Origin of the sequence: Streptomyces barkulensis, from assembly GCF_002843305.1 — a bacterium.
GTDB classification, from domain to species: domain Bacteria; phylum Actinomycetota; class Actinomycetes; order Streptomycetales; family Streptomycetaceae; genus Streptomyces; species Streptomyces barkulensis.
The window spans coordinates 57,672-112,399 of the sequence record NZ_PGSG01000054.1 but is presented as its reverse complement, the minus strand read 5'-3'; the positions used below and the strand labels follow the sequence as shown (position 1 = coordinate 112,399).

Below are 54,728 nucleotides of genomic sequence, written 5' to 3'. Positions count from 1 at the left end.
GGCGCGGTCGCTGACGGCGGTGGCCGCGTGCTCCTGCGCGACGGTGAGCCGGTTCTCCGCCCAGCGCACGCCGACCCGCCGCTGTGCGGGCGCGATGATCTCCAGCAGGACATCCTCGGGCGCGAAGCCCCGGTCCAGCGCCTCGGTGACCTGGTCGACGGCCCGGCGCTCGTCCGCGTTCTCCAGCGCCGCCCAGAAGTCCTCCATCCGGCCCCCGAGGGACTCCGGCCCCGGGCTCACCGGGCGTCTCCGGCACGGACGGTCCCGCCCACCGCGCTCAGCGGGGTGCGGTGGGCCGCGGTGACGGCCACCAGCGCGATGTCGTCGTGCTCCCGGCCCGCCAGCCACTCGGAGGTGAGCATCCCGACGCGCTCGACGACGGCCTGGGCGTGCAGGCCCGCGCAGGAGCCCAGCGCGTCGGCCAGGCGTTCCTCCCCGAACATCTCGCCGTAGGGCCCGCCCCTGGCCTCGGTGACGCCGTCGGAGTACAGCAGGCAGGTGTCCCCGGGCAGCAGGGTGGTGGAGCAGGTGGTCGCGGTCGCCTCCGGCAGCACGCCGATCAGGGTGCCCGAGGTGCGGGCGGCCTCCACACTCCCGTCGCGCCGCAGGAGCAGCGGCGGCGGATGCCCGGCCGAGGTCAGCCGCAGGCCGACCCGGCCGGTGCCGGGGTCCGGGGCGCCGAACGAGGCGAGCACCAGGGTGACGAACCGGTTCTGGGGGCCGCTCAGCAGCGCGCGGTTGAGCAGGTCCAGCAGCCGTACGTGGTCGGTCTCGACCAGCCGCAGCGCCGCGAGCGTGTTGCGGATCTTCCCCGTCAGAACGGCCGCCTCCGGGCCCTTGCCGGCCACGTCGCCGAGCACGACGTCGGTCTCCCGGCCGGGCCCGTCGGCCGGATGCACGTCGTAGAAGTCGCCGCCGACGCTCTGGGCGCTCTGGGCGGGGCGGTAGGCACCGGCCAGTTCCACGCCCTCCGGATGCGGCAGCGCGGGCGGCAGCAGCTCACGCTGGAGCACGGCGACGGTGGCGACCTGCTCCGCGTAGAGCGCGGCGGCCGAGATCGCCGCACCGGCGCGGGCGGCGAAGATCCGGGTCACCGTGTCGTCCTCCGGTCCGGCGTCCTCGCTCCCGGCACGGCGCAGCAGCACCATCGCCCCGGCGATCTCGCCGCTGCCCGGCAGCGGGACGACCACCGGCGAGGCCGGGCGGCCGAACCCCTCGGGCAGCAGCCACGCGGGGATCAGGCCGGGATCGACCGACCGGAAGGACACCGGCGGGAAGCCCTCCAGCGCCTCGGCCAGCCCGGGCATCTCCTCCGGGGAGGCGGACAGGGTCTCCTCCTCCAGCCGCCCGTCGAAGACCGCCCGGGTCACCTCCGGGCGGCGGTCCCGCGACAGGCGGACCACGACGGCGGCGTCGGCGAGGTGGCCGGCAGCCAGCCGGGCGGTCGTCACCACGCACCTGCGCGGGTTGAGCGAGGACTGGAGCCGGGCGGAGGCCCGGGCCAGGAAGGCGGTGCTCTCCCGTTCCGACCGCAGCGACCGCTCGGCGTCCTCCCGGCCGGTGATGTCCGACAGCCACCAGGCGGTGTGCCCGTCCGGCAGGGGGGCGGCGTACGCGGTGAAGGCGCGCCCCTGGAGGGACCCGTGCGCCGTCGCTCCCGCCGCCTTGGCCGTCTCTTCCGTCTCATCCGCCTCGGCCGACCCGGCCGACCCGGTGTCCGGTCCGCCGTGTCCGCCGTGTACGGCGGCGACCAGCCAGCCGGGCGCCACGCCGGTGTCCAGCGGGATCCCGGGGGCGAGGCCGGGCAGCAGAGCACGAGCGGCGGCGTTCACCAGCGACACCCGCCCCCGCCGGTCCACCGCGACGACCGGCTCCGGCGCCGTCTCGACCGCGGGCCCGGCCAGGACGCTGTGGTGCGGGGCGGCGGGCCCGTCACCGCCACCGGTGCGGGCGTGCGCGTCCCCGAAGACGCCTGGAGAACGAGGAGGGTTTCTCACGGAAGAACAGGGGCACAGCACCCGGGGTGCTCCGCCCGATCCCCCCTTCGACGGTCGGCACGGATGGACGGTTGCTCTCTGCCAAGATTCTCGCGGAGAGGGTGAGGGGCGCAAACCAGTCCCTTCGCGCTCCCGCGTGCCGGCCCGCGCGGGCCCCGACCGCCTCCACCCTCCTCCCGTACCCCCGGGCCGGAGCCTCACCCCGGCTCCCGGGCGCGTGGGTCGCGGTCCGAGGCGGGCCACACGTACGGCAGGTCGTCCGGCACGCCGGGGAACAGGGGCGCGTAGTGGTCGGGGTCCTTGCGTACCAGGGAGGAGCGGTGGCTGCGGTGGAAGGAGGGCTCGCCCAGCCAGGGCGGCAGCTCGCCGGCCGCCTCCAGCTCCTCCTGGGAGCGGGGGACGGCGATGCCGGTCGCATGCCGCAGATCGGTCAGCATCGTGGCCTCACAGGTGTCGGCACGCCCCGCCAGCCGCCAGTGGCGGCAGATCTCCATGCCGTAGCGGACCAGCGCCTCCTCGTACCCCGTCCACATGCGCACGGCCGGGTGCCGGGCCCAGCCGTAACCGGGGACGGTCAGGGCGCGCAGCACCTGCAGGGCCTCCACCCGCTGCTTCCCCAGCCGCCGTGCGTCGAGCACACGGGCGGTACCGGCGAAGTCGGCGAGCGGCAGGAACGTCTGCACGGTGTCCCGTCCATCCCCTTCCTCCCCCCTCGGTGCGGACTGCGATCATCGCAGTGCGCACCGCGCGCCGCAGTCCGGAGGCGGCCGTCCGGGTGCCCGGTCGGCCGCCTCCCCGAGTAGGGCCCGGGGCACGCCCGGGGCGCCGCCGGGTCACCCCTCGCGGGCGTCGACGACGCGGCGGATCTTGCCCACCGAGCGCTCCAGGGTCTCCGGATCGACCACGTCGACGTCGACGGTGATGCCGACACCGTCCTTGACGCCCTGGGCGACGGCCGCCGCCGCGGCCGCGCGCCGCTCGGGCCCGGCGCCCGGGCGGGCCTCGACGCGCACGGTCATGTGGTCCATCCGGCCCCGGCGGGTGAGCCGTATCTGGAAGTGCGGCGCGACGCCGGGGACCCGCAGCAGGATTTCCTCGATCTGGGTGGGGAAGACATTGACACCGCGCAGGATGATCATGTCGTCGCAGCGGCCGGTGACCTTCTCCATGCGGCGGAAGGCCGGGCGCGCGGTGCCCGGCAGCAGCCGGGTCAGATCGCGGGTGCGGTAGCGGACGACCGGCAGGGCCTGTTTGGTCAGCGAGGTGAACACCAGCTCCCCCTCCTCGCCGTCGGGCAGCACCTCACCGGTGATCGGGTCCACGACCTCCGGGTAGAAGTGGTCCTCCCAGATGTGCAGCCCGTCCTTGGTCTCCACGCACTCCTGCGCGACGCCGGGTCCCATCACCTCCGACAGCCCGTAGATGTCCACCGCGTGCAGCCCGGCACGCTCCTCGATCTCGCGGCGCATTCCCTCCGTCCACGGCTCGGCGCCGAAGATCCCGACCTCCAGGGAGGAGTCGCGCGGATCGACGCCCTGCCGCTCGAACTCGTCGAGGAGGGCGAGCATGTAGGAGGGCGTCACCATGATGATCTCGGGCCGGAGGTCCAGGATCAGCCGCACCTGCCGGGCCGTCATCCCGCCGGAGGCCGGGATGACGGTGCAGCCCGCCCGCTCGGCCCCGTAGTGCGCGCCGAGCCCGCCGGTGAACAGTCCGTAGCCGTAGGCGATGTGCACCCTGTGCCCGGGACGGCCGCCGGCGGCCCGGATGGAGCGGGCGACGACGTCCGCCCACACCTCCAGGTCGTCCTCGGTGTAACCGACCACGGTGGGGCGCCCGGTGGTGCCGCTGGAGGCGTGCAGCCTGCGCACCCGCGACATCGGGACGGCGAACATGCCGTAGGGGTAGGTGTCGCGCAGATCGGCCTTGGTGGTGAACGGGAAGCGCGCGAGGTCCGCCGGGGAACGGCAGTCCTCCGGTGTGACGCCCGCCGACTCGAAGGCGCGCCGGTAGTGCTCCACGTTGTCGTACGCGTGCCGCAGGGTGGAGCGGAGCCGGTCGAGCTGGAGGGCGCGCAGCTCCTCGCGGTCCATCCGCTCGGCCGCGTCCAGCGAGGCGAGGGCGGGCGCCTGCCCCGGCCTCGGGGCCGGGGCGAGGGCCGGGCGCGGGGGATGGGCCGGGCCGCCGCTCATGAGGCATCCCTCCCCGCCGGGGCGCCGCGTCCGTCCGCGCCGCGTTCGCCGACGGTGCGGCTGCGGCCGCGGAACTCGGCGATCACCAGGCCGTCCGCCTCCCGCCGGACGGTGACGTCGTAGACGCCGCTGCGGCCGAAGCGGGCGCGCTCCTCGGCGACGGCCAGCAGCACGTCGCCCTCGTGGGCGGGAGCGGTGAAGACGACGTCCGCCCCGGCCGCCACGGTCACCGGGCCGCGGCTGTTGCAGGCGCAGGCGAACGCGGTGTCGGCGAGTGTGAACAGAAAGCCGCCGTGGGCGACGCCGTGGCCGTTCACCATGCGCGCGGTCACCGGCATCCGCACCGCCGCCGAGCCGTCCCCGGCCCGGAGCAGCTCCATGCCCAGGCCCCGGGAGGCCCGGTCGGCGGCGAACATCCGCTGGGCGGGGCCCTGTCCGGCCTCCGTGAGCTGTGTCATGCGCCTCCACCACTCCAGTCGTGGACCGTCATGGGCCTTCCGGGGCCGCCGTGCGGCACCGCGGGTCCGGGTCCGCGCCCCTTGAGCCCGACCGACCATTCGGTTAGCTTTGCGGCGACGTCAGGTAAACCGACACCCGGACCGCCTGTCAAGGGACGGGACGTCCACCGGTACGGTCGCCCTGCCCCCGGCGGACACGGCGGACACGACGGACACGGCGGACACGGCGGACACGGCGGGCACGGCAGCGGACGCGACAGACAAGGGGAGAGCTCATGGCAGCGGCACCGGGAACCGTCGGCGTGGTGGGCGGCGGGCGGATGGGCGCGGGCATCGCGCAGTCCTTCGCGACGGCCGGCTCGGCCGTGGTCGTCGTCGAGAGCGGCGAGGAGGCCGCCGCGGCGGCCCTGGAGCGCGTCGCCACCGGACTGAGCCGGGCCGCCGGGCGCGGCAGGCTGGAGGAGCCCGCCGAGCGGGTCCTGGCCCGTGTCACCACCGTCACCGCAGTGGAAGAACTGCCCGCCGGCGCCGACCTGGTCGTCGAGGCCGTCCCCGAGGACCCCGCCCTCAAGGCCCGGCTGCTCGCCGCCGCGGAGAAGGCCGTGGGCGAGTCGACGGTGCTGGCCACCAACACCAGCTCCCTGTCCGTCACCGAACTGGGCACCGCGCTGGCCCGCCCCGAGCGGTTCCTGGGCATGCACTTCTTCAACCCCGTGCCCGCCTCCGCCCTGGTGGAGCTGGTCGTGGCCGGGCGGACCGCGGACGACACCGTGCGGACGGCCCTGGAATGGGTCCGCGCCCTGGGCAAGCAGGACGTCGTCGTCAGGGACTCGCCCGGCTTCGCCAGCAGCCGGCTGGGCGTGGCCCTCGGCCTGGAGGCGATCCGGATGGTCGAGGAGGGCGTCGCCGAGCCCGAGGCCATCGACGCCGCCATGAGCCTGGGCTACAAGCACCCGATGGGGCCGCTGCGGCTGACCGACCTCGTCGGCCTCGACGTGCGCCTGGCCATCGCCGAGTACCTCCACGGCACCCTGGGTGAGCGCTTCGCGCCGCCGAAGCTGCTGCGGGAGAAGGTCGCCCGCGGTGAGCTGGGCCGCAAGACCGGCCGCGGTTTCTACACCTGGGAGGACTGACACCCTCCGGGGGGGCGCCGGCCCGCCCGGTGCCCCCCGGCGCCCGCCTCGGAAGGCGGCGGGCGCCGCACCTCCCGCACTTTCCGTACTTCCCGCGGCGGATGGCCGCTTCTCGCTGTCGCCCGTGCACCGAAGGTGGCATCCTCCTGTGTGCCGGCGGTTGGTTGTCACGGGGGAGGGCCGGTCGGATGGAGGATTCCCGCACGGGAACGGGCATGCGGGGGCGCAACGGCATCCTGGCCCTCGTCGCCGAGTGCCTGGACCAGCCGCCCGGTACGGAGCGGCCGGTGACGATGCTGGTCGGCCCGCGGGGGAGCGGGGCCAGCGAGGCGCACGGCGCCGTCATGGGCCGCTTCGGGCCGGAACACCCCTTCGCCTACCTCAACTTCGCCGCGGACCAGGCACTGCTGCCCCGCTACGCCCTCGCCCTGATCGCCCGGCAGTTGGAGCGCAGGCTGCCGCAGTACCGCGTCTCGCGCTTCCCCCGGCTCACCCTCGGCCTGCTCGCCTCGGACCGCGAGTTACGGATGCCCGACCGCTCGCAGGGCCGGCGCGCCGTCCAGCGGCAGCTCGAGGATTTCCGGCGGCAGGCCGAGGACCGGCACGGGGACTACCTCTCCGCCTTCCTGGAGGTTGCCGGCAGCGCGCTGGGCGCGCCCAACGGCGCCCCCGCGGTGGTCGCGGCCCTCCTGCGGGACGCCGCCGCGCGCGGTGGTCGCAGACTGCCGGGGAGAGTCTTCGCCGGCGCCCCGCAGTGGTTCGGCGACCACCCGCTGGTGCCCTCCCGGGACGCCTGGGACGCCCTGCTGGAACTCAACATGTGGCGGCACAGCGGCAGCGAGCAGGAGAAGCGGATCCTCGACCGCGTCCTGTTCGCCGCGTTCCTCGACGACCTCCGCCACGACACCGCCCGCTGGTTCGCCCCCGGCTCCTATCTGCTGCTGCTGGACAACTGCCACACCGACCAGGGGCGGCTGTTCCTGGAGCTGCTCACCGGCGCCCGCCGCGACGCCGCCCTGACCGGGGCCGTCTGCGACCCCCTGACGGTGGTGGGCAGCTCCAACCGCTGGCTGGAGAACTGGGGTTCGTCCGCCGGGGACCAGTGGCCCTGGCGGCTGCGCGGCCCGGACCGGGCCGGTCTCGCCGACTGGCGCGAGCGCCGCCCGGCCCACGACAGCGACGACTCCTGGTGGTACCCGCTGCGGCTGCGCGATCTGACGCTCGACGAGGTGCGCACCGGCATCGAGCTGGCCTCGCCCCGCCACTCCGGCCTCGCCCCCTTCGTGTACCGGCTGACGCGCGGCCTGCCGGTGGCGGTACGGCAGGTGATGGACGTCCTGGACCTGGCCAACACGCCCCGTCGGGGCAGCGGCGAGTTCGACCTGTGGCTGCGCTCCCTGCCCGGCCGAAGGATGCGCCGGACGCCGCACGACACCCTGGCCGACGCGGCGCTGGACCACCTTCTGGAGGACTTCCCGCAGACTCAGCGCGAAGCGCTGGTGCGGTGCGCGGCGGCCCGCGACCTGTCCATGGGCAGCAGGGTCCTCGGTGCGGTGAGCCCGGGCGGCGCCGGCGAGTCGCTGTTCAACGAGGTGCGCTCGCGCTGGCTGCTGGAACCCGGGCACGCGCAGCCGCGCCTGCACCCGTGGCTGCGCAGGCTGCTGCTGTGGCGGCTGGCCGCCGACCCCGGCGAGTGGGACGCCGTCCACGAGCTGATGGCGGACCACTTCGAGGCGGAGGGCCGGTTTGAGGAGACGATGTACCACCGGCTGGCGGCGCACCGCGTCGAGGACGTGGTGGAACAGATGGCGGTCCGCTTCCGCGAGCTGAGCGCCGCACGCTGGATCCGGCTGTTCAACGCGGTCACCTCCGCGCCCAACCGGCTGCCCGCCGACCGCTCACCGCTGGAACTGCTGGGAGAGCTCGCCCCCGAGGCGCCCACCCACTCGATCACCGACGTCTCGGTGATCCGGGGGCTGGTCTGCGCGCGCTGGCTGTGGAGCGACCCGCTCGGCGACCCCGGGCTGCGGCTGAACAGCGTGATAGCGGCCAAGTACGACCGGCTGTCCGAACTGAGGGGGAGTGAGATCGTGGCCCTGTACGACGAGGCCGAGCGCTACCGGCACTGGCGCCATCCGCTGACGCTCGCGGACGAGGGGTGATGGGTGTGGCCGGACACCGGATCTCCCTGCTGACCGTCAAGCGCTCCGTCACCGCCGCCGTGGTGCTGGCGGTCCTGGCCGGGGTGTCGCTGTTCGTCCACGACTGGTACGTCCACCGCGACGACCTGTGCGCGCAGGGCGTGACGAGGATGGAGGAGCCGGGAGCGGAGTGCGTCGGGACCACCGACGGCTCGTACGTCTTCGCCGAGCACCTGGCCGCGGTGAGCGGGAGGATCGAGCGGGCGAACCGGGAGGTCACCGCGGGGGACGGGAAGTACGTCACCGTGGCGTACATGACCTCCGTCACGGTCGGTGAGAACGACAGCAACCCCGAGGAGTCGGTGCGGCACGAGCTCCAGGGCGCCCATCTGGCGCAGCAGCGGCACAACGAGCGCTTCACCCCGAAGATCAGGCTGCTGATCGCCAACACCGGCAGCGGCTCCGCGCACTGGCGGCACACCGTCGACGGGCTGATCGGGCTCAGGGACGGCGGCGAGCCGCTGGTGGCGGTCACCGGCCTGGGGCCGAGCACGGACCGCAACCTGGCCGCCCTCAGGAGGCTGTCCGACGCGGGCCTGGCGACGGTGGCCAGCACGATGACCGCCACCGGCATCGGCGGCATGGAGGGCTTCGTCCGCGTCGCCCCCACCAACGTCGACGAGGCCAGGGTGGCGGCCCGGTACCTCAGACAGAAGAAGATCCGCACGGCCATGGTGGTCCAGGACGTGGCGGAGGGAAACCTGTACGCCGACACCCTGGGCGACGCCTTCACCGAGGAGTTCCCCCGGGGAGGGAAGGAGTACGAACTGGTCGCCGAACGCAAGCAGTTCGACTCCTCCCTGGAGGACAGCTGGAGGAACGAGCTGCAGATCCTGTCGAACCAGCTGTGCTTCCACCGGCCCGATGCCGTCTACTTCGCCGGGAGGGGACGGCATCTCACCCACTTCCTCGACGCGCTGGCCGAGCGGTTCTGCACCGAGTGGGACTTCACCGTGATGACCGGCGACGACACCACCAACCTCACCGACGACCAGGTCAGAAAGGCCGCCGACAGCGGGGTGCAGGTCTTCTACACCGGACTGGCCCACCCGGAGATGTGGAAGGACGAACCGGACGGCGCGCCCGGGGCGGTGCGGGCGGCCTTCCGCAGGGGCGGCGTGCTGGAGCAGTGGTTCGGCAGGGAGCGGCACATCGACGGCCAGGCGATGATGGCGCACGACGCGGTGCTGACCGCGGCCCGTGGCGCGCAGATGGCGAGCAGGGGGACGCGCGTCACCGGCCGGGCGGTCGGCAGGATGTTCCAGCTCATGGAGGACAGCGCCCAGATCAGGGGGGCGAGCGGCACGCTGACGTTCGAGGAGAACGGCGACGCGCACGACAAGGCGGTGCCGATCCTGAAGCTCGCCTCCAACGGCGACCCGGTCTTCGTCACGGTCCTCTCGCCCCGCGGCTGAGGCGAGGGGCGGCGCGGGGTGGGGTGGGGTGGGAGACGCTCCGGGGAGGTGACGCGGGGAAGTGACGAGGGAGAAGCGGTCCGGGGCCCGGTCCGTCAGGCCGGAGGGGGATCGAGCTGGTCGCCGATCGGGCAGATGCGCAGGGCCTGCTCGATGACACGGCTGCGCCGGTCCCCCTCGGCGGAGGGCAGCGAGACGTCGGCGGTGGCGTCGAAGCGGTAGTGCTGGGCGCCGCCGTTGCTGAGCCGCACGTGCGCGGTCACCTCGCTGCCGGAGGGGTCCACACCGGTCTCGGTGGCCGCGATGACCAGCGCCTGGTGTAGACAGGTGGCCAGCGCGGCCGCGTACAGCTGCTCGGGGTCGTACCCGTGCCCGCTGCCGCCCAGCTCGCTGGGGGCGCCGACCGGGAGGCCGGCCCTCCCGGAGACGTCCACCCGGCCGGTGCCGTGCAGGGAGCGGGCCTGGGCGGTGTACAGATCCTGTTGGGTTGGGGCCATGGGGAAGGTCTACCCGTGCGCTGTGGCGGGAGGCGCCCCCGAACGTGTGACGCCCCCCGGGCGCCGGCCGGCTTCGCGCCGGGCCTTCGCGCCGGGTCCTCGTGTCAGCCCGCGTCCTCGGTGCGCATCCGCACCTCCTCGGCCAGCCTCTCCAGGCTCCGGTCGAGGGAGGTGTCGATCTCCTCCCGGGAGGGCGCGTGGCTCTCGTCGAAGAAGGACAGGTGCACGGTCACCTCGCTGGCTCCGCTGCCGATGCCCGCCACCTGCAGCCAGCCCGCGTACGCGCCCTCGTCACGGGTGCCCCACTCCGCCCGCAGCTGCTCGGGCCGGGCGCGGAACAGGGCCCGGACGTCGTGCCCGGTGCGGTCCTCGTGCACGGTCACGGCCGGGGGGTCCTCCACATGGGCGTGGAGGTCCGACGGAAGCCAGCGGTCCAGCCGCTCCGGATCGCTGATCTGGTCGAAGACCAGCTCGGGCAGGGCGGGCATGGTGCGGGAACGCTCGTACTCGCTCACCGGATCTCCCCTTCGGGGTCGTACGGCATCGGATCCGGCGACGGGTACCCCCGTCCGCGCCGGCCATCCCCGCCTCCTGCACACGGCCCGCTTCAGGCGGGTCGGCCGGGCCCGCCCGCCGCGTCCAGGATCCGCCCGGCGACCCCCACCGAGTCCACCAGCGGGTGCAGCGCCAGCGCCCGCAGCGCCGCCCCGCGCGAACCGGTGCGCGCCGCCTCGATCGCGGCCCGCTCCACGGCCTTGAGCGTGAGCATCAGCCCGAGCTGGTCGGCCGCCACGGCGCCGGCCGCCAGCGGGTGCGCGCCGGAGGCGTCGACCAGGCACGGCACCTCGACCACCGCGTCGCCGTCCAGTCCGGGGACGGCGCCGCGGCCGGGGACGTTCAGGATCAAGGTGGTGCGCTCGTCCCGGGCGATCGCCCGCATCAGGGCCAGCGCCACCCGGTCGTAGCCCCCGCCTTCCAGGTCGCAGCTGTCGCGCTCCCAGCCGCCGGAGGCCTCGCGGCTCTCGGCCAGATAGGTCTCCTCGCGTTCACGGCGGGTGCGCTCCCACTCGCCGTACGCCTGCGCGGGGTCGTCCGGCCGCGCCAGCTCGTAGAAGCGGGACTGCTGGCCGCGCAGGAACTCGCCGCGCGTCTCCCGGGCCCCGCGGACGGCGGCCACCGCCTCGCGGTTGAAGTAGTAGTAGTGCAGGTACTCGTTGGGCAGCGCGCCCAGCGTCCGCAGCCAGTCGGCGCCGAACAGCCTGCCCTCCTCGAAGGAGGCGAGCGCGGCGGGGTCGGCCAGCAGTTCGGGCAGCCGGTCGCGGCCGTCCACCGTGAGGCGGCGCAGCCAGCCCAGGTGGTTCAGGCCCACGTAGTCGTAGCCGGCGCGGTCCGGGTCGGCGCCCAGGGCGCGCGCGGCGCGGCGGCACAGCCCGACGGGCGAGTCGCAGATGCCGATGACACGCTCGCCCAGACCGCGCTCGCGCAGGACGGCGGCCATCGCCTCGGTCACCATTCCCGCGGGGTTGGTGAAGTTGATGGTCCAGGCGCCGGGGGCGAGTTCGGCGATCCGTTCGGCGACGCGCACGGCCACCGGCAGGGTGCGCAGGCCGTACAGCACGCCGCCCGCGCCCACCGTCTCCTGGCCCAGCACTCCCTCGGCCAGCGGGAGCCGCTCGTCGCGCACCCGGCCGGCCAGGCCTCCGACCCGGATGGCGGAGAAGACGAAGTCGGCGCCGCGCAGCGCGTCGTCGAGGTCGGTGGTGGCGCGCAGCGCGGGGGCCGGGCCGGTGTGCCGTGCGCGCTGGTGGGCGAGGACCGCGCCGATCGCGTCCAGCCGGGCGCGGTCGGTGTCGTACAGGACGAGTTCGGTGACGCGGCCGGCCCGGTCCCCGGAGTCCTCCAGCAGCGCCCGGTGTACCAGCGGCACCCGGAACCCGCCGCCGCCCAGCACGGTGAGCCTCATGCCCGGCCACCTCCGCAAGCCGCTCCCGGCACGGTCCGCGGCACGGTCGTCACGACGTCATGTCTCACGCCGCCACGGTCTCACACCGGACCCGCGCCGGGGTACGGGCCGACCGCCGGGCCGTGCCGGCCGCTCAGCCGTGGTCGACCAGCTCCACGTGCCCCTGCGTCCGCGCGCAGTGGGCGGAGCAGAAGAACCGTCCGTCCGCCGACTGCGAGCCGTGGCCCAGGATGCGGCACTGGCAGTTCTCGCAGATGGGCGCCATCCGGTGCGCCGCGCACTCCAGGCTGTCGAAGACGTGGACGGCGCCCGCCGCGCGCACCTCGAACGCCATCTCGTAGTCGTTGCCGCACACCTCGCACACGCTCATGACATGTGCTCCTTCCGCCGGTCGTCCGCTGAGTGGGTCAGCGGCAAGGATGGCGTCGGGTGACAGCCGGCCCCCTTCGCGACGCGGCGGCCGGGCTCCGACCGGCGCACCGCCACCACCCGCCCGGCCGACGCGCCGGGGCGTCGTGGCGCGCTCGATGTGACGTGCTCTCGACAATTCGGTCCGGGTTCCGGACATCTCTTCTCCGCCGGCGGGGCATGACTGGCCGTGACACCCACGGCGGGGCCCGGCAGGGCGCGCACCGACGGACCGGAAGGACGGGACGATGACGGCGACCGCGGAGGCCGGGGACGGAGAGTCCGGGGACGGCGAGGCCGGAAACGGGAAAGGCGCGCCGCCCGCGTCACGGCGCGCGCTGGTGGCGGGATCGGTCGGCAACTTCATCGAGTGGTACGAGTTCGGGGTCTACGGGTACTTCGCGACGATCATCGCCGCGCGGTTCTTCACCCCCGAGGGCGCGAGCGACGTCGAGGCCCTGGTGAAGACCTACGCCTCCTTCGCGCTGGCCTTCTTCTTCCGCCCGGTGGGCGCGGCCCTGTTCGGCCGGATCGGCGACCGGATCGGCCGCCGCCCCACCCTGATCCTGGTGGTCTCGCTGATGACCGCCGCCACGGCGGCCATCGGCCTGCTGCCGACGTACGCCACCGTGGGCGCGGCCGCGCCGTGGCTGCTCACCCTCGCCCGCGTCCTCCAGGGGCTGTCGGCGGGCGGGGAGTTCGGCGGTGCGGTGTCGGTGATGACGGAGTTCGCGCCGCCCGGCCGGCGCGGGCTGTACGGGGCCTGGCAGTCGTTCACGGTGGCGCTCGGCCTGCTCGCCGGCGCCGGCCTGGCCGCCCTGCTGGCCACGGTGCTGGACGAGGCGGCCCTCCACGAGTGGGGCTGGCGGCTGCCGTTCCTGCTGGCCGTGCCGATGGGGCTGGCCGCGCTGTGGCTGCGGCTGCGGCTGGAGGAGACGCCCTCCTTCCGCCGGGCGTCCGGCGCGAAGTCCGCCCCCGCCGTGGCCTCCCCGCCGTCCGCCACCGAGACCTGGCGGGCCATCGGGCTGGGAGTCGGCCGCCTGATGGGCTGGTCCGCGGCCGGATACACCTTCCTCGTCGTGATGCCCTCCTACCTCCAGAGCACCCTGGGGGCCTCCTTCCAGCAGGCGCTGCTGGCCACGGTCGTGGCCAACGCGGGCTTCGCGCTGGCCATCCTCCCAGCCGGGGCGCTCAGTGACCGGATCGGACGGCGGGCCGTGATGGCCGCGGGCACGGTCGCGCTGATCGCCCTCGCCTTCCCCCTGCTCGACCTCCTCCAGGACCCGGACGCCTCCCGGGCGGCCAGGGCGGCGGCGGTGTTCGCGGCCGGCGCGGCGGTGGGGCTGCTGGCCGGGCCCGGCCCGGCCATGCTCGCCGAGATGTTCCCCACCACCGTCCGCTACACCGGGCTGGGGCTGGCGTACTCGCTGTCCAACGCGGTCTTCTCCGGCTCGGCCGGGCTCATCATCACCGAGCTGATCAAGCGCACCGGCGACGCCGACATCCCCGCGGTGTACGTGGTGGCCGTCTGCGCGGTGGGCCTGCCCGCGCTGCTCACGCTGCGCGGCGACGACCACCGGCGCGCGCTGCGGGACTGACCGGGCGCGGACGGCGCGTACCGGCGAGGACGGCACGGAGAAGACGGAGGGCACGGGCATGAGGGTGATCGGACTGATGTCGGGGACGTCCTGCGACGCGATCGACGCGGCGGCCGCCGACCTGGAGATCGAGGGCGACACCGTCGTCCTGACCCCGCTGGGCGACCTCGAGTGCGCCTTCCCCGGCGGGCTGCGCCGCGAACTGCTCGCGGCGCTCCCGCCGTCGTCCACCACCATGGCCGCGGTCTGCCGGCTCGACACCCTCCTGGGGCAGGCCCTCGCGGCGGCAGCCGACCGTGCCGATCGCGAACTGTGCTCAGGGGCAGCGGAGTTGGTCGTCTCCCACGGGCAGACCGTCTACCACTGGACGGAGGACGGCCGGGTGCGCGGCACCCTCCAGCTCGGCCGGTCCGCCTGGATCGCCGAGCGCACCGGCCGCACGGTCGTCTCCGACCTGCGCCCGCGCGACGTGGCCGCCGGCGGGCAGGGCGCGCCGCTGGTGAGCGCCCTGGACGTGATGTGGCTGCGCGACCGGCCGGGGACGCCCGTCGCCCTCAACCTGGGCGGCATCGCCAACATCACGGTGGCGCACGGGGCGGGCGGCCCGCTGGCGTACGACACCGGGCCCGCCAACGTGCTGCTCGACACGGCCGTGCGGGAGCTGACCGGGGGACGCGCCGACCACGACGCGGACGGCGCGCTGGCCGCCGCGGGCGCCGTCCGCCGGCCGCTGCTGGACAGACTGCTGGCCGAGCCGTACTACGCCCGGCCCGCGCCGAAGACCACCGGCCGGGAGCTGTTCGACGCCGCCTACCTGCGCACCGCCCTGGCCGGCTTCGGGCATCTTCCGGCCGAGGACGTGCTGGCCACCCTCACCGAGCTGACGGCCCGCACCGTCGCCGACGCCGTACGGGCGGCCGGCGGCACCGAGGTGATCGCCTCGGGCGGCGGCACCCGCAACCCCGTGCTGCTGGCCCGGCTCGCCCGCGCCCTGGACGGGATCCCGGTTCGCGTGTCCGACGGGCTCGGTCTGCCCTCCGGCGCCAAGGAGGCGTACGCCTTCGCGCTGCTGGGCTTCCTCACGGTCCTCGGCCTGCCCGGCACGGTCCCGGCCTGCACCGGCGCGCGCCACGCCCGGGTGCTGGGGTCGATCACACCGGGCCTGGGAGGACATCTGCCGCGGCCCTGGGGCGGCCCGGCGCCCGTACGGCTCCACGTGGCCCGAACCGTACCTTCACACGACCCCCAAATTCGCATCCGAGATGCGCATTGATACCGTCATGGCATGCGGCTGACGAAGTTCACCGATCTGGCGCTGCGCGTGGTGATGCGCCTGGCGGTGATGGACGAGGGCGAGATCCCCACCTCCCGGGAGGTCGCCGAATCGGTGGCCGCTCCTTACACGCACGTGTCCAAGGTGGTGAGCCGCCTCCAGCACATGGGAGTGCTGGAGGCCAGGCGGGGCAGGGGCGGCGGGCTGGAGCTGACATCCCGCGGCCGGGAGGCCTCCGTCGGCCGGCTCGTCCGCCAACTGGAGGGCGCCGGTGACGTGGTGGGCTGCGAGGACCCGTCCGCGCCGTGCCCGCTGCGCGGCGCGTGCCGCCTGCGGTCCGCGCTGCACGAGGCCCAGGAGGCGTTCTACGCGACGCTCGACCCGCTGACGGTGCGGGATCTGGTGGGCGGATCGGCGGGGCCGGTGATGCTCCGCCTGCTCACCGGCCCGCCGTCCCCCACGTAGCCGCCCGGCCCGACCCGTATTCGATCCGGCCGCGAACCGACCGAGGTGCCGTGGAGTGGTTCCGCGCGCCCTGAAACTCGCATATTAGATGCGAATTGAGGAGACAGTGATGCTGTCCGAGAAGTCCACCGCCGTCGTACGCGCCACCCTGCCGGCCATCGGAGCCGCCATCGGCGACATCACCCCGGTCTTCTACCGCAGGATGTTCGCCGCCCACCCCGAGCTGCTGCGCGACCTGTTCAACCGGGGCAACCAGGCCAACGGCACCCAGAGCCGCGCACTGGCCGGCTCCATCGCCGTCTTCGCCACCATGCTGCTGGAGAACCCCGACCGGCGCCCCGACGCGATGCTGGCCCGTATCGCCCACAAGCACGCGGCCCTGGGCATCACCGCCGACCAGTACACGATCGTCCACCGCCATCTGTTCGACGCCATCGCCGAGGTCCTGGGCGAGGCGGTCACCCCCGAGGTGGCCGAGGCGTGGGACGAGGTGTACTGGCTGATGGCCGGCGCCCTGATCGCCATGGAGGCGCGGCTGTACGCCGCGGGCGGCCTCGGCGACGGGGAGGTGTGGCGGCCCTGGAAGGTGGTCGGCCGCATGGAGGAGACCGCCGAGGTGGCGACCTTCATGCTCCGCCCGGCCGACGACGGCCCCGTGCCGCCCTTCCGGCCGGGGCAGTACGTCTCCGTCCAGGTCGCCCTGCCCGACGGGGCGCGGCAGATCCGCCAGTACAGCCTCTCCTGCGCACCCGACGGCGACGACCGCTGGATATCGGTCAAGCGCGTCGGCGGCGACCCGGCCGGCGAGGTCTCCAACTGGCTGCACGAGAACGTCCGCGAGGGCGATGTGCTCACCGTCGGCGCCCCCTTCGGCGACGTGGCGCTGGACGACGGCGACGGCCCGGTCCTGCTCGCCTCGGCGGGTATCGGCTGCACCCCGATGGTCAGCATGCTGGCCCATCTGGCCGCCACCGGCTCCCCGCGCCGCACCACCGTGGTGCACGGCGACCGCACCGAGGCCTCCCACGCCTTCCGCGAGCAGACGCGGCTGCTGACCGCCAAGCTGCCCGACGCCGCCCTCCACGTCTGGTACGAGCACCCCGAGGGCCGGTGGCCGGCCGAGCGCACCGGACTGGTCGACCTGTCGGGCGTCGAGATCCCCGAGGACGTCCGCGCCTACCTGTGCGGGCCGGTGCCGTTCATGCGCTCGGTGCGCACCCAGCTGCTGGAGCGCGGCGTCCCCGCCTCCCGTATCCACTACGAGTCCTTCGGACCCGACCTCGGCCTCGACGCCGACTGAGCCCCGCCGCCCGGCTCGCCCGGCCCGGGGGACGGCCCGCTCCGCGGGAGTCGTCCCCCGGCGGGGACGACTCCCGCGGAGACAGGGAGCCGTCTCCCGTCCTCACCCCTGTACGACAGGCCCGGACTACCGTGCGGTGGCCGAGGACCTCAGGGCGGCGATCACCTCCTCGTCGCCCACCTGGTGGAAGTCCTCGTACCACTGCCCGACCCCCTGGAAGGACGGCGGCGTCTCCAGGCACACCAGGCGGTCGGCCACCTGTTCCATCGCCGCGGCCGCCTGCACGGAGGAGACCGGGACGGCCAGGACCAGCACATCCGGCTCCAGGACGCGGGCGGCGTGCAGCGCGGCGCGCGCGGTGACGCCGGTGGCCAGCCCGTCGTCGACGACGATCACCGTGCGGCCCCGCAGCTCCGGGGCGGGACGGCCGCCGCGGTACAGGTGCTCGCGGCGGCGCAGCTCCGCCCGCTCCCGCTCGACCTGCCCGGCCAGATCCCCGGCCGTCAGACCGAGCATCCGCAGGGACTGCTCGTCGAACAGCGGCGGTCCCTCGCCCGCCACGGCCCCGATGCCGAACTCCGGGTTGAACGGCGCGCCGATCTTGCGGGCGACCAGTACGTCCAGCGGCGCGTGCAGCGCGCGGGCGACCTCCTCGCCCACGGGGACGCCGCCCCGGGGGAGAGCCAGGACCAGCGGGTCGCCGATCTCCCCGGCGCGCTGGAGGTCCCGCAGCGGCTCGGCGAGCATCCGGCCCGCCTGCGTGCGGTCGTGGAAGCGCATGATCTGTCTCCCTTCGCTTCCGGTGGTCCCGCCGCGCGGAGACCGGGGCCGGGCGGCAGGGACCGGACGCCGGTGCGGCAGCGGCGGGGCGGCGGGGCGGTTCACCGGGGCACCGTCTGCCCGGCCATCCGGACGAACCATTCGCGGGCCGCGGCGGCGGCCTGGTCGAGGGTGCCGGGCTCCTCGAACAGATGGGTGGCGCCGGGCACCACGTGCACCGTGCACGGGGCCGACAGCCGTGAGGCCGCCTGCTCGTTCAGCCGCAGCACCTCGTGGTCCTCGCCGCCGACGATCAGCAGGACGGGCGCGGAGACCCGGTCCAGGGCGCCGCCCGCGAGGTCGGGCCTGCCGCCCCGGGAGACCACGGCCCGCACCCGGCCGGGCTGCTCGGCCGCGGCCACCAGGGCCGCGGCGGCGCCGGTGCTGGCCCCGAACAGACCGATCGGCAGCCGGGCGGTGTCCGGGCGGCCGCCGAGCCAGTCGACCGCCGCCACCAGGCGCCGCGCGAGGAGGGGGATGTCGAAGCGGTACTCGGCGGTGACCATGTCCGTCCGCTCCTCGTCCTCGGTGAGCAGATCGAACAACAGCGTGCCCAGCCCGGCGTCCTGCAGGACCCCGGCCACCGCCCGGTTGCGCGGACTGTGCCGGGAGCTGCCGCTGCCGTGGGCGAAGGCCACGGTGCCGCGGGCCCCTTCGGGCATGGTGAGGTCCCCGGTCAGGGCGGCTCCTCCGTCGGTCGGGATCCTCAGGGTCTGGGGGAGCATCGGCCGCCTCCCGTGCTGTGGGGATCGGTGCGCCGCCGGGGTACCCGCCGGTCGCGGCGGTATGCGTCCGGGGGCGGGGCGGCGCGCTCCCGCCGGGTCCCCGCGCCCTACCGGCCCTACCGGCCCGACCTGCCCGCCGGCGCCGGCTTTTCCCGCGGCTGCCCGGTCTCCCCGGCCTCCTCGGGGCCGAACAGCGAGATCGAGCCGTACCGGCCGTCGTAGCCGGACTCGCGCCGCACTCGGTGGGCGCGCAGCCGCTCGATCGCCTCGGCCGTCTCCGGCTCGCCCGCCCCGCGCACCCGGCCCACCGGCACCTGGAGCAGCAACGGCAGTTCGGGTCCCAGCGCGGCGGTCAGACCCTCCAGAGCGCGTTCGACGGTCTTGGTCTTCGGCCCGACCCCGAGGATCTCGCCCGCGATCTCCGGCAGGGGGACGATCTTCAGGGCCTCACCGCCGGTCGACGGCCTCCGCCCGGGGGCGCGGTCGGCCAGCTCCTCGACCCGGTGCAGGACACCGACGGTCGGTTTCCTGCCGCACACCGGGCACCTGCCGCCGCGCGCCCTGGTCTCGGCCGGTTCCAGCCGCACCCCGCAGGCGCGGTGCCCGTCCAGGTGGTACTTGCCCGCCTCCGGGTACAGGTCCACGGTGCCGGCGTACCCCTGGCCGGTCTCCAGGGCGCGGCGGATCGCGAAGTAGTCCACCTCGGTGTCGAACACGGTGGCGTTGCGGCCCAGGACGGGCGGGGAGTGCGCGTCCGAGTGGCTGACCAGCCGCAGGCGGTCCAGCGAGGAGACCCGCCAGTTCATCTCCGGATCCGAGGACAGACCCGTCTCCAGGGCGAAGACGTGGCCGGCCAGGTCGCCGTAGCACTCGTCCACGCCGTCGAAGCCGGACTTCGAGCCGAGGACGCCGAACCAGGGCGTCCAGGCGTGCGCGGGGACCAGGTAGGCGCCCTCGCCGCAGGACAGGACGGCCTCCAGCAGATCGCGGGAGTCCACCGCCAGGGCGGGCCGCCCGTCCGAGGCGAGGTCGCCGTACGGGGACAGGGCGCGGGCCAGGCGCCCGGCCGCGTCGAAGTCCGGCGCGTAGCAAAGGTGGTGGATCCTGCGGCCCCGGCCGTCGCGCCGGTAGTTGGTGGCGACCTCCACCTGGAGCAGGAAGCGCAGCGGGCCGCGGCAGGCCGGGGGCAGGTCCTCCAGCACCTCGCGGTCGAGGTCGTCGCGCAGCCGGAACAGTCCCGGCTCCGCGGGCACCAGCGACTCGCGCAGCGCCTCGGCCCACCCGGGGTGGAGGAAGTCACCGGTGCCCAGCACGGTGATCCCCTTGCGCCGCGCCCACCAGGCCAGGTGCGGCAGATCGCTGTTGCGGCTGCACGCCCTGCTGTACCGGGAGTGCACGTGCAGGTCGGCGTAGTAGCGCATGTACCACGCGTGCCCGGGAAGCGCGGCGGCATGACGAGGGGCGCGCAGGGGCGCGCAGGGGCGCGCAGGGGCGCTCAGAGGGCGCGGGTCGGGCGCGCGATCCGGTGCTAGGTTGGCCGTGGCGCCCCCGCGCCCCGGACGAGCGCGTCGTACCCGGCAGGACAAGACGGCGCAGGTCATACGCAGCAAGGCACATCACCTGCGGAGGTCACGTCGTGGCGTGGGTCGTACTGGTCGTATCGGGGCTCCTGGAGGCGGTGTGGGCCGCGGCGCTCTCGGCGTCGCAGGGCCTGACCCGGCTCAGGCCCAGTGTGCTGTTCGTCGTCGCCCTCGCCCTCAGCATGGGCGGTCTGGCCTACGCGATGCGCGGCATCCCCATCGGCACCGGGTACGCGGTGTGGGTCGGGATCGGGGCCGTGTGCACGGCGCTGTACGGGATGGTCGCGCTGGGCGATCCCGTCTCCGCCGGGCGTGTGCTCTGCCTGGTGCTGATCGTCGCCGGTGTCGTGGGCCTGAAGATCCTGGAGTGAGTGCGGTGGGCCCCGGCCGGGCGGGCCGGGACCCACGCGGGCCGGGACCCACCGCAACGGTCCGGAGCGGTCCTCAGCGGGACGTGTCGTCCTTGCCGGTGGAGCCCTTCTTCCGCCAGGTGCGCCCGGCGCGCCCGGTCGTGGCCGGGTCGACCCGCCCCTTGGCGGTCTCGCCGGACAGGTGGCGGACGTGCTCCCTGGCGACCTGCCTGAGTCGCCTGTCCTTCTCGTGCTGCTCTTCCTTGTGGCGGCGTTTGAACATGGTGCCTCGCTCCCTGCCTCGTACGGGCTGCCCGTGCGGGCCGTACGGGCAGCCCGTTGTGGGCGTTCCGCGCTACGCGGTTCCCCGCTCCCGGGTGTCCATGCCCGCCGGGTGGGGAGCAGCGGGAGAGAGGGCCGGAATAGGGAGGGGAGTCCGGCTGTTCGATAAAGTGATTGAACAATCAACCATTGGGATGTGAGCGCAGTGCAGTTCGGAATCTTCACCGTGGGCGACGTCACCCCGGACCCGACCACGGGCCGGACGCCCACCGAGCACGAACGCATCAAGGCCATGGTCGCCATCGCGCTCAAGGCCGAGGAGGTGGGCCTGGACGTCTTCGCCACCGGCGAGCACCACAACCCGCCCTTCGTGCCCTCCTCTCCGACGACCATGCTCGGCTGGATCGCCGCCCGCACCGAGCGCCTGGTCCTGTCCACCTCCACCACCCTGATCACCACCAACGACCCGGTCAAGATCGCTGAGGACTTCGCGATGCTCCAGCACCTGGCCGACGGGCGCGTGGACGTGATGCTGGGACGGGGCAACACCGGACCGGTCTATCCCTGGTTCGGACAGGACATCCGCCAGGGCATCCCGCTGGCGATCGAGAACTACGCGCTGCTGCACAAGCTGTGGCGCGAGGAGGTGGTGGACTGGCAGGGCCGCTTCCGCACCCCCCTGCAGGGCTTCACCTCCACCCCGCGCCCGCTCGACGGCGTCCCGCCGTTCGTCTGGCACGGCTCCATCCGCTCCCCGGAGATCGCCGAGCAGGCCGCCTACTACGGCGACGGCTTCTTCCACAACAACATCTTCTGGAACAAGGAGCACACCCAGCGCATGGTCTCCCTGTACCGGGAGCGCTACGCCCACTACGGCCACGGCACCGCCGAGCAGGCGATCGTCGGCCTCGGCGGCCAGGTGTTCATGCGGCGGAACTCCCAGGACGCCGTCCGTGAGTTCCGCCCCTACTTCGACAACGCGCCCGTCTACGGACACGGGCCGTCGCTGGAGGACTTCACCGAGCAGACCCCGCTGACGGTGGGCAGCCCGCAGCAGGTCGTCGAGAAGACCCTCGCCTTCCGCGACTACGCCGGCGACTACCAGCGCCAGCTCTTCCTGATGGACCACGCCGGGCTGCCGCTGAAGACGGTGCTGGAGCAGATCGACATGCTCGGCGAGGAGGTCGTGCCCGTGCTGCGCGAGGAGTTCGCCGCCAGGCGCCCCGCGCAGGTGCCGGACGCCCCCACGCACGCCTCCCTCCTCGCCCGCCGCGAGACGGGGGCCGAGGCCGGAGCGGAAGCCGCGGCCCCCGGCGCCACGGCCTGACACCGCCCGGCACGGCCTGACAGGCCTGGCGCAGCCACCGCATCCCGCCCGGGCACCACCGGACACACCGAGCACACCGGACGCCCCCGTACAGGACTCGTAGGAGCACAACCATGGAACCCATCCGGATCACGGCCGTCTCGGCCGGCCTCGGCCGCCCCTCCTCCACCCGCCTGCTCGCCGACCGGCTGGCGCAGGCGACCCGGCGGCACCTGGAGGGCGGGGAGCGCCCGGTGGAGGTACGGGTGGTGGAACTGCGCGACCTGGCCACCGACATCGCCCACAACCTGGTCACCGGCTTCCCCGGCCCCGCCCTGGCCGAGGCGGTCGATGCGGTGACGGGGGCGGACGGCCTGATAGCGGTCACCCCCGTCTTCACCGCCTCCTACAGCGGCCTGTTCAAGTCCTTCTTCGACGTCATCGACAACACCGCGCTGCACGGCAAGCCGGTCCTGATGGCCGCGACCGGCGGCACGCCGCGCCACTCCCTGGTCATCGAGCACGCCATGCGCCCTATGTTCGCCTACCTGCGGGCGGTCACCGTCCCCACCGCCGTCTACGCCGCCTCCGAGGACTGGGGCGGTGTGGACGAGAGGGTGGGCGAGCTGTCGGCCCGCATCGAGCGGGCGGGGCAGGAACTGGCGGAACTGGCCGGGGCCCGGTCGCGGCCCGCCGAGAGGTCCGCCGCGGCGGGTACGGACGGCGTCAACGACGCGACCGACGCGACCGACGCGACCGACGCGACCGGCGCGGCCGGCGGGAGCGGGCAGACGGAGACCGTCGTCCCCTTCGCCCGGCACCTGGCCGCCCTCGGCCTGGACTGATCCGCCCGCGCCCCGCCGGCCCCGGGGCGCCCGGCGGGGCCGCCGGGCGTACGGGTGCCGGGGCACGGAAGCGGGTAGGCGTCCGGTTCCCGTGCCCCGTCGCCCGAGAGCCGGCGAACCGAGAGCCGAGAGCCGAGAGTCGGCGAGTCGGCGAGTCGGCGAACCGGACGGCCGGGGTGCCCGAGCCCCAGGTGCCAGAGAGGAAGACAGCCCCCATGACGACCAGTGTCGGCAACCCCGGCAGCACGACAGCCGAGTACAAAAGGTCCCCGAGTCACTTCACCGACCGCATCACGGCCGACGGCGCCGACGGCTGGCCGGTCGAGGCCGGACGGTACCGGCTGGTGGTCAGCCGGGCCTGTCCCTGGGCGAGCCGGGCCCTGGTGGTGCGGCGGCTGCTCGGCCTGGAGGACGCGATCTCCCTGGCGGTCACCGACCCCCTGCAGGACGAGCGGAGCTGGCGCTTCACCCTGGACCCGGACGGCCGGGACCCGGTGCTGGGCATCGCCTTCCTCGGCGAGGCGTACGCCGCCCGCGAGCCCGGCTACGACGGCGGCATCAGCGTCCCGGCGGTCGTCGACGTCCCCAGCGGCGTGCTCGTCACCAACGACTATCCGCGCATCACGCTCGACCTGGCCACCGAGTGGACCGCGCTGCACCGCGACGGCGCGCCCGATCTGTACCCCGAGCCGCTGCGCGACGAGATCGACGCGGTGATGGAGGACGTCTACCGCAATCTGAACAACGGCGTGTACCTGGCCGGGTTCGCCAAGAGCGAGCGGGCCTACGAGCGCGCCTACCGCAACCTCTTCGCCTGCTGGGACCGGCTCTCCGAGCGTCTGGCAGACCGCCGTTACCTGGTGGGGGACACCATCACCGAGGCCGACGTGCGGCTGTTCACCACCCTGGTGCGCTTCGACGCGGTCTACCACAACCACTTCAAGTGCAACCGCAACAAGCTGACCGAGGACCCGGTGCTGTGGGCCTACGCCCGCGACCTCTTCCAGACCCCCGGCTTCGGCGACACGGTCGACTTCGACCACATCAAGCGCCACTACTACCAGGTGCACACCGACATCAACCCCACCCAGATCGTGCCGCTGGGCCCGGATCCGTCCGGGTGGCTGACCCCGCACCACCGCGAGGAGCTGGGCGGGCGGCCCTTCGGCGACGGGACCCCGCCCGGCCCGCCGCCCGCGGCGGAGGAGATCCCCGCCCCGGGCCGGGCCGGCGCCGGATCCGGGAGCGGCGCCGGCGGAGCGTGACCCACCGGCCGGGCCTCGTCGCGCGCCCCCGGATTCCCCGTCCCCGGCACGGGTACCCCGGCGGGGACGCAGGACGATCACAGGCACCGATGTGGGAGACAGGTGGTCACCGTGCTCGCCGGACGGCTGGACGTGAAGACGCGCGCCTTCTCGGTGGAGGAGGTGCCCACCCCGCGCCCGGGGCCGGGGGAGGTGCTGGTCAAGGTGGAGGCCGCGGGGGTCTGCCTGTCGGACGTGCACCTGATCGACGGCACGCTCACCCCGCTGTACCTGCCCGGGGACACCGTCACCCTCGGCCACGAGGTCGCGGGCGTCGTCGCCGAACCGGGCGCGGGCGTGACCCGGTGGCGTCCGGGGCAGCGCGTCCTGCTCCAGGCCGGGGAGGAGCGGGACGGGGTGGTGTGGACCCGCGGCGTGGACTACGACGGCGGCTGGGCCGAGTACGCGGTGGCGGCCGAGTCGACGCTGGTGCGGATCCCGGACGAGCTGCCCTTCGAGCAGGCCGCGATCATCCCGGACGCGGTGTCCACCCCGTGGGCCGCCGTCACCGCCACCGCCCGCACCGAGCCCGCGCGCCCGGCCGGCGTCTGGGGCGCGGGCGGTCTGGGCGCGCACGGTGTGCAACTGCTGCGCCTGGTGGGCGCCGCGCCGATCATCGCGGTCGATCCCCTGCCCGAGGCGCGCGAGCGGGCCCTGGCCTTCGGCGCCGACCTGGCCTTCTCCCCGGACGACCCCGAGCTGCCGGCCCGGGTGCGGGGGGAGACCGGCGGGGCCGGGCTGGCCTTCGCCTTCGACTTCGCCGGGGTGCCGGCGGTGCGGGAGCAGGCGGTGCGCTGCCTGGGGCCGGGCGGCAGGCTGGTGCTGGTGGGGCTCACCGACCAGCCGCTGACCATCACCGACGGCACCGCCTTCAGCTACTTCCAGCAGCAGGTGCTGGGTCACTACGGTTCGTCCGACGAGCATGTGGTGCAGCTCGTCGAACTGGTGCGGCGGCACCGGCTGGACTTCTCGCGGTCGGTCAGCGGGGTGCTGCCGCTGGCGGAGGCGCGGGAGGCGGTGGACCGGCTGCTGCGCAAGGAGGGCAACCCGGTCCGGCTGATCCTGCGCCCGTGACGCGGCACAGGCGCGGTGCAGACGGGGCTTCGGCGGGGCTTCGGCGAGGCTTCGGCGAGGCGGCGGCACGGGCCGTGCGCGAGGTGTGGGCGCCGGCGCCGGGCAGGGGCTCCTCTCTCCTGCCCGGCGCCGGAGTGGGGCCGCCGGACCGGCGTCCGTGGGGGGAGAAAACGCCGGGCCGGCGGGCGGCCGCGCCGGTCGGCGGCCTGCCGGTGAGCCGACTCACCGGAGAACCGCCCTGTCGTCAGCGGGCCTTGGCGGTGGACTCCTTCTGGAAGGCGCTCAGGCCGTACGCCCAGATCTGGTTGACCCGGCTGCGCTCGGCGGAGTTGGGGTAGGCGTTGGTGCAGGACGGGCCGGGGCCGCCGCCGGACATCAGCTCGCTGCACGGCCCGGAGTAGTTGTCCCGCAGGCCCAGCACATGGCCGGTCTCGTGCGAGGTGACGCGGGTGGAGTCGTAGACCTGGTTCTGCCGGTAGTCCAGGAAGATGTAGCCGTTGCCGCGGCCGTCGGTGCTGGCGTAGGAGCCACGCGAGTCGTTGCCCTCGTAGTACCGGAAGTCGGCGTTGCTGCCCGAGACCAGGCGCACGTTGCTGACCGAGGAGTTCCAGATCTGGGCGCTGCGGGATATCTCGGTGGCGAACGAGGGCGCCCGGCTGGCGTCGTAGACGACCGTGACGGCCTGCGCGCCCGTGGCCCGCTGCTTGGACAGCGCGGACTCCATCACGGCCTCGAAGAAGGCCCTGGTGTTGGCCTGGTCGGCGGCGGAGCCGGAGTACGCGGCGACCGAGGCGGGGAGCCGGTCGGCCTGGGAGGGGGCCGCGGAGGCCGGAACCGCGGTCAGGCTCAGGGCCGTGCCCAGACCGAGCGCCGCGGCCAGGGCGGCTCTGGAGAACTTCATGTGGGGGGTCTCCTTCTCGTCGGTGAACCCGGGTGCGGAACCTGATGCGGAACCTGTGGGGGCCGGGTCCGGCGGAGGAACTTCGGTCAGTCAGAATTGTGTTCGACCTCCGCGCCGCCGGGATGATGCCAACAGGCGATAGCGCCGGGCTATCACCCGTGATCGCACCGCTCGGCCCCCGGCCGGAGGAGGCGCGCCGAGGACCACCGGAACGGCCGGGGACGGCCCAAGTCGTGCGCCGGGAACGCCGGGCATGCCGTTTCGGTGGCGTTTGGACGGCTGGTGCCGCCTGTTGGGGCGTCGTTATCCTCCAGGGGTGGAGCTCGACGTGAGGCATCTGCGTGTGCTGTGCGCCATCGCCGACGCCGGCAGCGTCCGCAAGGCGGCGCTGCGCCTGGGCATGAGCCAGCCCTCCCTGACCACGCAGCTGCGCCGTATCGAGAACGCCATCGGCGGACGGCTGTTCACCCGGGAGCGCACGGGCAGCCGCCCCACGGCCCTGGGACGGTCCGTGCTCTGCCGCGCACGTCCGATCGTCGCCGACATGGCGGCCCTGGTGAGTGAGGCGAGGAGCGCGGCGGCGCTGGCCGGAGGGGCGCGGCTGCGGATCGGCAGCACGGCCAGCCGCGCCGTGGCCGGATGGGTGCGCAGGCTCCGGGAGCGCTACCCCGGGGCCGAGACCGGGATCCACATCGACGTCTCGGCCAACTCGCTGCTCCAGACGGTCGCCGACGGGCAGGTGGACGTGGCGTTCGTCCACGAGCCGGAGGGCTTTCCGCTGCGTTTCCCCCCGGGGGTGGAACAGCACGTCCTGATCGACAGGGAACCGCAGTTCATCGCCCTGCCCCAGACCCACCCCCAGGCCGGCCGACGGGTGGTCGACATGGCCGACCTCGCCGACGACCAGTGGATCGTCGACTTCACGGCGGACGGGGAGTGGGCCGCCACGCGCCGCGCCTTCGCGACCGCCGGACTGAACCCGCGCATGGTCCACGTGCCCGACAACACCACCGCCGCGGCGCTGATCGCCGGGGGCGAGGCGGTGAGCGTGTGCCAGCCCGTCTCCCAGCAGCGCCAGGGAATGGTCATCCGCCCGCTGCGCGACGACCCGCTGGCGGTACGGCTGTTACTGGCCTGCCGGTCGGACAGCCCGTCGGCGGCCGAGATCGGCGGTCTGCACACCGACCTCATGGCCGCCTACGCCGAGGTCGCCTGGGCCAGCCCCGCCTACCGCTGGTGGTTGCTGCGCCACGGCAGTCCGCTGCTCCCCCCGCCGGAGGGCGCCCCCGCGCCGTCCGGCGCGGACGGACCGCCGGAGCACGTCCTGGCCGCGGTGCCCGGCTCGCCCCGCGCCGCACGGCGGCCCGCTCCGCACAGCACGGCGCCGCGCGTGCCCCGGGCGCGAGGGGGCGGCTGAGGCGTACCCGGGGCGGGACGCGGGCGGGCGGCCCCGGGTCAGCCCCTGCCGAAGTCCAGTGGCGGCTCGACGGTGTGGAAGCACTGGGTGCACACATAGCCGCCGCGCGGCCCCTCCTGGACCGCCCAGCCGCACTGCGCGCAGTGCATCACGGCCACATCGGGTGCCGGGACGTCGGAGTGTGATGGGGTCATCCGGTCGCTCCGCAGTTGCCGCAGGACCAGCGCCCGTCGGGGCCCTGGATGACGGTGGCTCCGCATGTGGTGCAGTTCAACGGCAGTTCCCCTTCCGCCGTGTCCCGCCGGGTCCGCCCGCGCCGCCGGTGCGGTCACCACCGAAGGCGCGGCTGTCACAGGTCACCGTAGCCCGGCACACGGCCGGTGACGAGACCCTCTCCCGCGCGCTCTCCCGCGCGCCTCCCTCCGGTTCGGCTCCCGGTGAGGTGTTCCGCGTGCCGCCGGGGTCCGGTGGCGCGATTCACCCCGGCGGCCCGGGCGGGTCTCGTTACCATCGAGGTACCGAATACCGGAATCCGCTCTTCCGAAATGCGGGACCAAGGTGTCTGCTGATCTCTCCTCCGTCATAGCCGCCACCACCCGGTGGCTGGTCCGCTCCTACCCGACCGCCGGCGGCGTGCTCAGCGCCTCCCTGGCCGAGGCGCAGGCGCGCCAGGCGGTCACGGTCGCGGCCTGGCTGCGCTATCCGACGCCGCTGGACGCCGCGCTGGTGGCGGTCGCCGGGCCGGGTGGCGCCCTGCGGCTGGACCGGATCACCGGCGCGGCGGCCCCGGAGCCGGCCGGCTCCGGCGGCCCGGGCGACCCCGACAGCTCCGGCGGCCACGACGGTCCCGACGGCGCGTCCGCCGGACTGCCGTGGATCCCCGTGCCCCGCGAACCCGGCGAGACGGGGAGCGCCTGGCGCACCTGGGTGGACGAGGTCCTCGCCAGCTGGGCGGCCTGCCTGCTGACCTCGCCGGACCTGGTGGAGGAGGCGGTGGCCGGTGCCCTGCGCAGCGAGCACGCGCGGGGGCTGGCGGTCGACTTCCGCAGGCTGGCCGCGCCCGACGGGCTCGACCGGCAGGCCGCGCCCCTGCTGCGGCACCCCGACCTGATGGCGCCGGTCGCCGGGCTGCACCGCGACGGACTCCTGGCCTGCCTCGGCTCCCGCCGGGGCCCGCAGACCGGGGCCGCGGCGGCCGACTGACCACGCCCGGGCCCGCCGCCGGGTTTCGGTGGCGGGCCCGGGTGGCGTGGCCCGGGCGAAGAGACCCGGCAGGCGGGGATCGGTCGGCGGGGATCAGGCCCGCCGCCACAGGGCCGGGGTGTTCGGCGGCTCCCAGCCGGCCTGGGACAGATGTGCCTGGAGGCAGGTGTAGGAGGCTCCGCCGTACTCCACCCGGTCACCGGCCCCGTAGTTCACCCCCGCGCGCCAGGTGCCGCCGGGGCCGTCCGGGGGCGGGGTGGGCGGCGGCGTCTGGGAGACGTCGAGGACGAAGTCGAACGTCGCCTCCTTCGCCGAGCCGACCGTCCGCACGTTCATCAGCAGCGCGGGGTCGAAGATCGCGTCGGTGCCGTTGCGCGGCTCGCCCGGGAAGTAGAGCTGGGTGGTCAGCACGGGACGGCCCGGCGCCTGCGCCTTGACGTGGATGTGCCGGGTGCGGCCCGGATACAGGCCGGGGACGATCGTGGTGAGTTCGAACGCTCCCTGTGCGTCGGTGTACTGGTGGCCGCGGAACCGGTAGCCGGTGTTGTCGTAGGCGCCGTTCACGTCCGCCTGCCAGAAGTCCAGCAGTACGTCCACGATCGGCCGGCAGGCCCGGCCGAACACGTACCCGCTGACGGTCAGCCGTGTGCCCTGGGTGCCCGCGTCGACCAGTGAGGTGCGGCGCGGCGAGTTCGGCTTGAAGTACGGGCCTTCCATCTGCGGTGGTGTGGGGTCGTCCCCGTCGTCGCAGTACGGGGTGAGCGGGAGCTGCTCGCCGGCGGACGCCGGCCGCAGGTTGCGGGCCAGGGCCGGCGCACCGCCGACGAGCAGCGGCAGGGGAGCGGCCAGCAGCGCCCCCTTGAGCAGGTTCTTGCGGCTGATGGGGCGCGGCCCGGAGCCGGGCCCGGAGCCGGTCCCGGAGCCGGTCCCGGAGGCCGGTTCGGAGCCGGCTCCGGGGCGGGGGGTGGTGTGGTCTTCCACGGGTTCTCCTGCTGTCGGGGAAGGTGGTATGGACCTTTCGCGAGCAGGTCTGAACCTATGCGGGTGTCCGGGCGGAGGCGATGGACAGGATTCAGCGGTCGTGGTGATTCGTTCCGGTCCCGCCCCGCTCCGTCCCACCGTCGGCGCCCGCTCCGCCGCCCTCCCGGGCCCCGCTGCGGAAGGCGCCCGGGGTGACACCGGTCTCCCGGCGGAAGAAGCGGCAGAAGTACGCCGGATCGCAGAAGCCCGCCTGCCGGGCCACCTGGCTCACCGTCATCCCCGTCCCCGTCAGCAGCCGTTTGGCCTCCAGCACCCGCGCCCGGCGCAGGAGTTGTCCCGGGGTGCGCCCGGTGGCCCGCCTGACCGTCTCGTTCAGATGGCCGGCCGACACCCCCAGCCGCGCCGCGCACTCGCGCACCGACAGCCGTCCGGCCTCCGGCTCCTCCAGCAGCCGGCCGAAGTCCCGGGCCGCCTTGGACACCCGTCCGCCCTCCGGCCCGGCCGCTGCGGCGGGCGGGCCGCCGCCGGACAGCCGGCTCGCGCGGACGAGGAGGACGTGCAGATAGGACTGGAGGACGGAGGCGAATCCCTCGCCCCGGGCGCGGTACTCCCGGTCCATCTCCCGCAGCAGCGCCGAGAGCCGCACCGCCTCGTCGCGCGGCGGCCGCAGCCACGGCCGCTCCCGCAGCCCCCGCAGCGTCTCGCGGTCCTCCGGGTGCTCCAGCAGGAAGTCGTCGGTGAACAGCACCACCCAGCCGTTCAGGCCCGAGACCCCGCGCCAGTGGTGCACCTGACCGGGAACGACCGCGCAGAGGTTCGGCGGGCTCAGCGGCCACGGCACCGCGTCCACCACATGCGTGCCGCTTCCGCTGGTGACGTACACGACCTCGTGGAAGACGTGCCGGTGCGGGAAGCCGGCGCGCGACAGCGGCCCGATGGTGTCGAAGGAGCCGATGGCGAACGGCAGCGCGTTCGGCGCGGGCACCTCCAGCCGGTGCAGCGGTACCGGCTCGTACGTCACTCACCCCACCTCCCCGGCGGGCCGGGCGGCCCGGTGGAGCATAGTGCGGGACGCCCGGCCGCCGGGAAGGATCAGGCCAGCACGGTGAACGTGCGCGTGGTGCCGGAGAAGGAACGGGCGCCGCCCACCAGGGGCTTGGCGTCGCCGTGGTAGCGGACGCGGTAGCGGCCGGGGGCGGCGTCGGCGGGCACGTCCCAGGTGACGGTCACCTTCGAGGCGGCGATCCCGTCGCGCTCCCAGCGGAAGGCCGTCGACCAGTCGCCGTCGTCGGCGACCGTGCGCCACACCCCGCCCTCGTACCGCTCCACCCGCAGATAGGTGCTGCCCCGGTGCAGGTCGTTGCCGGGATGGGCGCCGGCGAACACCGCCGTGACCCGCTCGCCGGCCCGGTAGCCCTCGCGTGGCTGGCTCAGCACGTCACCGAACGAGCGTCCGATCTGCGGGGCGTCCAGCACGATCGGCGGCTGGAGGGCGAGCGGCGCGGCGGACAGGTCGGGCGGCTTTGGGCCGGCCGGCAGCGCCCGCCCCTCGCGCATCGCACGGGCCAGCTCCGCCGAGACCTGCTGGATCGCGGGCAGTTGCCAGCGGCCGAAGAGGGTGCTGCCGCCCTCGTAGTGCTGGGCGTCGTACTCCTCGGGGGTGGTCAGGTAGTGGAAGTAGGAGTTGGCGTAGCCCGCCACCAGCACGTCGTCCAGGTCCGCGCCGGTGGCCTGTGCGACGGTGCGCCGCAGCCGCAGCCCCGCCGCGATGGTGACCTCGCCGGGAACGCCGATCAGGTACAGGCGGCCGATCCGCACCAGCTGCACGGGGACGATCTCCTGCACCCAGGGGTAGATCCGGTTCATCTCCCCGATGGGCACGGCGATCGCCTTGGGCGCGTGGGCGTCGCGCAGCTCCGGCGAGACGGTGTAGATCACCGAGTCGGAGACGGCGTCCCAGAAGGGGTTCTCGCCCTCGGAGAAGCCGGGGAAGGCCGGCCCGTCCTCCGTGCTGCCCGCCGCCATGGCCGCGCCGACGGCCGGTTTGGCCGTCCTGTGGGTGCGCCCGTCACCGGTGAACTCCGGTCCCACGGTGACGTCGGAGAGGTCCACATACACCAGCCGGGAGTCCACGCCGCCCGACAGCCGGGTGCCGGGCCGGTCCAACTGCCGCGCGGCGGCCCGGTACTGGCGCAGACCGTTGGCCCGGGTGTGCTCGAAGTCCTCCGGCGTGGCCGGCGGCTCCAGGTCGAGGTTGGGGGACATGTCGCCGGCGTTGGTCTGCGCGAAGGCGGCGATCACCTCGGGCGCGCCGCCGGCCAGGTAGTCCGCGCCCGCCACCTCGCGCTCCCAGTGGTAGGCGGCGTATCCCTTGTTGTCGGCGCTGATGAGCCGGTTGTCGCCGGACATGCTGGTGCAGTGGGTGGCGAACCAGTTGACCGCGCCCACCAGCCGCCCCTGCCGCTCGATCCGCAGCAGCGTGGTGAGCGGGTCGATCGCGTCGGGGAAGTGGGCTTTGACGTCGGCCGGGTTGCGGTCGAAGGCGGTACGGGAGCGGTTGACGCTGGCTCCGCGCAACTCCCCCCGGGAGAGCGACAGTTCGGAAGGCGCCAGATCGGCGTGGGCCCGGCCCACGGCCTCCACGATGCCGCGCACGACCGCGTCGAAGGTCTTGGCGTGGAAGCCGAGCGTGGTGATGTTGTAGAGCAGGTGGTGGGAGTAGCCGCCCGGACCGGCGTGGGTGTGGGTGGCGGTGATCATGGTGTTGCGGGCGTCGTAGAGGCCGCCGTACCGCTCGTCCAGGGCGCGCAGCACCGCCTGGTGCACGCTGGAGAAGATCATGGGGGAGTCGACCACGACGAGGGCCACCCGCTCCCCGGCGCTCCCGTCCCCGGCCCGGTCGGCGATGACGAAGGCGCGGGCCCGCAGCCGGTTGTGCAGGCCCTGGGCCTGCTGGTCGGTGCGCCCGTAGCCCATCATGCCGACCTCGGCCACCTCGCCGGTGGCGTCCGCGATGCCGCGCCCCACCAGATAGGAGCCGGCTCCCGCGGCATCGGCCCGCCCGGATGCGGCGGTGGTGCGGCCGGCGGTGGTGTCTTCGGCGGCGTGGGCCGCGGTCGTGGGGAGCCCGGCGATGCCGAGCCCGGCCGTCGCCGCGGCGGTGGCGCGCAGGACGCCGCGGCGGCTGCTGCCCGGCGCGCGGGCGGGGGCGTCCGGGGCGGCCGGTGCTTCCGGGGCGGTGCCGGGCGGTGTGCGCCGCTGGGTTCGGGGATCGCTCACGTGCGGCTCCTCACGGTGCAGTAGGGGGGTTACCGCCGGTTTACCGACAGGCGTTGTGAGCATGACACCCATGGCATCCGCAGACAATCCGTCTGCGCGGGATCGCCGCCGAAACGGCCGCGACGCCCGTGACCGCTCCGGCGGAAGCCCGGTGCGCCCTCGACGGACCCGCCCGCGTGGGCCGTGGTGGACCGGGCAGCGGAACACGCCGGGCGGATACGGCCCGCCCCGACGCCACGCCGGGCACCCTGCCCCGCCGGCGGAGCCGGCCGACTACCAGAGATCGCCCTCGCGCCAGTCGCAGACCAGCTCACCGGAGGTGTCCGGCTCCGCACCGCCAGCCACCGGCAGCACGTGCACGCACCCGTCGTCCTCCTCCGTACGCACGGTGCCCGAGGGAGTGAGCGCCGAGACGGGCCCCCGCCACAGCAGCCAGCCGCGCGCCGCGTAGAAACCCAGCGCCTCGTCGGTGGAGGCCAGAGCCCCCAGGTCGTACGCGCCGCGCACCACCCGCTCCAGCGACCCCATCAGCGCCGCCCCGTGTCCGCGCCCGCGCCGGTCGGCGCGGACCCCCACGCCCTCCACATAGCCGGCGCGCAGCGCCCGGCCGCCGTGCAGCAGCCGCCGCTGCACCAGTGAGGCGTGGCCCACCAGCTCCGGACCGTCCCAGGCCAGCGCGTGCACACCACCCAGGGCGTGCTCCCAGTCCTGGTCGGTCATGTCCCCCTCGAACACCTCGTCGAGCAGGGACCGGGCCGCAGCGCGTACGGAGGCGTCCAGATCCGCCGTGTGGACGAGGGTGATCCCGCCGAAACCACCGCCGTCCCCGATCCTGATACCGGTCATGCGCCCATCCTGGCAGCACACCGCCGCCCGCCGTCGTCTCTCCACGGCGGCGGGCGGCGGTGCTCGGGGGTGCTCGGGGGTGAAGCCGTACCCCGGGCCGGCGGGCCGGGCAGGGGCGGCGCGCCTCAGTGACGCCCCTGCCCCCGGCCGCGCAGCCTGCTCAGGGCCTGCTTGGCCTGGGCCCGCTTCCTGGGGTCTGAGGCCGCCCTCTTGGCCTGCCGGGTCAGACGGCGACCCTGCGGGGTTCGGGCGAACATGGCGATCTTGCTCAGAATGCCCGGCACGGTTCCTCCAGCTGTTCACGGGTGCCCGTCGCGGCGAGCCGCACCCTTTGAGCTCGGTTGTCCTCCTTCGCCTCCTACCCCGGCGGGCGCGGGTGATGTACGGGCCCTCCCCGGGGCCGGGCCGCGGCCTTCGGGTGGCCTTCGGGTGGCCTTCGGAACGCGTGTTCCGGGCGTGAGCGGTCCGCTCTAGGATGAGCCCCGGTTCGCCGGCGACCGCGGGCGGGAGGGAGAAGCGGTGAAGCGTCCCACGATGGTGGACATCGCCCGCCGTGCGGGGGTCACCAAGAGCGCGGTGTCCTTCGCGCTCAACGGCCGCCCGGGGGTGTCGGAGGCGACCCGCGCCAGAGTGCTCGCCATCGCGCAGGAGCTGGGCTGGCAGCCCAACAGCGCCGCCAGGGCCCTCTCGGACGGCCGGGCCGGGGCCTTCGGACTGGTGGTGGACCGCCCGGCCCGCTCCCTGGGCATCGAGCCGTTCTTCATGCAGCTGGTCTCCGGTATCCAGAGCGAGTTGTCCGGGGACGGCACCTCCCTGCTGTTCACCGTCGCGCCCGACGCGGACGCCGAGACGGCCACCTACCGGGCCTGGTGGGCGCAGCGCAAGGTCGACGGCGTCTTCCTGGTCGACCTGCGGGTGGACGATCCCCGGATACGCGCCCTGGAGGAGCTGCGCCTGCCCGCCGTGGTGATCGGCGCACCCGTCGGCACCGGAAGCCTGCCCGCGGTGTGGAGCGACGACGCGGCGGGGGTGCGCACCGCCGTCACCCACCTCGCCGACCTCGGGCACCGCTCCATCGCCCACGTCACCGGGCCCGCCGCCCTGCGGCACACCCTCCTGCGCACTGAGGCGTTCGCCGCCGCCACCGCCGAGCGGGGCGTCACCGGCCGGAGCGTGGAGGCCGACTACAGCGGCGAACAGGGCTGCTCCGCCACCCGCGCCCTGCTGGAGGGCGAGGACCGCCCCACCGCGATCCTCTACGACAACGACGTGATGGCCGTCTCCGGCCTGAGCGCCGCGCAGAGCCTGGGCGTCCGCGTCCCCGCCGACGTCTCCCTGGTGGCCTGGGACGACTCACCGCTGTGCCGGCTGGTCCACCCCGGGCTGACCGCGCTGCACCGCGACATCGCCGCCTACGGCGCCCTGGCCGCCCGCCGGCTCCGGGACGTCGTAGCCGGCCACCGCGTCGAACACCGCCGCGCCCCCGACCCCACCCTCACCGTCCGCGCCAGCACCGCCGCCCCCTCGCGCGACGCGGCCCCGCTGTAGTCGTCGTCGGCCGGATTCCCGGAGATCTCTTCCAAGGCGTGGAAGACCGGCATGCGTCTGGAGGCCGCAGCCCCGGACGATCGGCCCCTGACCGGTAGGCGAATCCGGTACGGGGCCTCCTACTGCGGGCCTTCCGCGTCGGCCGCATCGGCCGCGACGCGGCCGGCCGGACGTTCGTATCGCTGCCTGGCCGCCTGCGGGGTGCCGAGCCCGAGCCCGAAGGCGATCTCCTGCCAGGTCGTGCCGCGACTCCGGGCCATTTCCCCGCGGACCAGCGGGACGAGGCTCAACGCGGCGGTGATGTCGGCGTGGTCCACCCCCGGTTCACCGTGATCCGGCCGTGCGGCCCCACGCTCGTACTGGAGTACTAGGGTGCATACGTTCGTGATCAATGAGTGACGCCTGACCGCCCGCCCTCTTCAACGACCGATCCGGAAGCCCTCCTCGATGTCGATTGACCGCAAGTTACGTTTGTCGCCTCGCCACCTGGAGGCCGAGGCGACGTTCGCGGCAGAAGCCGCCCCCCTGCGTCGCGCCGTTCTCATCTGGCTGCTTCCGGTGCTGTGGACTGTCTCCCTCGGCCTGTGGGGGCTGTCGCGGCAGGACAGCGTGTGGCGGGACGAGGCCGCGACCTGGCAGGTGGCCGAACGCTCCACAGCCGAGATTTGGCACATGCTGGGTAACGTCGACGTCGTGCACGGGTGTTACTACCTGCTGATGCACGTGCTGTTCGACTGCTTCGGGGCCGGCACCACAACCCTGCGGCTGCCCTCGGTGCTGGCCATGGGAGTCGCGGCGGCCTGCGTGGCGGTCATCGGTCACAGGCTGGCCGGCGTGTGGGTGGGCTTGGCAGGGGGTATGGCGTTCGGGCTGCTGCCCGCTGTGCAGTTCTACCTCCAGGAGGGGCGGCCCTACGCGATGGTCGCCGCCGGTGCCGGGATCTCCACACTGCTCCTCGTGACTGCGCTTCGCGGGCGTGGCCGGAGGCTGTGCTGGGCCGCATACGGCGGCACCGTTTGTCTGATGGGGCTGCTGAACTGGCTCTCACTTGTGATCTGCGCGGCACACCTGGGAACTCTCCTGTGGACACGAGCCGGGCGCGAAGTTTGGACACGCTGGATGACAGCCTCCGCGGCCGCCACGGCCTGTGTGCTGCCGTTGATCCTCTTCAGCCGGGGCCAGTCCGCACAGGTGTCATGGATACCGCCGCTGTCCTGGCACATGTTGATCGGCCCAGCGGTTCTGCTGGCCATCGGTGGCGTCGGCGCGCTACTGGACCGGCCCCGAGCAGGCCGGCTGTCGGTGGCAGCCGTCGGGTTACCGCTGCTGGCGGTGCCGCAGATCGGCCTCATCGCCCTTTCCCTGATTCAGCCGTTGTTCCTGGACCGGTACATCCTCTACAGCATGCTGGGGCTGGCACTGCTGATCGGCACTGCCGTCGGCTCGGCGATCCAGGCGGTCAGGCCCCGGCTCCCAAGAGCATCGAAGTGGATTCTCCCTGCAGTGGTTGCCGTGGCGGTGGTGGCACTGCTGCCGCAGACACTGGCCAAGCGGTCCCCGGCAAGCAGGGTGGACGATGTCCTGGCGGTGGCGTCGGAGGTGCGGCGGATGAAAGAAACCGGGAGTGCGGTGCTCTTCGTCCCGTCAGCGCGCAGGGACACCAAGTCCGTCTCACCAAACGCCTTTGCCGGACTGCGGGACATAGCTCTCGCGGAGAGCCCGGAGAGGTCCGGGACCCTGAAAGGCGTGGAGGCGAGCCCGGATCACATACGTGCTGCGATGCTGGCCCAGCAACGGATACTGCTGGTGACGGACGCGACGCGGGTGGCGAAACCGGTGACGGCCGAGCGGGACAACATGAAAACCACCGTGCTGAAGGAGTACTTCACGCCGGTGGCCGGCGAGCAGATTCGTGGCCGCCGGGTGACGGTGTACCAGCGGCTTGCGACAGCTCACTGACCGGCGGCGCAAGACCGCCGTCTCCATCTGCCTCCGTCGCATGACCGGCCGGACAAGTCCCGGGCGGCAGGCACGGCAGGGCATCGCCCACCGTCCGAGACGGGCACCCGATCACTGCGCCATGCGTTCCGCGTCGTCCGGAACCCAGGGAAACGGAACGCTTGGCCATCTCCGGGTATGCCGCATGCCCGAAGAGGTGGGTCGCCCAGTCCACGACCTCACCCCGGCCGGCGTCACACGCCATGGAGTGGATCCGGGCGGCCCGCCGGGCTACCGGACGAAGGCGGTGACGCCCTCGTACGTGCCCTGTGACGCCTCGCCCGTCGTCTCGTACTCCAGGAGCAGCAGTCCGTTCGGCGTCGCCTCGTGGCGGACCAGCCGGAGACCGCAGGGGGCGCCGGGGCCGGACATCAGGCGGCGGCCGGCCCTGAGCACCGTGGGCGCGACCACGAGGCGGAGCGTGTCGACCAGGCCGGCGGCCAACAGCGCGTCCCCCAGGCGGGCGCTGCCGTGGATCTGGATCTCCCGCCCCGGCCGAGCCCTGAGCTCGGCGACCGCGCCGACCGGATCGCCCCCGAGCACGGTCGTGGGGTGCCAGGACCCCTCGGTGAGGGTGTTGGAGACGACGTACTTCGGCAGTGTGTTCATCCGCTCGGCGAATGGGTCGGCCGGGTCGGTGATCGCCGGCCAGTCGCGTGCGAACGCCTCGTAGGTGCGCCGGCCCAGCAGCAGGCCGTCGGCGAGGTCGAGCCACGCGGAGGCGCGCCGCACGAACGTCCCGTCCATGTGGGGCACGAGCCAGCCGCCGCGGCCGAAACCGCCGCTGGTGTCCTCCTCCGGCGAGCCGGGCCCCTGGCTGACCCCGTCGAGCGTGGTGAAGGCGGTGATGGCGATCCTCATCGCGCAGCCCGTCGCGTGGCCGTGCTCTCGGCGAGGGCGGCCAGCTGGTCGGCGACCGAACCCCAGCCCTCGGCGAAGCCGAGCTTGGCGTGGCGGGCGCGGGCCTCCGGGTCGCCGTGCCGCACGACCATCCGGTAGTCCGTGCCCTCCGGGTGGTCGGCCAGTGTGATCGTGGCGGTCATCGCGACCGGGGCGGGATCGGCGGGGCGCCAGGCGCTGTCGACCGCGTTGGTGAACACGATCCGGTGGAGCTCGTCGACGGCGAGGAAGCACGCGTCCAGGTGCGGGACGAACCCGGCGCCGTCCTCGCTCAGCCGCGTCACGAACGCCCCGCCGGGCCGCAGTTCCAGATGGTCCACCCGGCAGCGGGCCGGGGCGGGGACCCACCATCGCTCGAGCCGGGACGGGTCGGTCCAGGCGCGCCAGACGGTCGCGCGCGGCGCCCGGATGATCCGCTCCAGGGCGAGATCGAGGTCGGGGTCGAAGCGGGGGCCGGGGGTGCGGCCGAATCCGGGGCCGGGGTCGGGGTTCACTGCCTGTTCTCCTCCGGGTCGGTGACGAACTGCTCGAGTCGGTCGGTGCGCTCCTCCCAGATCCGGCGCTGCTGTGCGAGCCAGTCGTCGACGAGGGCGAGCCGCTCGCGGTTGAGTACGCAGCTGCGCACCCGGCCGGACTTGACCGTGTGTATGAGCCCGCTCGACTCGAGCGTCCGAACGTGCTTCATGAACGAGGGGAGGGTCATCGGGAACTCGCGGGCGAGGTCGCCGACGCTTCTGGGCCCGTGGCCGAGGTGCCGGACGACCGCACGCCGGGTCGGGTCGGCGAGGGCGACGAACACGCCGTCCAGCTCCGCCGAATACTTAGCCATATGGCTAAGTATTGCGCGGGGTGATAGTTAGCGCAAGGGCTAAGTGTTGGGATGGCCGATCGGCGCCGGGTCCGGCTGAGGAACTCAGCCGGACCCGGCGCCGATCGGCCCACGGTTCTCCGGGAGCACCGCCGCAGGACCGGGCGGGGCGTCAGGCCTCGGGGTTCAGCATCGCCGCCGCGGTGGCCCGGTCGGTCTCGGCGCCGGTGGTCAGCGCGTACAGGGCGTACCCGATCGGGGAGGAGTCCCACAGGTGCTTCGCCTGGGCCGCCAGGCCGGGGTGGACGTGCCCGCCCGCCCGCTCGTACGCGGTGAGGGTGGCTTGCAGCATCTCCTCGCCCGCGGCGCCGTACTGGAAGGACAGGTCACGGGCGGGGTCGTCCACGCGGGCGGTGGTCCAGTCCAGGACTCCGGTGATCGTGCCCTCCTCGTCCAGCAGCACGTGCGCGGGGTAGATCTCGCCGTGGGTCATCACGGTCCGCTCGGGCCAGCAGGTGTCGTCCTCGAGCCAGGCCCGCCAGGCCTCGGTCAGGGCGGGGGAGACGGTGAAGGCCTCGCTCACGCGGGCGATGTCCTCCCGCCACGCCTGACGTACCCGGGCCGGGGTGCGGACCTCGACCCCCGCGGCCTCGGCCCGCTCCGGGGCAATGGAGTGCAGGCGGGCCAGCAGACGCCCCAGGCGCTCGGCGTAGACCGGACTGGCGGGATCCATGTGCCAGTTTGGCTCCCCGGCATCGGTCAGCGTCAGGCCCGGGGCGCCGGGCAGGGCCGGATAGGCGATCAGCTCGGGGGAGCGGACCTGCCAGTCGGGGACCGCGACGCCGTCCTCGGCCAGGACGGGGGCGACCAGGTCGAGGATGCGCCTCTCGGCGGCCATGCCCTCGGAGACATCGGCCCGGCGCGGCACGCGCAGCACCCACCTGCGGCCGCTTGTGTCGAAGGCCATGACGACCCGGTAGTCCAGGCCCGCCTCGTTCACGGTGGCGTCCTGCGCGGACAGGTGCAGGCCGTGGACGGCGGCCAGGGCTATGAGATCGTCGATCGTGTTCATGGGGCCACGCTCCCACCCGCGCCTGTGCCGCCTCCAGCCCTTTTCCCCGCCGCCCGTGCCGCCGAGGGCCGCCCCTCCGGAGCGACACGGCCCCCCGACCGTCCTCGCCCGCCAGATCGACCTTGCACTCACCTCGGGGCAGGACGCGGCCCCCTGCCCTTGGTCATCGTTTCAGGCCGCCGAAGTACAGCCCGGATGGACCGGGCCGACCCCGGGGCCGGCCTGGCCGGCCGCGATCGCCCGTCGGCCGGGTCGCGGACAGCCGACCCCATCCGCCGCCACGGCTGCGGCGGATGGAACGCCTCCTCGGCCCACCGGCGCCGGCCCACCGGCGCCGGCCCTCCGGCGCATCGCCCGGCCGGCCTTTGATCCCCTCGGCGACCCCTCTCCGGGCACAGCACCGAACCGGTTCCCGCCCTCAAGCGCCGATGCCGATCGCGTCGTCACCACCACGCGGTTCTGTAAGTGGTTTCCGCGCACGTCAACTGCTTGGTGATGCACGCACGGAACGCGACCTTGCTGCTGGACGACGTGGGATACCCCCCGGTCCAGTGAATACCGCCCCCCGAGATGTTGAAGTCCCCTGAGAATGTGTCCGCTTTACGGTCCCCGTCAGTGTCAACCTCGAACATGAGGTCGTAGCCCGCCGCCGGATTCACCACACGCCCCCAGCCGTACTGGACCCCGCCGTACGTGCCGTAACGGACCTGGACGGTACCGGCCGGAGTTTCCTTGAACACGGCGGTTCTCGGGTTTGTGATGCTGTGGACTTGCTCCGGAGTGATCCAGCTCGAGGCGGATGCCGGGGCGGCGGCCGCACCCACGACGCCAGCGAACGCGGCGGCCGTGGCAAGGGCCCCGAGGACACGGTTACGCACGATTTTCCTCCTTTGCTGTGCTGTGATCATGGTCAGTGTGCGGTGATCGGACTGGCGAGGTGATGTCCTTTCAGACCGGACCGAAACCATCAAGCAAGGCGGCATGGCCCGAGGTTCGGCGGTGCGGGTCCACTCCCCGCCCGCCGGGACCGCACGGTGTGCGCTCAACAGTTGCGAATGGACCAGACGGGCCCCCAGTCCTGCTGTCGCGTCCCGCTGAAGGGCTTGAAGGACTTGATGACGTTTCCGCTGCTGCCGTAGAAGTATGAGGTCGGGCTGCCGGTCTGCCTGTTCGCGTAGTGACCGGTGCCGAGCCAGTTGGTCAGGTGGTACCGGTTGCAGGTGTAGAGGTAGAAGACCTTCCACATGCCTTTCGTGGAGTCCCAGGCCAGGGTGCAGAGGTTGCCGCTGGCGCAGGGGAAGTCGCTGTAAGGCGGCACATGAGCGGTCCTGACGCTCGGCGAGATGCCCGGAGAGGTCGCAGCCGCTCCCTGGGCCTGCACGGTCCGCGCTTCCTCCGGCGCCGGCGGGGCCTTCATCACCTGGACGGTAGCGCCTCCGTCCGCAGGGGTGGCCGCCTGGGCGGGCCCGGTGACGGCGGCGGAGACCAGGAGCGAGGCGACCCCGGCCGCAAGGCCGAGAACCGAGTGCTTCGTGCGCATGTGTTCCCCCATGGCAGAGTGACGGCACGGCCCTGCGAACTGCGCCCGGACCGCGCTGTGCGTGTGGTCGTTTCCCTGTGCACGGAAAGCCTGCCGGGGACGCACCACACGCGGAAGAGGAAGCCTCATGCGGGAAGCCGCGGCATCGATACGCTGGACGTATGAATGAGGGCCGCCGGACCGCAGCCACTCGTACACCTGACCTGCACCAACTACGGATCTTCACCGTCCTGGCCGAGGAACTGCACTTCGGGCGCACCGCCGCCCGGCTGTTCACCACGCAGCCTGCGGTCAGTCGGCAGGTGCGTGCCCTGGAGGATGCGCTGGGCGTCGCCGTCTTCGACCGCACCAGCCGAGCCGTGAGCCTGACGCCGGCGGGCAGGGCGCTGCTGCCGGAAGCCCGTGAGGTCCTGGCCGCCGTGGACAGACTGCACGCGGTTGCCGAGCGGCACCTCCGTGAAGTCGCCGGGAGCCTGCGCGTCGGAGGGATAGGCGGCGAGGCCACCACAAACTACGCGCAGGCCGTTCTGGCAGGCCTCGCACAGGAGCATCCGCGTCTGGCGGTCGAACTGCGAGCCCTCGGCTTCGGCGAGCAGTTCCAGGCACTTCTGGGAGGCGATGTGGACATTGCGTTCCTGCGCGAGCCCGTGCCCGCGGGCATCCAGGTCCTTCCACTGAGCCGCGAGCGTCGGGTCGTCTGCCTGCCCGCCGACGACCCTCTCGCCGCACACACCGCCGTGTCCCTCGCCGATCTCGCCCGTCACACCGTCGTAGACGTACCGTCGTGGGCATCCCGTGCCTGGTGGGAACACTGGAGCGCCGACCCGCGCCCCGACGGCGCGCCTGTCCGCTACGGCCCCGTCGTCGATGACGTCGAGAGCATGCTGACGACCGTCGCCAGAGGACAGGGCATCGCCTTCCTGCCCGCCCGGGCCCGCGACTTCTATCCCCGGCCCGGAGTCCGCTACCTCGACGTACCCGAACTGCCGCCCAGCACCGCGGTCCTGGCCTGGAACGGCCGCCACCGGGACCGCCCCGACATCGCCGCCGTCCGAGCCGTCGCCGCGCGCCTTCGAATCCGGTCAGGCAGTGGGCGAGGGCAGGGATGATCAATCGGCGATTCCGGGAGCGTGACGGCGACCTTCCTGATCTCCGCGCCGAGCGTCACCAAATCGTGTTTGCTCGCCCGCGTACACGGTTCAGGTGCCTGGCGGCCTTTTCGGTGCGCGCCCTGAGCGGGCACGGTCGTCACAGGGGCTTGAGGCGGGCGCGCAGGAGGCAGAACTCGTTGCCCTCGGGATCGGACAGGACGTGCCAGCTCTCGGTGCCGGTCTGGCCGACGTCGACGGGCCGGGCGCCGAGGGCGAGCAGCCGTTCCAGCTCGGCGTCCTGGTCGCGGTCGGTGGCGTTGACGTCGATGTGCAGCCGGAGCTTCCCCGGGCGGGGGTCGCTGGTGGGGCTGATGACGAGGGTGGGCTGCGGGCCGCCGAAACCGGTGCCGGGCGGGCCGATCTCGATGCTTCCGTCGTCATCCCGGCCGAACTCGACGTAGCCGAGGACCTCGCTCCAGAACGCGGCCAGCCGTTCGGGGTCGGTGGCGTCGACGACGAGTTCGCTGATGCGGCATGCCATGGCCGTCACCCTATGCGAGCCAGGACGGCTCGCGCTCACACCTTCACGACGACGACCCTGTCCGGTACCAGCCTCTCCAGGTCGTCCACGTCCGAGGTGAAGACCGTCACCCGGCCCGACTGCTGTCGCGCGACGACGGCGAGCACTGCGTCGATCGAGTACTTGTGGCCGTGCAGCCCGGCCCGGCTCAGAAGTCGGCGCGCCTGCCGGGCCTCTTCCTTGCCGATGTCCGCGACGGTGAGGCGGGAGAGCACCCAGTCCCAGCGACGCTCAGTGGTCCTCCCGTCGTACGCCTCGACAAGAGTTATGGGGGAGGTCACCACCTCGGCCTCCCCCCGGGCCGCCAGGTCGAGGCGGGCGATCATGGCGCGGTCGCCACGCACGGCCAGCGACAGGGCCTCGCAATCCAGGACGAAGACGCGGGGTGGCGCCTCCCTGCTGTTCTGCCTCCTCACGCGGCCTCTCCGGGACAGTTCCGTGCGGTGGTGCGGCGGCGCTTGTGCTCGGCGTCGAGGTCTTCCAACTCTCTTAGCGCCGCAGCACGTTCGCTCTCGGTGACCGGCCCGTGTTCCTCCTCCAGCCAGTCGACCAGCTCCCGGAGCCGGTCCCGCTCCCGCTTCAGGCGCAGCGCCTCGGTGAAGTACGCCGACATGCCCCGCTCAGTCACTTCGGAGCGGATCTCCTCCAGGAGATCCTCCGGGATCGTCACGGTGACCTTCTTGGTTGCCATACACAACACCATACTCATGGTGTTGCTCCCCATACTCGGTGAATCAGCAGGCCGCACGGTTTTCCTCCCGCTCCATGCGGCAGTCGCGGCACAACTGGCCGGGCCGGGCTGCGCGGATGGCGCGTTCGCAGCCGTCGCAGGTCTGGAGGGGCAGGACGGCCGGCTTGGCGGGCGACGGGGCCGAGGCGGGCGCGGGCAGGGGCGGCTCGCCGAGGCGGAAGGCCAGGATGCGGGCCGGGCGGGCCAGAAGCCGTTCGGGCAGGCCGGCGGTGAGCGTCTCGGTGATCCGGGCGGGGGACACGCCCGCCGCGAGCCACCGGGCCACGTCCGGGGCGAGCCGGGCGGCCTCGCCCTCGGAGAGGATCAGCCGGGGGTCGGCGTTGCGGAGACAGGCCAGGACCCGCACCGCGTCCGGATCGGCCTCGCCGAGCGGAGCGGGCTGAGCAGGCGGCGCCTGCGGTGACCGCACCACGGCCGGGAGCGGGTCCGGGGGAGCGGTGGCCGGTGCCGGGGCAGACGGGAGGGGCGCCGGGTCGGAGGCCGTACGCGGAGCCGGTACCGGCACGCGGACGGGCGCGGGACGAGGCCGGCGGCCGGGCGGTGGTGTGGGATCCGGGTCGTCGTCGCCCGGCGGTACGTCGTGGAAGTAGGTGCGGGTACGGACCCGGCCGTCCGGCCCGCGCTCGCGCCGCCGCTCCAGATGCCCGGACGCCTCCAACTCCCGCAGAGCGCGGGAGATCAGGATCTCGCCCTCGGAGAAGTGCTCGCACAGCGCGGTGATGCTCACCGGAGCGCCGTCCGGGAGGGAGGAGATGTAGGCCGCGACCCCGATGGTGACCGCGCTGCCGGGCCGCTGCGCGAGGGCGTTGGCGAGGACGGTGAAGTTGGCGGTGAGGCGGGTGCGTACATGGATCACGCCGGATGTCGGTGCACCGGCGCGGGCGCGCGAAGGCGCGCTAAACTGCGAGTCAGCCATCGGGAAGGTGCTTTCTTCCTGATCGGTGAGGCCCTCGATCGGGATGCCAGTCCCGGCCGGGGGCCGCAACTTTTTGCGGTTGTCGCGATGAACGTAACCACCCCCTTTTCGAACCTGCAAGCTCGTCACCCGTACGGGTGACGAGGGGAAAGGGTGGGTGGGTGGGAGGTTCTTTCTCCCGGTTCTTTAAGGGATTTCGTGGCCCGCCGGACCCTCGTGAGCGAGGGTCCGGCGGGACCAGGGAACCGACGCACACCGGCCCCCGGATCGCTCAGGCGCGGCGGTCGGCCTTCAACTCGCTTATGAAGGAAGCCCAGGACGCCGACGGGAACGCCAGCACCGGCCCGTGCGGGACCTTGCTGTCACGGACAGGGATGCTGCCGGGGAAGCCGTCGGCCACCTCCACGCAGTCGCCACCCTCCTGGTTGCTGTAGCTGCTCTTGCGCCACTCGGCGCCGCTGAGATCGGGACGGGACACTCGCTTCACGGTTGTCCTCCAGCGCGGATCGGATCATGTCGAGCGACATGAGCGGGGGCAGGGCTGCCGCCCGCAGTCGATCGTATGTCTCCCTGTACGGCCTGATCTCCGTCGGTTCCTCGACGAGTTGGCCGTAGTCGGCGCCTTCCGTGTAGACCGTCTCCGAGCCGTCCGGCATCGTCAGCAGGGTCAGGGAACCGCCCAGCGCGCCATGCTCGCCCTGGTCGAACGGCAGCACCTGCACGGTGATGTGACGTTCCTCGGCCGCTTCGAGGAGGCTTGCCAACTGGCCCCGTATGACGGCTCGGCCTCCGATCGGGCGCCGCAGCACCGACTCGTCCAGGATCACCCACAGTTCGGGACGGCCCGGTGACCAGAGCCGTGCCTGCCGCCCGAGCCGGGCCGCGACGCGTTCCTCCAACTGCTCCTTGCCGCTGAGCGTCCGGCCGACGCTCAGCAGGGCTCGCGCGTAGTCCTCGGTCTGGAGCAGGCCGGGCACCACATGTGCCGCGTACTGCATGATGACCGAGGCCCGTTCCGCGTACTCCATGAACCTGCGCGACCAGTTCGGGAACGTCTCGCGGTAGACGTACGGCCACAGGTCGACCAGCAGGTCGTCCGCTCCGAGCGCGTCGTCCAGCGTGCGCGCCAGTTCAAGCGTCGGTCTCGCCCCGGAGGCCCGCTCGACCTGGGTGATCCGGCTGGCGACCACATGCGCCTTCTCACCCAGTTCCGCCTGGGTCAGCCCGGCGGCGACGCGGAGTCTGCGCACCCGCGAGCCGAACAGGGCCGCCATCGATGCCCCGGGATCAACATCCTTGGCCAAAACATCACTTCCGTTTCTTACGGGCTGGAAGGTAAGGCTTCATCCCCTTCCGAGCCTAGGCTCGCCGATCGATCCTGAAGCACGGAACGTAATGATCCGCCTACGTTGCGGATCGAACGAGGAAGCGAAGGACGGCTTTCGTGCTGATGACGACGACCACGCCCGACGAGGAACCGCAGCCGGGCGCGGCACACCCGGGCGGCCCCGAACCCCGGCTGTTCACCATGCGGTTCACGTCATCCGCCAAGGGGGCGCGGCTGGCCCGGAAAACCGCCGTACGGCGCATGGAGGAGTGGGGGTGGCCGGCCGCATCGGATGTCTCGTGCACCGTCTCCCTGCTGGTCGGCGAACTGGCCGCCAACGCGGTGCGGCACGGCCGCGTGCCCGGACGCGACTTCCGCCTCGCGCTCGAAGTGCGGGGGAACCTGGTCCGTATCGAGGTCTCGGACGCCTCCCCGGTCCGGCCTCCGGCCGCTCCGCCCTCACCGTCCGCCGACGACGAGTCGGGGCGCGGCCTGCTCCTGGTGGACATCCTCGCCACCCGCTGGGGCGCGGTCCCGCGCGAACCCGTCGGCAAGACGGTCTGGGCGGAGGTGGCGGTCCTCCTGGACAACCCCGTTTCTGCGGGCGGACCGCCGCAGTGAAGGCGGCGGGCGACGCTCAGGGGCCGGTGGTGCCGTCCATGCGTTCCCGCAGCAGGTCCGCGTGGCCGTTGTGGCGCGCGTACTCCTCGATCAGGTGGACCAGGATCCAGCGCAGCGAGACCTCCTCGCTGCCCAGGTGCGCGGCCTCCTGCTCCGAGAGCCTGCCGGTCTCATCCAGCGAGGCGCCGGCGGTCAGCTCGCGTCCCCGCGCGACCTCGGCGCGCCAGGCGGCCAGCGCCTCGTCGATGCCGCGTTCCGGGACGAGCCCGAAGCCGTCCCAGCCGGCGTCCGCGTGGACCGGTGGCACGTCGAGACCGGCGAACACCCGCTGGAACCAGTTGCGTTCGATCTCCGCCAGGTGCTGGACCAGGCCCAGCAGCGTCATCCGCGACGGTTCCAGCGGGGCGGTACGGAGGCCGCGGTCGTCCAGCCCCGAGCACTTCAGCACCAGGGTCTCGCGGTGGAAGTCCAGCCAGCCCTCCAGCGTGGTCCGTTCATCAGCGCGCGCCGGCGGGACGGTGCGCTCGTGCGGTGTCGGACTCATGTGTTTCCTCTCCTCGGGTGTCCTCCGGGAGATCATCCCCCAAGCGGGGCCGGTGCCGTCCGGGCCGGACGGTCGCCGCGCATGGTCGGGACTCCAGCCGTAGGCTCCCGTGAGGCCGGGACTACCGGGCAGAAGGGACGACCGTGCCGGGGGGCGTGGGGGTGGCGTCGGTGAGACCGGTCCAGCGCAGCAGGACGTTCCGGTGGGAGCCGGTCTCCGTGGAACGGGCCACCGTCGCGGCGGCTTCCGGTGTGCGCGGCGCACCGGCACGGGCCAGGAGCGACAGTGGCCATTGCGGAGCCGCAGGGGCCGCTTCGCCGTCAAAGGCGTACCAGGCCCACGGCCCGTCGAACCGCCATGCTCTGCCGGTGGCGTCGGCGACCTCGTCGCCGGGCTGGAGGAAGGCGTACGGCCGGAACAACAGGTCAAATGTGAACGGTATGCCGTCACCCGGGTAGATCTCGAAGCCGGTGCCGTCATCATGGCTATCTGCCGGAGCCTCCCGGTACGACAGACCTCTGGGGAGCACCGAGACCACCAGACGGGGATGGGGCAGCCAGACGGTCTTCAGCGGCGGGTCGAAGTGGTCGACGGCGGTCACATGGACCACCGTCGGCGGCACACCGACCCGGCACACGTCCCCTGGCTCCAGGTGCTCCGGCGCCGGGTCGGTGCGGAACAGTCCCGTCTCGTCCCACATACGGGTTCCGGCGTCGAGCCCCAGCGCCACGATTCCGTTCCAGTGGCCGACCTCGCCGCTGGGATCGGGCCGCCACCACGGCCATTCCAGAGCCAGGTGATCCAGCCCGAAGTCCGTCGCCCGGGTCTCGGTGAACGGACAGGTGACGGACAGTACGTCGCCGACCCGGAAGTCCACATCCTGTGCCATGGGGCCAGATTAGGGCGTGACCCGGCGAGGTCGGGGCCCGTTCCGGGGTGACCCCTGGATGTCCGGACGTGGATCCGTCGGCAGTGTGGGAGACATGAATTCACCCCGTATCTCCCGGAGATCCTTTGCGGGCGTTGCTCTGTCAGGGGCGGCTGTGTCGGCAGTCTCCGCTGTGGTGCCCGTGCGCCGTGCCGCCGCCTCGCCCGCGCCGCGCGTCCGAACCTGACGGCGGACGGTGGATCGCGGCGGTTGCCTCGTCGAACGGGCGGGCTTGGGGCCCGGAAGGCGCGGGCCGGCGCCTTACCCGCTGTGCGCGATCTGAATCAGATTGCCGCAGGTGTCGTCCAGGACCGCGGTGGTGATCGTGCCCATCTCCAGCGGGTCCTGGGTGAAGCGCACCCCGAGCCCGCGCAGCCGGTCGAACTCCGCCCGTACGTCGTCCACGGCGAAGGAGGCGACCGGGATGCCGTCCTGGGCCAGTGCCGTCCTGTACGGCCGCACCGCGGGGTGGCCGGAGGGCTCGAGCAGCAGCTCCGTTCCGTCGGGATCCTCCGGCGAGACCACGGTCAGCCACCGGTCCGTACCCAGCGGGACGTCGTGCTTCTTCACGAAGCCCAGCACGTCGGTGTAGAAGTGCAGGGCCTTGTCCTGGTCGTCGACGAAGACGCTGGTGAGGTGGATCCTCATGGTGTGCTCTCCGGGGTGTCGGGCCTGAGCCATCGGGTCACGATGAGTTCGAGGGGTTCGGTGTTCAGCTCGTGGAACTTGTAGCGGCCCTGGCGCCGTGAGACGACCAGACCGGCGGATTCCAGTACGGCCAGGTGCTGGCTGATCGCCTGGCGGGACAGCCCCAGACCGTGCTTGTTCGCCAGCCTTGCGCAAATCTCGAAGAGGGTCTGGCCGTCCCGCTCCACCAGCTCATCGAGGATGCGCCGGCGGGTGGGGTCGGCCAGGGCCTTGAAGAGGTCCTCCGCCACGACCAACACCATAGGCAAGTGGCTACTTGCCTATCAAGAGGCGTGCCGCCCTCGTCCGATCGAGGAGGCGGGCCCCGCCGCCCAGCGCCCGTGCCTCAGCCGGGGCGTTTGGCCATGACGACCACGCCCGGACCGGTCTGCTCCTCGGCGGGGAGGCGGAGCTCGGCGACCGGAAGCAGGCCGGCCCGCTCGATCAGGTCCACGAGCTGCTCCGGCCGCCACTGGTGCGTCGTCCAGCGGACGGGGACGCCTCCGTAGGCCTCGGTGCGCGCGATGTCCTCGTCGCCGACGTGTGTCGCGGTGATGAGGTGCCCGCCCGGCTTCAGGGCGCGCGCGAACATGGCGAGGACCTGGGGAAGGACGTCACGGGGGAGGTTGAACAGCGACCACCACCCGAGCACGCCGCCGAGGGACGCCTCACCGAGGTCGAGGTCGAGGTCGGTGGCGGAGGCGACGTCGAAGCGGCAGTGCGGGTAGAGGCGGCGCGCGTTCTCGATCATGCGGGGGGAGAGGTCGACCCCGGACACGTCGAGCCCGCGTTCGGCGAGGTAGGCGGTCACCGTTCCGGGGCCGCAGCCGACGTCGAGGACGGGGCCGAGCCCGCGCACGGTGTCGGCGAAGGCGTCGATCGACGCCTTGAGCCAGGGATGGGTGCGGATGTCGCCGCAGCCCGTCGTCCGGACCATGTGAACGTAGTTGTCGGCCACCCGGTCGTAGGACTCACGGACCGTGTCGAGATCGGCCGGGCGGTCGATGGGGTGTAAACGCATCGGCCGAGGATAGGACAGCGGCCCTGGTCGAGGGACCGCCGGCCTCCCCGTCGGGCCGAACGGCACTGGCCGCCGGAGCGGCGCGGTGTTGTCATGGGGAGGGAGGACGGCGACGGTGGAACGGCCGGCGAGGGTGCGGCCGCCCCGCCGCGACGCGGAGGAGGCCGATGCCATGCTGTACCGCCACACGGTCGGTGACGTGATGACCGAGGACGTGGTCACCTTCCGCCCCGACACGCCGCTGCCGGAGGTCGCCGCCCTGCTGGACGCCAACGACATCGTCTCGGCCCCGGTCGTCGACGACGACGGCGCTCCCGTCGGCGTCGTCTCCGCCTCCGACGTGCTGCGGCACGAGACCGGCATACCCGACCCGCAGGGGCAGGACGGGGACGACGAGCGCTCCTGGGGCAAGGCCCGGGCCCGGACCGCCGGCGCGCTCATGAGCAGCCCCGTCTTCACCGCCCGTGCCGACTGGACCATCCCCCGGGTCGCGCGGGAACTGCGCAGGTGGCACGTCAAGCAGCTGCCGGTGGTCGACGAGGACGGGCTCCTGGCCGGCATCGTCACCCGCAGCGACCTGCTCGACGTCTTCATCCGCTCCGACGCCGAGATCCGCGAAGAGGTCGAGCAGGACGTCCTGGGGGACATCCTCGACCTGGACGAGGACGCCGTCGCGGTCGAGGTCCGGGACGGGGTCGTCACCCTTCGGGGGGACGTGCCGGAAGCGCGTCTCGTCCCGGTGGTCGTGGGCCTGTGCCAGGGCATCGACGGGGTCGCGGGGGTGGAGGCCCACCTCGCCGCCGCCCGGACGGACTGAGAGGCGTTCGTGGAGTGATGTCCGTTTTCCGTATGAGGGTTGCGTCAGGGGCGTCGGCCGGAGCGGTGGTTACTGCTTCCTGGTGAAGCCGCCCGTGTCGGCCTCGGCGAGGACGTCGGGTTCGACCGGGCGTTTCGGCTTGGCGCGGGGTTCCCTCGGTACCGAGTATCAGCCCTGGTGGCCGCCGCGCGGGGTGCGCTGCTGGTCCGGGCCTGTCCGAACCTGACGTCGGTATCAACCGAGTTGTGCTGATTCCTGGACCCATGGCACAGCGCCGCGGGAGCGTGGGCGCAGCCCCTGATGGGCGCCGGGTCCCGGGTGCTCCCAACCAGTGGAAATAAGCATGGATTACGGACAGAATCATCTGTCGAGCCATTTCACTGCTGAGGCGGCGAAAATGGTGAAATAGGGGGAATATTTGAAGGTGACGCTCGGGTCACGATGGGGTGGGTGATCTTGTTCGACTCCTGCGCAGCGGTATACGGTCCCGGAGCGCAAGCTAAACGATCATGGATCGTTCAGGGTTTATGTGGCTTGCGCATTATTTATTCCACCGCTCGAAGGAGAGCTCCCATGCGTCGATCAGCGGCAATACTCATAGCTGCAGGTGTAGCACTGGGCGGGCTGGCGCTTCCCGCACAGGCCGCAGGGCAGCAGGACGCTCAGAAGCTTTCGAAGAGCGAACGGGCCGCGAAGGCGGCGGAACGTCTCGCCAGGACTGACAACAAGGTCGTCAGAGCGAGCCTGAAGAAGGAAAACAAGGAGTGGAAGGTAAGCTCCAAGGAGTTCAAGGAGGCTAGAGCGAAGGCGAGAAACGTTCGCGCCAGGAGCGGTTTGACGGGCGAGGACCTCAAGAAGGTCCAGGAGTTCACTCGCCAGGCTGCCGAGCGCGGGAACACCTACCGCTCGGAAGAGGTTGAGGTCATCCCGCTTCTTGACGGCGATGTTGAAGCGATCCTCCCGAAGGGGACGGTTATCGACAGCCTCGGAGTGGAAGTTTCCGATGGCGCGGTCACCCTTGAATCCGAGACCAGTAATCCGGATGTGGCTCTCGCGGAGTATGCCGGCCCGGGAATGGCCGACTGGGTGAACAACGGAAGTGGTCAGTACATTCTCCGCGTCCCGGGCATGGGTGAAGGTCACTTCACCTGGAAGCGGAACAAGCTCTCCGATGACGGAAGCGGCACCTACGACTGGTATCAGTACAGCCGGTTCGGTGTGGCGAAGCCGGCGAACATCAACGACTACCCGGACCCCTACGTCCAGCTGATCCGCGTCCAGAGCTACCCGTACGACGGGATCGAGTCAGGGTTGGTCACCTGGGAGGACATCGCCCCCAGGACGTCCTTTGAGGGGGACTGCAACGCCGACAACCTCTCGCTCTCGGTCACTTCACCGGTGGGTGGTTTCGGCTACACCTTCAATGACTGTGACACCTACGAGGTCTGGTACAACTCTTCGAACCCGGGAAGCCAGTGGATCGAGATGGACCAGGGCCTTATCCTGTGGAATGGCGGCAGGGACTACGAGGCCGCCTACACGAATTCTTTCAAGGTGAAGCAGGGTACTGCAGGGTCGATGCACGACTTCCAGCGCGTGACATTCGTAGACGGCGCCTCGGACCTCGAGGGCAGCTGCGATTCCTATGATGTAAGCGAAACATGCTAGTGATGCGCCACATGGGATACGCCAAAGCCGCCCGCTGGTTCGCCGGCGCGGCGGCTTTGGCCGCCGTCCTGGTCGCGGGCTTCCTCCTGTATCAGCCCAAGGGTGATCAGGCCGGTGCCAGGCAATCGGTAACGCCGAAGCCGTCGACGCCTCAGGCGTGTGCGGGCAAGACCGTTCGCTGCCACCTGCTCTCCACTGGGATATGGGCGGTGATCTACGCGCCCCTTCCCGAGACGGAGGCCCCGCACGCCTCAGCCACCTTGAGGTCCAAAGAACAGGACGGGCTGGTCTTCTGGGATCCTGGAGGCCCGGGAATCAGTCCTCTCGAAGTAGGAATTACGCGGTCACTTCTTCCTTCATGGCTGAAGAACGAGACCGTGGCGATGTTCGTCGAGCCATGGGTTGTCCATGAGGTCGACCCGGACTGCCTCAACGTCCTGACAAAGGTATCGGGCGGTGGCGAGCTTCCCGAACAACAGGTGAAGGAATGGCCTGGCCAGTTCAGGGAATCCTGTGACCTCGATCTTCACCGCCTCGATCGTGCGGAGTACGAGAAGTCCTTCAGGGAGCTGAGGCAGAAGGAGGGCAGGATAGCCGGCATCTATGCACAGTCGTTCGGCGCAGTCCGGGCAAGTGCTGTAATGCCCGAGTTGAAGCGCACCGGCGGCTGGGCGGTTATGGACGCACCTGCCCCGCCGCCGGGAACGCACGCAACCACGCTCATGGTCGAGCGAAGCCTTGCTGTGGAAGAAGGCCTGCAGGACGTCATGGGGTGCACAGGTGACGATGCGGCCGCCGACTGCCGGAAATCTCTGCACCGGACGCTGCGCGAAATGGGTAGCGACAGCACGACTCCGACCGGCCTCGGAGGCGGTGTCGAGCAATATGAGCGGATGACCGCTCTTTTCTCACTCTCCAATAACATGGAGAGCAACAGGAAGCCCCTCCGTGAAATCCTGACGAACTGGCCTGAGTTGAGCGCGACCGACCAGGAGGTCATAAAGTCGGGAAGCTATGCTTTCACCCGGCGCCACGGAGACGGTCAAGTCCTGCCGGATTTTGTTGGATACATCGCCAATATCTGTCCAGCATATGACGGTTGGGGGGCAGGGGCGGGCTCGCAGGAGAGGAATCCGCTCGGGGCGGCAATGGCGCGCATGCATTACGCATGCTCGGCAATGCCAAGTGATGCAGAAGGATCTGCGTGGACGCTGCCAGAGGCGGAGGACATGCCGAGTCTGCTTCTGCTCGAGAATCCCCAGGACCCCGTCACTCCGCAAAGCGCGGCGGACGCATGGGGTAAGAACTATCCTGACGCTGATCGCTTCGAATACGAGTACTTGGGGCACACGAAAGCGCCCGACAAGCTCAGCCCGAAGATTTCGGCCTGGCTTGCGGGGGCAGGCAACTGAGCCGGATGGATCGGGGGCGCCCTCGACCATTGGCCTCGATCTCTCGTGAAGGTCCGCCGACGGGTCGTCCCGGCCGGAAGAGGTCTTCGGCCGGGGGCCCGTGACGCGCACGAGCGGCCCCGTGCTCCCGCTGTCGAGGAGCACGGGGCCGCCGGGGTGGAGCGGGGGCCGGGAGCGCCGGGTCAGCGGAACGCCAGTATGCCGCCCTTGTTGAGCCCGGCATCGTCGTAGTACATGTGTCTCACCAGGAAGAGCCCGCCGTCCTGCCAGTACGGGCGACCGCTGCCGGTGGCCGGGATGCTGCGCTGCGCGTCCTCCTCCTGTGCGGGCAGTTCCATGTACGGGGTCGCCTCGCCCGTATCGGGGTCGATCAGTGTGAGCACCCCCGCCTTGGCCATCGGGTACGTTTCGTAGCTCATCAGCTTGCCGTCGTGCATCGTCAGCGGACTGGCGAGGCGTTCCCCGGTGGGTTCGGAGCGCCACTTCGGCTTGCCGTCGGACAGGTTGAACGCCTCGATGTCGGCGGTGGTGCCGTTCTCGCCGGCGATCAGGTACGTCTGCAGGTAGAGAGCGTCGTTCGCCTTGTCGACGACGACGTTGAAGCAGCCGGCCAGGGTGATGCCCTCGCAGATGAACCGGTAACGCTTCTCGGGGATGGTGATCTTCGACCGCGGCTTGCCCTTGTCG

59 protein-coding genes, 1 pseudogene and 1 riboswitch (2 of these 61 cut by a window edge) are annotated in these 54,728 nt (G+C 72.7%); of the genes and pseudogenes, 21 read left to right on the top strand and 39 right to left on the bottom strand.

The genetic code is table 11. The annotated features are described in order from the left end of the window. The 5 genes from CUT83_RS11650 to paaI all read right to left on the bottom strand — a co-directional run. On the bottom strand, positions 1–240 hold the 5' portion of the coding sequence (locus tag CUT83_RS11650; protein WP_241524786.1) for a cobalamin B12-binding domain-containing protein. It extends 825 nt beyond the left edge of the window; 240 of the gene's 1,065 nt are visible here — the first part of the coding sequence; its start codon is at positions 238–240; its stop codon lies off the left edge, out of view. Beyond that, positions 237–1,997 carry a SpoIIE family protein phosphatase gene (locus CUT83_RS11645; RefSeq protein ID WP_240957874.1) on the bottom strand — a complete coding sequence of 587 codons (1,761 nt, stop codon included), beginning with the start codon at positions 1,995–1,997 and terminating at the stop codon, positions 237–239. The genes CUT83_RS11650 and CUT83_RS11645 overlap by 4 nt, the downstream gene beginning before the upstream one ends. A gap of 197 nt (positions 1,998–2,194) precedes the next feature. Next, positions 2,195–2,680: an MSMEG_6728 family protein gene (locus CUT83_RS11640; RefSeq protein WP_093849400.1), complete on the bottom strand. Its 486-nt coding sequence runs from the start codon at positions 2,678–2,680 to the stop codon at positions 2,195–2,197. A 150-nt stretch (positions 2,681–2,830) separates the two neighbouring features. Beyond that, positions 2,831–4,189 carry a phenylacetate--CoA ligase PaaK gene (paaK, locus tag CUT83_RS11635; RefSeq protein WP_101255769.1) on the bottom strand — a complete coding sequence of 453 codons (1,359 nt, stop codon included), beginning with the start codon at positions 4,187–4,189 and terminating at the stop codon, positions 2,831–2,833. After that, positions 4,186–4,647: a hydroxyphenylacetyl-CoA thioesterase PaaI gene (paaI, locus tag CUT83_RS11630; protein ID WP_101255768.1), complete on the bottom strand. Its 462-nt coding sequence runs from the start codon at positions 4,645–4,647 to the stop codon at positions 4,186–4,188. The genes paaK and paaI overlap by 4 nt, the downstream gene beginning before the upstream one ends. A 275-nt stretch (positions 4,648–4,922) precedes the next feature. Between paaI and CUT83_RS11625 the strand changes: the two genes are divergently transcribed. From CUT83_RS11625 to CUT83_RS11615, 3 genes are all read left to right on the top strand, one after another. After that, positions 4,923–5,780: a 3-hydroxyacyl-CoA dehydrogenase family protein gene (locus CUT83_RS11625; RefSeq protein ID WP_101255767.1), complete on the top strand. Its 858-nt coding sequence runs from the start codon at positions 4,923–4,925 to the stop codon at positions 5,778–5,780. 188 nt (positions 5,781–5,968) lie between these two features. Beyond that, on the top strand, positions 5,969–7,942 hold the full coding sequence (locus tag CUT83_RS11620) for a hypothetical protein (protein WP_101255766.1): 1,974 nt from the start codon (positions 5,969–5,971) through the stop codon (positions 7,940–7,942). Positions 7,943–7,947: 5 nt separating this feature from the next. Continuing rightward, positions 7,948–9,396: a type 1 periplasmic-binding domain-containing protein gene (locus CUT83_RS11615; RefSeq protein ID WP_240957875.1), complete on the top strand. Its 1,449-nt coding sequence runs from the start codon at positions 7,948–7,950 to the stop codon at positions 9,394–9,396. A gap of 95 nt (positions 9,397–9,491) precedes the next feature. Here the strand turns inward: CUT83_RS11615 and CUT83_RS11610 are convergent, their stop codons facing one another. From CUT83_RS11610 to CUT83_RS11595, 4 genes are all read right to left on the bottom strand, one after another. Further along, positions 9,492–9,893, bottom strand: coding sequence for an OsmC family protein (locus CUT83_RS11610; RefSeq protein ID WP_101255764.1), 402 nt, complete (start codon positions 9,891–9,893; stop codon positions 9,492–9,494). Positions 9,894–9,997: 104 nt separating this feature from the next. Then, positions 9,998–10,408, bottom strand: a complete 411-nt coding sequence (locus tag CUT83_RS11605; RefSeq protein WP_101255763.1) for an SRPBCC family protein — start codon at positions 10,406–10,408, stop codon at positions 9,998–10,000. A gap of 92 nt (positions 10,409–10,500) precedes the next feature. Continuing rightward, on the bottom strand, positions 10,501–11,856 hold the full coding sequence (locus CUT83_RS11600) for a 6-phospho-beta-glucosidase (protein ID WP_101255762.1): 1,356 nt from the start codon (positions 11,854–11,856) through the stop codon (positions 10,501–10,503). Positions 11,857–11,989: 133 nt separating this feature from the next. Continuing rightward, positions 11,990–12,226 carry a metallothionein gene (locus tag CUT83_RS11595; protein ID WP_093849409.1) on the bottom strand — a complete coding sequence of 79 codons (237 nt, stop codon included), beginning with the start codon at positions 12,224–12,226 and terminating at the stop codon, positions 11,990–11,992. Between the two features lie 286 nt (positions 12,227–12,512). On the opposite strand from CUT83_RS11595, the gene CUT83_RS11590 reads away from it, so the two are divergent. The 4 genes from CUT83_RS11590 to CUT83_RS11575 all read left to right on the top strand — a co-directional run bounded on the left by CUT83_RS11590 (position 12,513) and on the right by CUT83_RS11575 (position 16,900). Further along, positions 12,513–13,862, top strand: a complete 1,350-nt coding sequence (locus tag CUT83_RS11590; protein WP_101255761.1) for an MFS transporter — start codon at positions 12,513–12,515, stop codon at positions 13,860–13,862. Positions 13,863–13,920: 58 nt separating this feature from the next. Beyond that, positions 13,921–15,135, top strand: a complete 1,215-nt coding sequence (locus tag CUT83_RS11585; RefSeq protein ID WP_101255760.1) for an anhydro-N-acetylmuramic acid kinase — start codon at positions 13,921–13,923, stop codon at positions 15,133–15,135. A 12-nt stretch (positions 15,136–15,147) separates the two neighbouring features. Beyond that, entirely contained in the window at positions 15,148–15,600 is a 453-nt protein-coding gene (locus tag CUT83_RS11580; protein ID WP_101255759.1) for an RrF2 family transcriptional regulator, read from the top strand. Between the two features lie 109 nt (positions 15,601–15,709). Beyond that, positions 15,710–16,900: a globin domain-containing protein gene (locus CUT83_RS11575; protein WP_101255758.1), complete on the top strand. Its 1,191-nt coding sequence runs from the start codon at positions 15,710–15,712 to the stop codon at positions 16,898–16,900. A 126-nt stretch (positions 16,901–17,026) separates the two neighbouring features. Here CUT83_RS11575 and CUT83_RS11570 read toward each other — a convergent pair whose 3' ends face one another. The 3 genes from CUT83_RS11570 to CUT83_RS11560 all read right to left on the bottom strand — a co-directional run bounded on the left by CUT83_RS11570 (position 17,027) and on the right by CUT83_RS11560 (position 19,865). Then, on the bottom strand, positions 17,027–17,680 hold the full coding sequence (locus tag CUT83_RS11570; protein ID WP_101255757.1) for a phosphoribosyltransferase: 654 nt from the start codon (positions 17,678–17,680) through the stop codon (positions 17,027–17,029). A gap of 101 nt (positions 17,681–17,781) precedes the next feature. Continuing rightward, entirely contained in the window at positions 17,782–18,444 is a 663-nt protein-coding gene (locus CUT83_RS11565) for a dienelactone hydrolase family protein (protein ID WP_101255756.1), read from the bottom strand. 116 nt (positions 18,445–18,560) lie between these two features. After that, positions 18,561–19,865: an endonuclease Q family protein gene (locus CUT83_RS11560; RefSeq protein ID WP_194074705.1), complete on the bottom strand. Its 1,305-nt coding sequence runs from the start codon at positions 19,863–19,865 to the stop codon at positions 18,561–18,563. Positions 19,866–19,977: 112 nt separating this feature from the next. After that, positions 19,978–20,041, top strand: a riboswitch (guanidine-III (ykkC-III) riboswitch). A gap of 39 nt (positions 20,042–20,080) precedes the next feature. On the opposite strand from CUT83_RS11560, the gene CUT83_RS11555 reads away from it, so the two are divergent. Then, positions 20,081–20,395 carry a DMT family transporter gene (locus CUT83_RS11555; RefSeq protein ID WP_093849416.1) on the top strand — a complete coding sequence of 105 codons (315 nt, stop codon included), beginning with the start codon at positions 20,081–20,083 and terminating at the stop codon, positions 20,393–20,395. 73 nt (positions 20,396–20,468) lie between these two features. Here CUT83_RS11555 and CUT83_RS11550 read toward each other — a convergent pair whose 3' ends face one another. Beyond that, positions 20,469–20,657 (bottom strand): hypothetical protein, encoded by a 189-nt coding sequence (locus CUT83_RS11550; protein WP_093849417.1) that lies wholly within the window; start codon positions 20,655–20,657, stop codon positions 20,469–20,471. Between the two features lie 204 nt (positions 20,658–20,861). Between CUT83_RS11550 and CUT83_RS11545 the strand changes: the two genes are divergently transcribed. From CUT83_RS11545 to CUT83_RS11530, 4 genes are all read left to right on the top strand, one after another. After that, positions 20,862–21,983, top strand: a complete 1,122-nt coding sequence (locus tag CUT83_RS11545) for an LLM class flavin-dependent oxidoreductase (RefSeq protein ID WP_101255755.1) — start codon at positions 20,862–20,864, stop codon at positions 21,981–21,983. 113 nt (positions 21,984–22,096) lie between these two features. Beyond that, a complete protein-coding gene (locus tag CUT83_RS11540) occupies positions 22,097–22,807 on the top strand; it encodes an FMN reductase (RefSeq protein ID WP_101255754.1) in 711 nt (236 codons plus the stop codon). A gap of 215 nt (positions 22,808–23,022) precedes the next feature. After that, entirely contained in the window at positions 23,023–24,072 is a 1,050-nt protein-coding gene (locus CUT83_RS11535) for a glutathione S-transferase family protein (protein ID WP_101255753.1), read from the top strand. Between the two features lie 102 nt (positions 24,073–24,174). After that, positions 24,175–25,185: a zinc-binding dehydrogenase gene (locus CUT83_RS11530; RefSeq protein ID WP_101255752.1), complete on the top strand. Its 1,011-nt coding sequence runs from the start codon at positions 24,175–24,177 to the stop codon at positions 25,183–25,185. Between the two features lie 244 nt (positions 25,186–25,429). Here CUT83_RS11530 and snpA read toward each other — a convergent pair whose 3' ends face one another. Beyond that, entirely contained in the window at positions 25,430–26,086 is a 657-nt protein-coding gene (gene snpA, locus CUT83_RS11525; RefSeq protein ID WP_101255751.1) for a snapalysin, read from the bottom strand. Positions 26,087–26,402: 316 nt separating this feature from the next. Here snpA and CUT83_RS11520 point away from each other — a divergent pair, with 316 nt between their 5' ends. Further along, complete coding sequence (locus CUT83_RS11520) at positions 26,403–27,503, top strand: LysR family transcriptional regulator (RefSeq protein WP_420882407.1); 1,101 nt, start codon at positions 26,403–26,405, stop codon at positions 27,501–27,503. Positions 27,504–27,541: 38 nt separating this feature from the next. Here the strand turns inward: CUT83_RS11520 and CUT83_RS30080 are convergent, their stop codons facing one another. Next, positions 27,542–27,697 carry a hypothetical protein gene (locus tag CUT83_RS30080; RefSeq protein WP_158238998.1) on the bottom strand — a complete coding sequence of 52 codons (156 nt, stop codon included), beginning with the start codon at positions 27,695–27,697 and terminating at the stop codon, positions 27,542–27,544. 364 nt (positions 27,698–28,061) lie between these two features. Between CUT83_RS30080 and CUT83_RS11515 the strand changes: the two genes are divergently transcribed. Continuing rightward, positions 28,062–28,706 carry a hypothetical protein gene (locus tag CUT83_RS11515; protein WP_101255749.1) on the top strand — a complete coding sequence of 215 codons (645 nt, stop codon included), beginning with the start codon at positions 28,062–28,064 and terminating at the stop codon, positions 28,704–28,706. Between the two features lie 93 nt (positions 28,707–28,799). On the opposite strand, the gene CUT83_RS11510 is transcribed toward CUT83_RS11515, so the two are convergent. From CUT83_RS11510 to CUT83_RS30300, 5 genes are all read right to left on the bottom strand, one after another. Next, positions 28,800–29,687, bottom strand: coding sequence for a dioxygenase family protein (locus tag CUT83_RS11510; RefSeq protein ID WP_101255748.1), 888 nt, complete (start codon positions 29,685–29,687; stop codon positions 28,800–28,802). Between the two features lie 91 nt (positions 29,688–29,778). Continuing rightward, positions 29,779–30,708: an AraC family transcriptional regulator gene (locus CUT83_RS11505; RefSeq protein ID WP_240957876.1), complete on the bottom strand. Its 930-nt coding sequence runs from the start codon at positions 30,706–30,708 to the stop codon at positions 29,779–29,781. 71 nt (positions 30,709–30,779) lie between these two features. Beyond that, a complete protein-coding gene (locus tag CUT83_RS11500) occupies positions 30,780–32,858 on the bottom strand; it encodes a neutral/alkaline non-lysosomal ceramidase N-terminal domain-containing protein (protein ID WP_165869451.1) in 2,079 nt (692 codons plus the stop codon). 381 nt (positions 32,859–33,239) lie between these two features. Further along, positions 33,240–33,812 (bottom strand): GNAT family N-acetyltransferase, encoded by a 573-nt coding sequence (locus tag CUT83_RS11495; protein ID WP_101255747.1) that lies wholly within the window; start codon positions 33,810–33,812, stop codon positions 33,240–33,242. A gap of 125 nt (positions 33,813–33,937) precedes the next feature. Then, positions 33,938–34,096: a hypothetical protein gene (locus CUT83_RS30300; protein WP_165869445.1), complete on the bottom strand. Its 159-nt coding sequence runs from the start codon at positions 34,094–34,096 to the stop codon at positions 33,938–33,940. 235 nt (positions 34,097–34,331) lie between these two features. On the opposite strand from CUT83_RS30300, the gene CUT83_RS11490 reads away from it, so the two are divergent. Continuing rightward, entirely contained in the window at positions 34,332–35,360 is a 1,029-nt protein-coding gene (locus CUT83_RS11490) for a LacI family DNA-binding transcriptional regulator (protein WP_093849429.1), read from the top strand. A gap of 119 nt (positions 35,361–35,479) precedes the next feature. Here the strand turns inward: CUT83_RS11490 and CUT83_RS11485 are convergent. Continuing rightward, positions 35,480–35,710, bottom strand: a pseudogene (locus tag CUT83_RS11485) (DNA-binding protein); the annotation flags it as partial. A gap of 97 nt (positions 35,711–35,807) precedes the next feature. Between CUT83_RS11485 and CUT83_RS11480 the strand changes: the two are divergent. Then, a complete protein-coding gene (locus tag CUT83_RS11480) occupies positions 35,808–37,319 on the top strand; it encodes a glycosyltransferase family 39 protein (RefSeq protein WP_240957878.1) in 1,512 nt (503 codons plus the stop codon). Between the two features lie 270 nt (positions 37,320–37,589). Here the strand turns inward: CUT83_RS11480 and CUT83_RS11475 are convergent, their stop codons facing one another. The 6 genes from CUT83_RS11475 to CUT83_RS11450 all read right to left on the bottom strand — a co-directional run bounded on the left by CUT83_RS11475 (position 37,590) and on the right by CUT83_RS11450 (position 41,678). Beyond that, on the bottom strand, positions 37,590–38,219 hold the full coding sequence (locus CUT83_RS11475; protein WP_093849430.1) for a dihydrofolate reductase family protein: 630 nt from the start codon (positions 38,217–38,219) through the stop codon (positions 37,590–37,592). Further along, entirely contained in the window at positions 38,216–38,752 is a 537-nt protein-coding gene (locus CUT83_RS11470; RefSeq protein ID WP_101255746.1) for an SRPBCC domain-containing protein, read from the bottom strand. The genes CUT83_RS11475 and CUT83_RS11470 overlap by 4 nt, the downstream gene beginning before the upstream one ends. Next, positions 38,749–39,087 (bottom strand): ArsR/SmtB family transcription factor, encoded by a 339-nt coding sequence (locus tag CUT83_RS11465; RefSeq protein WP_093849432.1) that lies wholly within the window; start codon positions 39,085–39,087, stop codon positions 38,749–38,751. The genes CUT83_RS11470 and CUT83_RS11465 overlap by 4 nt, the downstream gene beginning before the upstream one ends. Before the next feature lie 151 nt (positions 39,088–39,238). Next, on the bottom strand, positions 39,239–40,138 hold the full coding sequence (locus CUT83_RS11460; protein WP_101255745.1) for a macrolide 2'-phosphotransferase: 900 nt from the start codon (positions 40,136–40,138) through the stop codon (positions 39,239–39,241). 443 nt (positions 40,139–40,581) lie between these two features. Beyond that, positions 40,582–41,016 (bottom strand): hypothetical protein, encoded by a 435-nt coding sequence (locus tag CUT83_RS11455; RefSeq protein WP_206282609.1) that lies wholly within the window; start codon positions 41,014–41,016, stop codon positions 40,582–40,584. A gap of 164 nt (positions 41,017–41,180) precedes the next feature. Next, positions 41,181–41,678 (bottom strand): hypothetical protein, encoded by a 498-nt coding sequence (locus tag CUT83_RS11450; RefSeq protein WP_101255743.1) that lies wholly within the window; start codon positions 41,676–41,678, stop codon positions 41,181–41,183. 161 nt (positions 41,679–41,839) lie between these two features. Between CUT83_RS11450 and CUT83_RS11445 the strand changes: the two genes are divergently transcribed. Beyond that, positions 41,840–42,787, top strand: coding sequence for a LysR family transcriptional regulator (locus tag CUT83_RS11445; protein ID WP_101255742.1), 948 nt, complete (start codon positions 41,840–41,842; stop codon positions 42,785–42,787). Between the two features lie 139 nt (positions 42,788–42,926). Here CUT83_RS11445 and CUT83_RS11440 read toward each other — a convergent pair whose 3' ends face one another. The 6 genes from CUT83_RS11440 to CUT83_RS11415 all read right to left on the bottom strand — a co-directional run bounded on the left by CUT83_RS11440 (position 42,927) and on the right by CUT83_RS11415 (position 46,290). Continuing rightward, complete coding sequence (locus tag CUT83_RS11440; RefSeq protein ID WP_101255741.1) at positions 42,927–43,310, bottom strand: VOC family protein; 384 nt, start codon at positions 43,308–43,310, stop codon at positions 42,927–42,929. 35 nt (positions 43,311–43,345) lie between these two features. Continuing rightward, positions 43,346–43,765, bottom strand: coding sequence for a PIN domain-containing protein (locus CUT83_RS11435; protein WP_101255740.1), 420 nt, complete (start codon positions 43,763–43,765; stop codon positions 43,346–43,348). Then, the gene (locus CUT83_RS11430) at positions 43,762–44,040 is read right to left on the bottom strand and encodes a CopG family transcriptional regulator (RefSeq protein ID WP_101255791.1); all 279 of its coding nucleotides are present in this window, start codon (positions 44,038–44,040) and stop codon (positions 43,762–43,764) included. The genes CUT83_RS11435 and CUT83_RS11430 overlap by 4 nt, the downstream gene beginning before the upstream one ends. 43 nt (positions 44,041–44,083) lie before the next feature. Then, positions 44,084–45,016 carry a hypothetical protein gene (locus CUT83_RS11425; protein ID WP_101255739.1) on the bottom strand — a complete coding sequence of 311 codons (933 nt, stop codon included), beginning with the start codon at positions 45,014–45,016 and terminating at the stop codon, positions 44,084–44,086. A 271-nt stretch (positions 45,017–45,287) separates the two neighbouring features. Beyond that, positions 45,288–45,416, bottom strand: a complete 129-nt coding sequence (locus tag CUT83_RS30895) for a DUF397 domain-containing protein (protein WP_240957888.1) — start codon at positions 45,414–45,416, stop codon at positions 45,288–45,290. Next, complete coding sequence (locus tag CUT83_RS11415; RefSeq protein WP_101255737.1) at positions 45,379–46,290, bottom strand: helix-turn-helix domain-containing protein; 912 nt, start codon at positions 46,288–46,290, stop codon at positions 45,379–45,381. The genes CUT83_RS30895 and CUT83_RS11415 overlap by 38 nt, the downstream gene beginning before the upstream one ends. Before the next feature lie 176 nt (positions 46,291–46,466). Between CUT83_RS11415 and CUT83_RS11410 the strand changes: the two genes are divergently transcribed. Further along, positions 46,467–46,964, top strand: a complete 498-nt coding sequence (locus CUT83_RS11410; protein ID WP_101255790.1) for an ATP-binding protein — start codon at positions 46,467–46,469, stop codon at positions 46,962–46,964. A 16-nt stretch (positions 46,965–46,980) separates the two neighbouring features. On the opposite strand, the gene CUT83_RS11405 is transcribed toward CUT83_RS11410, so the two are convergent. The 5 genes from CUT83_RS11405 to CUT83_RS11385 form a co-directional block, all read right to left on the bottom strand. After that, positions 46,981–47,508 (bottom strand): DinB family protein, encoded by a 528-nt coding sequence (locus CUT83_RS11405; RefSeq protein WP_101255736.1) that lies wholly within the window; start codon positions 47,506–47,508, stop codon positions 46,981–46,983. A gap of 121 nt (positions 47,509–47,629) precedes the next feature. Continuing rightward, positions 47,630–48,397 (bottom strand): hypothetical protein, encoded by a 768-nt coding sequence (locus tag CUT83_RS11400; RefSeq protein ID WP_101255735.1) that lies wholly within the window; start codon positions 48,395–48,397, stop codon positions 47,630–47,632. A 300-nt stretch (positions 48,398–48,697) separates the two neighbouring features. Beyond that, on the bottom strand, positions 48,698–49,084 hold the full coding sequence (locus CUT83_RS11395; protein ID WP_101255734.1) for a VOC family protein: 387 nt from the start codon (positions 49,082–49,084) through the stop codon (positions 48,698–48,700). Next, positions 49,081–49,374 (bottom strand): ArsR/SmtB family transcription factor, encoded by a 294-nt coding sequence (locus CUT83_RS11390; RefSeq protein ID WP_101255733.1) that lies wholly within the window; start codon positions 49,372–49,374, stop codon positions 49,081–49,083. The genes CUT83_RS11395 and CUT83_RS11390 overlap by 4 nt, the downstream gene beginning before the upstream one ends. Before the next feature lie 95 nt (positions 49,375–49,469). Beyond that, the gene (locus tag CUT83_RS11385) at positions 49,470–50,144 is read right to left on the bottom strand and encodes a class I SAM-dependent methyltransferase (protein ID WP_101255732.1); all 675 of its coding nucleotides are present in this window, start codon (positions 50,142–50,144) and stop codon (positions 49,470–49,472) included. Positions 50,145–50,316: 172 nt separating this feature from the next. On the opposite strand from CUT83_RS11385, the gene CUT83_RS11380 reads away from it, so the two are divergent. The 3 genes from CUT83_RS11380 to CUT83_RS11365 all read left to right on the top strand — a co-directional run bounded on the left by CUT83_RS11380 (position 50,317) and on the right by CUT83_RS11365 (position 54,041). Continuing rightward, positions 50,317–50,961, top strand: coding sequence for a CBS domain-containing protein (locus CUT83_RS11380; protein WP_101255789.1), 645 nt, complete (start codon positions 50,317–50,319; stop codon positions 50,959–50,961). 573 nt (positions 50,962–51,534) lie between these two features. Then, a complete protein-coding gene (locus CUT83_RS11370; RefSeq protein ID WP_143688529.1) occupies positions 51,535–52,629 on the top strand; it encodes a hypothetical protein in 1,095 nt (364 codons plus the stop codon). A 2-nt stretch (positions 52,630–52,631) separates the two neighbouring features. Then, a complete protein-coding gene (locus tag CUT83_RS11365) occupies positions 52,632–54,041 on the top strand; it encodes an alpha/beta hydrolase (RefSeq protein WP_158238997.1) in 1,410 nt (469 codons plus the stop codon). Between the two features lie 182 nt (positions 54,042–54,223). On the opposite strand, the gene CUT83_RS11360 is transcribed toward CUT83_RS11365, so the two are convergent. Next, positions 54,224–54,728: the final stretch of an outer membrane protein assembly factor BamB family protein gene (locus CUT83_RS11360; RefSeq protein ID WP_143688528.1), read on the bottom strand. 1,124 nt of this gene lie beyond the right edge of the window; the window shows 505 of its 1,629 coding nt (coding positions 1,125–1,629); its start codon lies beyond the right edge, outside the window — the gene reads right to left on this strand; the stop codon is at positions 54,224–54,226.

Bases quoted from the DNA above. Each gene is read 5' to 3' on its own strand.
- paaK (WP_101255769.1), bottom strand. From the start codon at position 4,189: ATGAGCGGCGGCCCGGCCCATCCCCCGCGCCCGGCCCTCGCCCCGGCC.
- paaI (WP_101255768.1), bottom strand. From the start codon at position 4,647: ATGACACAGCTCACGGAGGCCGGACAGGGCCCCGCCCAGCGGATGTTC.
- CUT83_RS11625 (WP_101255767.1), top strand. From the start codon at position 4,923: ATGGCAGCGGCACCGGGAACCGTCGGCGTGGTGGGCGGCGGGCGGATG.
- CUT83_RS11620 (WP_101255766.1), top strand. From the start codon at position 5,969: ATGGAGGATTCCCGCACGGGAACGGGCATGCGGGGGCGCAACGGCATC.
- CUT83_RS11610 (WP_101255764.1), bottom strand. From the start codon at position 9,893: ATGGCCCCAACCCAACAGGATCTGTACACCGCCCAGGCCCGCTCCCTG.
- CUT83_RS11600 (WP_101255762.1), bottom strand. From the start codon at position 11,856: ATGAGGCTCACCGTGCTGGGCGGCGGCGGGTTCCGGGTGCCGCTGGTA.
- CUT83_RS11595 (WP_093849409.1), bottom strand. From the start codon at position 12,226: ATGAGCGTGTGCGAGGTGTGCGGCAACGACTACGAGATGGCGTTCGAG.
- CUT83_RS11590 (WP_101255761.1), top strand. From the start codon at position 12,513: ATGACGGCGACCGCGGAGGCCGGGGACGGAGAGTCCGGGGACGGCGAG.
- CUT83_RS11585 (WP_101255760.1), top strand. From the start codon at position 13,921: ATGAGGGTGATCGGACTGATGTCGGGGACGTCCTGCGACGCGATCGAC.
- CUT83_RS11580 (WP_101255759.1), top strand. From the start codon at position 15,148: ATGCGGCTGACGAAGTTCACCGATCTGGCGCTGCGCGTGGTGATGCGC.
- CUT83_RS11575 (WP_101255758.1), top strand. From the start codon at position 15,710: ATGCTGTCCGAGAAGTCCACCGCCGTCGTACGCGCCACCCTGCCGGCC.
- CUT83_RS11570 (WP_101255757.1), bottom strand. From the start codon at position 17,680: ATGCGCTTCCACGACCGCACGCAGGCGGGCCGGATGCTCGCCGAGCCG.
- CUT83_RS11565 (WP_101255756.1), bottom strand. From the start codon at position 18,444: ATGCTCCCCCAGACCCTGAGGATCCCGACCGACGGAGGAGCCGCCCTG.
- CUT83_RS11560 (WP_194074705.1), bottom strand. From the start codon at position 19,865: ATGCGCTACTACGCCGACCTGCACGTGCACTCCCGGTACAGCAGGGCG.
- CUT83_RS11550 (WP_093849417.1), bottom strand. From the start codon at position 20,657: ATGTTCAAACGCCGCCACAAGGAAGAGCAGCACGAGAAGGACAGGCGA.
- CUT83_RS11540 (WP_101255754.1), top strand. From the start codon at position 22,097: ATGGAACCCATCCGGATCACGGCCGTCTCGGCCGGCCTCGGCCGCCCC.
- CUT83_RS11535 (WP_101255753.1), top strand. From the start codon at position 23,023: ATGACGACCAGTGTCGGCAACCCCGGCAGCACGACAGCCGAGTACAAA.
- snpA (WP_101255751.1), bottom strand. From the start codon at position 26,086: ATGAAGTTCTCCAGAGCCGCCCTGGCCGCGGCGCTCGGTCTGGGCACG.
- CUT83_RS30080 (WP_158238998.1), bottom strand. From the start codon at position 27,697: ATGACCCCATCACACTCCGACGTCCCGGCACCCGATGTGGCCGTGATG.
- CUT83_RS11495 (WP_101255747.1), bottom strand. From the start codon at position 33,812: ATGACCGGTATCAGGATCGGGGACGGCGGTGGTTTCGGCGGGATCACC.
- CUT83_RS11480 (WP_240957878.1), top strand. From the start codon at position 35,808: ATGTCGATTGACCGCAAGTTACGTTTGTCGCCTCGCCACCTGGAGGCC.
- CUT83_RS11475 (WP_093849430.1), bottom strand. From the start codon at position 38,219: ATGAGGATCGCCATCACCGCCTTCACCACGCTCGACGGGGTCAGCCAG.
- CUT83_RS11465 (WP_093849432.1), bottom strand. From the start codon at position 39,087: ATGGCTAAGTATTCGGCGGAGCTGGACGGCGTGTTCGTCGCCCTCGCC.
- CUT83_RS11460 (WP_101255745.1), bottom strand. From the start codon at position 40,138: ATGAACACGATCGACGATCTCATAGCCCTGGCCGCCGTCCACGGCCTG.
- CUT83_RS11450 (WP_101255743.1), bottom strand. From the start codon at position 41,678: ATGCGCACGAAGCACTCGGTTCTCGGCCTTGCGGCCGGGGTCGCCTCG.
- CUT83_RS11445 (WP_101255742.1), top strand. From the start codon at position 41,840: ATGAATGAGGGCCGCCGGACCGCAGCCACTCGTACACCTGACCTGCAC.
- CUT83_RS11440 (WP_101255741.1), bottom strand. From the start codon at position 43,310: ATGGCATGCCGCATCAGCGAACTCGTCGTCGACGCCACCGACCCCGAA.
- CUT83_RS11430 (WP_101255791.1), bottom strand. From the start codon at position 44,040: ATGGCAACCAAGAAGGTCACCGTGACGATCCCGGAGGATCTCCTGGAG.
- CUT83_RS11425 (WP_101255739.1), bottom strand. From the start codon at position 45,016: ATGGCTGACTCGCAGTTTAGCGCGCCTTCGCGCGCCCGCGCCGGTGCA.
- CUT83_RS11415 (WP_101255737.1), bottom strand. From the start codon at position 46,290: ATGGCGGCCCTGTTCGGCTCGCGGGTGCGCAGACTCCGCGTCGCCGCC.
- CUT83_RS11410 (WP_101255790.1), top strand. From the start codon at position 46,467: ATGACGACGACCACGCCCGACGAGGAACCGCAGCCGGGCGCGGCACAC.
- CUT83_RS11405 (WP_101255736.1), bottom strand. From the start codon at position 47,508: ATGAGTCCGACACCGCACGAGCGCACCGTCCCGCCGGCGCGCGCTGAT.
- CUT83_RS11400 (WP_101255735.1), bottom strand. From the start codon at position 48,397: ATGGCACAGGATGTGGACTTCCGGGTCGGCGACGTACTGTCCGTCACC.
- CUT83_RS11395 (WP_101255734.1), bottom strand. From the start codon at position 49,084: ATGAGGATCCACCTCACCAGCGTCTTCGTCGACGACCAGGACAAGGCC.
- CUT83_RS11385 (WP_101255732.1), bottom strand. From the start codon at position 50,144: ATGCGTTTACACCCCATCGACCGCCCGGCCGATCTCGACACGGTCCGT.
- CUT83_RS11380 (WP_101255789.1), top strand. From the start codon at position 50,317: ATGCTGTACCGCCACACGGTCGGTGACGTGATGACCGAGGACGTGGTC.
- CUT83_RS11370 (WP_143688529.1), top strand. From the start codon at position 51,535: ATGCGTCGATCAGCGGCAATACTCATAGCTGCAGGTGTAGCACTGGGC.
- CUT83_RS11365 (WP_158238997.1), top strand. From the start codon at position 52,632: ATGCGCCACATGGGATACGCCAAAGCCGCCCGCTGGTTCGCCGGCGCG.